Annotated in this window: 46 protein-coding genes and 6 pseudogenes; 33 read left to right on the forward strand and 19 right to left on the reverse strand. The window is 69.7% G+C overall.

Annotation, left to right across the window (positions count from 1 at the left end):
- Positions 1–15 precede the first annotated feature (15 nt).
- Positions 16–1,268: pseudogene (locus ACWFR4_RS42585) on the forward strand (RNA-guided endonuclease InsQ/TnpB family protein).
- 678 nt (positions 1,269–1,946) lie between these two features.
- A pseudogene (locus ACWFR4_RS42590) lies at positions 1,947–2,282 on the forward strand (transposase); the annotation flags it as partial.
- Positions 2,283–2,477: 195 nt separating this feature from the next.
- Here ACWFR4_RS42590 and ACWFR4_RS42595 read toward each other — a convergent pair.
- The 4 genes from ACWFR4_RS42595 to ACWFR4_RS42610 all read right to left on the reverse strand — a co-directional run bounded on the left by ACWFR4_RS42595 (position 2,478) and on the right by ACWFR4_RS42610 (position 6,258).
- Positions 2,478–3,215: a flavodoxin family protein gene (locus ACWFR4_RS42595; RefSeq protein ID WP_453656861.1), complete on the reverse strand. Its 738-nt coding sequence runs from the start codon at positions 3,213–3,215 to the stop codon at positions 2,478–2,480.
- 423 nt (positions 3,216–3,638) lie between these two features.
- On the reverse strand, positions 3,639–4,652 hold the full coding sequence (locus ACWFR4_RS42600; protein WP_453656862.1) for an NAD(P)/FAD-dependent oxidoreductase: 1,014 nt from the start codon (positions 4,650–4,652) through the stop codon (positions 3,639–3,641).
- A complete protein-coding gene (locus ACWFR4_RS42605) occupies positions 4,649–5,173 on the reverse strand; it encodes an isoprenylcysteine carboxyl methyltransferase family protein (RefSeq protein WP_453656863.1) in 525 nt (174 codons plus the stop codon). Before ACWFR4_RS42605 ends, ACWFR4_RS42600 begins: the two co-directional genes overlap by 4 nt.
- Before the next feature lie 26 nt (positions 5,174–5,199).
- Positions 5,200–6,258, reverse strand: coding sequence for a type III polyketide synthase (locus tag ACWFR4_RS42610; RefSeq protein ID WP_453656864.1), 1,059 nt, complete (start codon positions 6,256–6,258; stop codon positions 5,200–5,202).
- Between the two features lie 148 nt (positions 6,259–6,406).
- On the opposite strand from ACWFR4_RS42610, the gene ACWFR4_RS42615 reads away from it, so the two are divergent.
- The 5 genes from ACWFR4_RS42615 to ACWFR4_RS42635 all read left to right on the forward strand — a co-directional run bounded on the left by ACWFR4_RS42615 (position 6,407) and on the right by ACWFR4_RS42635 (position 10,302).
- Entirely contained in the window at positions 6,407–7,273 is an 867-nt protein-coding gene (locus ACWFR4_RS42615) for a UbiA family prenyltransferase (RefSeq protein WP_453656865.1), read from the forward strand.
- 46 nt (positions 7,274–7,319) lie between these two features.
- Positions 7,320–7,601, forward strand: coding sequence for a penicillin acylase family protein (locus ACWFR4_RS42620; RefSeq protein WP_453656866.1), 282 nt, complete (start codon positions 7,320–7,322; stop codon positions 7,599–7,601).
- 695 nt (positions 7,602–8,296) lie between these two features.
- Positions 8,297–9,046 (forward strand): hypothetical protein, encoded by a 750-nt coding sequence (locus ACWFR4_RS42625; RefSeq protein WP_453469934.1) that lies wholly within the window; start codon positions 8,297–8,299, stop codon positions 9,044–9,046.
- Positions 9,047–9,197: 151 nt separating this feature from the next.
- The gene (locus ACWFR4_RS42630) at positions 9,198–9,602 is read left to right on the forward strand and encodes a nuclear transport factor 2 family protein (RefSeq protein WP_453656867.1); all 405 of its coding nucleotides are present in this window, start codon (positions 9,198–9,200) and stop codon (positions 9,600–9,602) included.
- Positions 9,603–10,116: 514 nt separating this feature from the next.
- Entirely contained in the window at positions 10,117–10,302 is a 186-nt protein-coding gene (locus tag ACWFR4_RS42635) for a hypothetical protein (RefSeq protein ID WP_453656868.1), read from the forward strand.
- Positions 10,303–10,319: 17 nt separating this feature from the next.
- Here ACWFR4_RS42635 and ACWFR4_RS42640 read toward each other — a convergent pair whose 3' ends face one another.
- Together ACWFR4_RS42640 and ACWFR4_RS42645 are read right to left on the reverse strand one after the other, a co-directional pair.
- Entirely contained in the window at positions 10,320–11,054 is a 735-nt protein-coding gene (locus ACWFR4_RS42640; RefSeq protein WP_453656869.1) for a dienelactone hydrolase family protein, read from the reverse strand.
- Between the two features lie 293 nt (positions 11,055–11,347).
- On the reverse strand, positions 11,348–11,746 hold the full coding sequence (locus tag ACWFR4_RS42645) for an integrase core domain-containing protein (protein WP_453469971.1): 399 nt from the start codon (positions 11,744–11,746) through the stop codon (positions 11,348–11,350).
- A 114-nt stretch (positions 11,747–11,860) separates the two neighbouring features.
- Here ACWFR4_RS42645 and ACWFR4_RS42650 point away from each other — a divergent pair, with 114 nt between their 5' ends.
- From ACWFR4_RS42650 to ACWFR4_RS42665, 4 genes are all read left to right on the forward strand, one after another.
- Complete coding sequence (locus ACWFR4_RS42650; protein ID WP_453656870.1) at positions 11,861–12,856, forward strand: LacI family DNA-binding transcriptional regulator; 996 nt, start codon at positions 11,861–11,863, stop codon at positions 12,854–12,856.
- 411 nt (positions 12,857–13,267) lie between these two features.
- On the forward strand, positions 13,268–13,723 hold the full coding sequence (locus tag ACWFR4_RS42655) for an RpiB/LacA/LacB family sugar-phosphate isomerase (RefSeq protein ID WP_453656871.1): 456 nt from the start codon (positions 13,268–13,270) through the stop codon (positions 13,721–13,723).
- A 205-nt stretch (positions 13,724–13,928) separates the two neighbouring features.
- Positions 13,929–15,314: an MFS transporter gene (locus ACWFR4_RS42660; protein WP_453656872.1), complete on the forward strand. Its 1,386-nt coding sequence runs from the start codon at positions 13,929–13,931 to the stop codon at positions 15,312–15,314.
- Between the two features lie 568 nt (positions 15,315–15,882).
- Positions 15,883–17,070: an FG-GAP repeat domain-containing protein gene (locus ACWFR4_RS42665; RefSeq protein ID WP_453656873.1), complete on the forward strand. Its 1,188-nt coding sequence runs from the start codon at positions 15,883–15,885 to the stop codon at positions 17,068–17,070.
- Between the two features lie 28 nt (positions 17,071–17,098).
- On the opposite strand, the pseudogene ACWFR4_RS42670 reads toward ACWFR4_RS42665, so the two are convergent.
- The 6 genes and pseudogenes from ACWFR4_RS42670 to ACWFR4_RS42695 form a co-directional block, all read right to left on the reverse strand.
- Positions 17,099–17,245, reverse strand: a pseudogene (locus ACWFR4_RS42670) (RidA family protein); the annotation flags it as partial.
- Between the two features lie 491 nt (positions 17,246–17,736).
- Positions 17,737–18,987, reverse strand: coding sequence for an SWIM zinc finger family protein (locus ACWFR4_RS42675; protein WP_453656874.1), 1,251 nt, complete (start codon positions 18,985–18,987; stop codon positions 17,737–17,739).
- Positions 18,984–21,860 carry a DEAD/DEAH box helicase gene (locus ACWFR4_RS42680; RefSeq protein ID WP_453656875.1) on the reverse strand — a complete coding sequence of 959 codons (2,877 nt, stop codon included), beginning with the start codon at positions 21,858–21,860 and terminating at the stop codon, positions 18,984–18,986. The genes ACWFR4_RS42675 and ACWFR4_RS42680 overlap by 4 nt, the downstream gene beginning before the upstream one ends.
- Positions 21,861–22,467: 607 nt before the next feature.
- Positions 22,468–24,873: a SpoIIE family protein phosphatase gene (locus ACWFR4_RS42685; protein ID WP_453656876.1), complete on the reverse strand. Its 2,406-nt coding sequence runs from the start codon at positions 24,871–24,873 to the stop codon at positions 22,468–22,470.
- Between the two features lie 338 nt (positions 24,874–25,211).
- Positions 25,212–25,979, reverse strand: a complete 768-nt coding sequence (locus tag ACWFR4_RS42690) for an SDR family NAD(P)-dependent oxidoreductase (RefSeq protein ID WP_453656877.1) — start codon at positions 25,977–25,979, stop codon at positions 25,212–25,214.
- Between the two features lie 340 nt (positions 25,980–26,319).
- Positions 26,320–27,471, reverse strand: a complete 1,152-nt coding sequence (locus ACWFR4_RS42695; protein WP_453656878.1) for a pyridoxal-phosphate dependent enzyme — start codon at positions 27,469–27,471, stop codon at positions 26,320–26,322.
- Positions 27,472–27,566: 95 nt separating this feature from the next.
- Here ACWFR4_RS42695 and ACWFR4_RS42700 point away from each other — a divergent pair, with 95 nt between their 5' ends.
- From ACWFR4_RS42700 to ACWFR4_RS42755, 12 genes are all read left to right on the forward strand, one after another.
- Positions 27,567–28,472 carry a LysR family transcriptional regulator gene (locus ACWFR4_RS42700; protein WP_453656879.1) on the forward strand — a complete coding sequence of 302 codons (906 nt, stop codon included), beginning with the start codon at positions 27,567–27,569 and terminating at the stop codon, positions 28,470–28,472.
- A 103-nt stretch (positions 28,473–28,575) separates the two neighbouring features.
- The gene (locus tag ACWFR4_RS42705; RefSeq protein WP_453656880.1) at positions 28,576–29,334 is read left to right on the forward strand and encodes a LamB/YcsF family protein; all 759 of its coding nucleotides are present in this window, start codon (positions 28,576–28,578) and stop codon (positions 29,332–29,334) included.
- A gap of 20 nt (positions 29,335–29,354) precedes the next feature.
- Positions 29,355–29,975 carry a 5-oxoprolinase subunit PxpB gene (gene pxpB, locus ACWFR4_RS42710; protein ID WP_453656881.1) on the forward strand — a complete coding sequence of 207 codons (621 nt, stop codon included), beginning with the start codon at positions 29,355–29,357 and terminating at the stop codon, positions 29,973–29,975.
- Positions 29,972–30,862 carry a 5-oxoprolinase subunit C family protein gene (locus ACWFR4_RS42715; RefSeq protein ID WP_453656882.1) on the forward strand — a complete coding sequence of 297 codons (891 nt, stop codon included), beginning with the start codon at positions 29,972–29,974 and terminating at the stop codon, positions 30,860–30,862. Before pxpB ends, ACWFR4_RS42715 begins: the two co-directional genes overlap by 4 nt.
- A 12-nt stretch (positions 30,863–30,874) precedes the next feature.
- Positions 30,875–31,315 (forward strand): hypothetical protein, encoded by a 441-nt coding sequence (locus ACWFR4_RS42720; protein WP_453656883.1) that lies wholly within the window; start codon positions 30,875–30,877, stop codon positions 31,313–31,315.
- An 85-nt stretch (positions 31,316–31,400) separates the two neighbouring features.
- Positions 31,401–32,381, forward strand: a complete 981-nt coding sequence (locus ACWFR4_RS42725) for an LLM class flavin-dependent oxidoreductase (RefSeq protein WP_453469630.1) — start codon at positions 31,401–31,403, stop codon at positions 32,379–32,381.
- Complete coding sequence (locus ACWFR4_RS42730) at positions 32,378–33,346, forward strand: CoA transferase subunit A (RefSeq protein ID WP_453656884.1); 969 nt, start codon at positions 32,378–32,380, stop codon at positions 33,344–33,346. Before ACWFR4_RS42725 ends, ACWFR4_RS42730 begins: the two co-directional genes overlap by 4 nt.
- Positions 33,343–34,182 (forward strand): CoA-transferase subunit beta, encoded by an 840-nt coding sequence (locus tag ACWFR4_RS42735; RefSeq protein WP_453656885.1) that lies wholly within the window; start codon positions 33,343–33,345, stop codon positions 34,180–34,182. The genes ACWFR4_RS42730 and ACWFR4_RS42735 overlap by 4 nt, the downstream gene beginning before the upstream one ends.
- Positions 34,179–35,090: an FAD binding domain-containing protein gene (locus ACWFR4_RS42740; protein WP_453469622.1), complete on the forward strand. Its 912-nt coding sequence runs from the start codon at positions 34,179–34,181 to the stop codon at positions 35,088–35,090. Before ACWFR4_RS42735 ends, ACWFR4_RS42740 begins: the two co-directional genes overlap by 4 nt.
- Complete coding sequence (locus tag ACWFR4_RS42745) at positions 35,087–35,584, forward strand: (2Fe-2S)-binding protein (RefSeq protein WP_453656886.1); 498 nt, start codon at positions 35,087–35,089, stop codon at positions 35,582–35,584. Before ACWFR4_RS42740 ends, ACWFR4_RS42745 begins: the two co-directional genes overlap by 4 nt.
- Positions 35,581–37,947 carry a xanthine dehydrogenase family protein molybdopterin-binding subunit gene (locus ACWFR4_RS42750; RefSeq protein WP_453656887.1) on the forward strand — a complete coding sequence of 789 codons (2,367 nt, stop codon included), beginning with the start codon at positions 35,581–35,583 and terminating at the stop codon, positions 37,945–37,947. The genes ACWFR4_RS42745 and ACWFR4_RS42750 overlap by 4 nt, the downstream gene beginning before the upstream one ends.
- Positions 37,944–38,603 (forward strand): SRPBCC family protein, encoded by a 660-nt coding sequence (locus ACWFR4_RS42755; RefSeq protein WP_453656888.1) that lies wholly within the window; start codon positions 37,944–37,946, stop codon positions 38,601–38,603. Before ACWFR4_RS42750 ends, ACWFR4_RS42755 begins: the two co-directional genes overlap by 4 nt.
- A 108-nt stretch (positions 38,604–38,711) precedes the next feature.
- Here the strand turns inward: ACWFR4_RS42755 and ACWFR4_RS42760 are convergent, their stop codons facing one another.
- Positions 38,712–40,358: a PucR family transcriptional regulator gene (locus ACWFR4_RS42760; protein ID WP_453656889.1), complete on the reverse strand. Its 1,647-nt coding sequence runs from the start codon at positions 40,356–40,358 to the stop codon at positions 38,712–38,714.
- 154 nt (positions 40,359–40,512) lie between these two features.
- On the opposite strand from ACWFR4_RS42760, the gene npdG reads away from it, so the two are divergent.
- The 4 genes and pseudogenes from npdG to ACWFR4_RS42780 all read left to right on the forward strand — a co-directional run bounded on the left by npdG (position 40,513) and on the right by ACWFR4_RS42780 (position 43,523).
- Positions 40,513–41,181, forward strand: coding sequence for an NADPH-dependent F420 reductase (npdG, locus tag ACWFR4_RS42765; RefSeq protein WP_453656890.1), 669 nt, complete (start codon positions 40,513–40,515; stop codon positions 41,179–41,181).
- Positions 41,178–41,834, forward strand: coding sequence for a 2-phospho-L-lactate guanylyltransferase (gene cofC, locus ACWFR4_RS42770; RefSeq protein WP_453656891.1), 657 nt, complete (start codon positions 41,178–41,180; stop codon positions 41,832–41,834). The genes npdG and cofC overlap by 4 nt, the downstream gene beginning before the upstream one ends.
- A 344-nt stretch (positions 41,835–42,178) precedes the next feature.
- Positions 42,179–42,406: pseudogene (locus tag ACWFR4_RS42775) on the forward strand (NAD(P)(+) transhydrogenase (Re/Si-specific) subunit beta); the annotation flags it as partial.
- Positions 42,399–43,523, forward strand: coding sequence for an XdhC family protein (locus ACWFR4_RS42780; RefSeq protein ID WP_453656892.1), 1,125 nt, complete (start codon positions 42,399–42,401; stop codon positions 43,521–43,523). The pseudogene ACWFR4_RS42775 and the gene ACWFR4_RS42780, both read left to right, overlap by 8 nt.
- Here the strand turns inward: ACWFR4_RS42780 and ACWFR4_RS42785 are convergent.
- Positions 43,450–44,073 carry a hypothetical protein gene (locus ACWFR4_RS42785; protein WP_453656899.1) on the reverse strand — a complete coding sequence of 208 codons (624 nt, stop codon included), beginning with the start codon at positions 44,071–44,073 and terminating at the stop codon, positions 43,450–43,452. The two genes, ACWFR4_RS42780 and ACWFR4_RS42785, sit on opposite strands and share 74 nt — an antisense overlap.
- Before the next feature lie 657 nt (positions 44,074–44,730).
- Complete coding sequence (locus ACWFR4_RS42790; RefSeq protein WP_453656893.1) at positions 44,731–46,317, reverse strand: purine-cytosine permease family protein; 1,587 nt, start codon at positions 46,315–46,317, stop codon at positions 44,731–44,733.
- A gap of 184 nt (positions 46,318–46,501) precedes the next feature.
- On the opposite strand from ACWFR4_RS42790, the gene ACWFR4_RS42795 reads away from it, so the two are divergent.
- From ACWFR4_RS42795 to ACWFR4_RS42810, 4 genes are all read left to right on the forward strand, one after another.
- Positions 46,502–46,711 carry a hypothetical protein gene (locus ACWFR4_RS42795; protein ID WP_453656894.1) on the forward strand — a complete coding sequence of 70 codons (210 nt, stop codon included), beginning with the start codon at positions 46,502–46,504 and terminating at the stop codon, positions 46,709–46,711.
- Positions 46,712–47,159: 448 nt separating this feature from the next.
- Complete coding sequence (locus ACWFR4_RS42800) at positions 47,160–48,533, forward strand: ricin-type beta-trefoil lectin domain protein (RefSeq protein WP_453656895.1); 1,374 nt, start codon at positions 47,160–47,162, stop codon at positions 48,531–48,533.
- Positions 48,534–48,668: 135 nt separating this feature from the next.
- Complete coding sequence (locus ACWFR4_RS42805) at positions 48,669–50,825, forward strand: RICIN domain-containing protein (protein WP_453656900.1); 2,157 nt, start codon at positions 48,669–48,671, stop codon at positions 50,823–50,825.
- A gap of 34 nt (positions 50,826–50,859) precedes the next feature.
- A complete protein-coding gene (locus ACWFR4_RS42810) occupies positions 50,860–52,152 on the forward strand; it encodes an RICIN domain-containing protein (RefSeq protein WP_453656896.1) in 1,293 nt (430 codons plus the stop codon).
- 116 nt (positions 52,153–52,268) lie between these two features.
- Here the strand turns inward: ACWFR4_RS42810 and ACWFR4_RS42815 are convergent.
- The 4 genes and pseudogenes from ACWFR4_RS42815 to ACWFR4_RS42830 form a co-directional block, all read right to left on the reverse strand.
- A pseudogene (locus ACWFR4_RS42815) lies at positions 52,269–52,469 on the reverse strand (DUF899 domain-containing protein); the annotation flags it as partial.
- A gap of 15 nt (positions 52,470–52,484) precedes the next feature.
- Positions 52,485–52,708, reverse strand: a pseudogene (locus ACWFR4_RS42820) (helix-turn-helix domain-containing protein); the annotation flags it as partial.
- A 247-nt stretch (positions 52,709–52,955) separates the two neighbouring features.
- Complete coding sequence (locus ACWFR4_RS42825; RefSeq protein WP_453656897.1) at positions 52,956–53,420, reverse strand: hypothetical protein; 465 nt, start codon at positions 53,418–53,420, stop codon at positions 52,956–52,958.
- Positions 53,421–53,512: 92 nt separating this feature from the next.
- Positions 53,513–53,992 carry a VOC family protein gene (locus ACWFR4_RS42830; protein ID WP_453656898.1) on the reverse strand — a complete coding sequence of 160 codons (480 nt, stop codon included), beginning with the start codon at positions 53,990–53,992 and terminating at the stop codon, positions 53,513–53,515.
- A 925-nt stretch (positions 53,993–54,917) separates the two neighbouring features.
- Between ACWFR4_RS42830 and ACWFR4_RS42835 the strand changes: the two genes are divergently transcribed.
- Both ACWFR4_RS42835 and ACWFR4_RS42840 read left to right on the forward strand, forming a co-directional pair.
- Positions 54,918–56,153: a PP2C family protein-serine/threonine phosphatase gene (locus ACWFR4_RS42835; protein WP_453469220.1), complete on the forward strand. Its 1,236-nt coding sequence runs from the start codon at positions 54,918–54,920 to the stop codon at positions 56,151–56,153.
- Between the two features lie 359 nt (positions 56,154–56,512).
- A complete protein-coding gene (locus ACWFR4_RS42840; protein ID WP_453469219.1) occupies positions 56,513–56,974 on the forward strand; it encodes a hypothetical protein in 462 nt (153 codons plus the stop codon).
- The last annotated feature ends 151 nt before the right edge of the window (positions 56,975–57,125 follow it).

Raw genomic sequence — 57,125 nt, forward strand, 5'->3', positions numbered from 1 at the left:
GGTAGCGTCACGGTCGTGAAGTTGACCGTGCAGGTGAAGCTCCTGCCGACGCCCGTGCAGGCGGCGGCACTTGAGGAATCCCTGCATGCCTGCAACGAGGCGGCGACCTGGGTGTCGTCCGTGGCGTTCGAAAGAGATGTGAAACGCAACTTCGCCCTGCGTGAGCACACCTACACGGCGGTCAAGGACCGGTGGGGGCTCGGAGCCCAGGCGGCCCAGCACGTCATCAAGAAGACCTGCGACGCCTACCGCACGTTGAGGGCGAACCTGAAGGCAGGAAACCTCGGCAAGCCCACCTCCAAGCGCTACCGGCGGGCCACCGAAAAACCGATCGCCTTCCGCCCGGAGGGCGCCCAGCCCTACGACGACCGGATGCTGTCCTGGCAGCACACAGAGCGCACGGTGTCCATCTGGACCCTGTCCGGCCGGATGAAGCAACTGGCGTTCACCGCCGCCCCCGAACACTTGGCCCGCCTGGTCCTGTATCGCAAGGGCGAGTCCGACCTGCTGTTCCGTGACGGGATGTGGTTCCTGATCGCCACCTGCGAGGTCCCCGAGGCCGAACTCAAGACCAACGTGGTGGAGTTCCTGGGGGTCGATTGGGGATCGTGAACATCGCGACCACCTCGGACGGTCAGATCATGGCCGGACGCCGGCTGAACCGCGGGCGTCTGCGCGAGCGCGTCCTGCGGCAGAAACTCCAGCGTAAGAACACTCCGTCCGCCAGGCGGCGCCTGAAGAGGCGGCGCCGTAAGGAGGCGCGGCGGGCGCGGGACATCAACCACAAGATCGCGAAGCATGTGGTGGCCGAGGCAGAACGCACCGGTCGCGGAATCGCCCTGGAAGACCTCACGGGCATCCGCGCACGGGTACGGCTTCGCAAGCCCCAACGGGCCACCCACTCCTCCTGGGCTTTTGCCCAGCTCGGAGCGTTCATCGCGTACAAGGCCCGCAAGGCAGGGGTCCCGGTGGTGCACGTCGATGCGGCGTACACCTCCCGCACCTGCTCCCAGTGCGGGCACATCGACAAGGCGAACCGGGTCTCCCAGGCCCGCTTCGTATGCCGGTCCTGCGGTGTCGTTGCACACGCGGACCGCAACGGCTCCCGCAACATCCGTCACCGTGCGGAAGAGTTGTGGCGACGCGGGGCGCAGTCAACCGCCCCAGACCCACCCCCGAACACCGGACGTGGGACAGGACGCAAACGCAGCACCACAGCCAGTGGCGCCCGTTGTGCAAGCCCGGGACTTTCAGTCCCGGGTGGTTGACGACCAGTGCGGCCATGCGCTGCTTCCTTCCCGGGATGGGTGACACGAGATGTTCGTATCGATGATGCAGACCTGGACGCGGCCAGGAAGTCATCGCGGTGCGGGCGCCGGGTTCAGCGCTACCGTCCCGCCGCACTCCTCATGCGTCGCGGTATGCCGGCGAGGGGTCGCGCGGGCAGCACCGGCCGATACGGACATCGCCGATTGCGCGCCGGCAGAACAAACCATTGTCCATTGACCTGCCCGTACGCCAGGTTGGCAAAGGCGCACTGGAGCTTGTGCTGGACGCCTTCGCGCGCTGAATCTGCGCAAGGCCGGTGGCCGGCAACGGACCGATTCCACGCACGTCCTGGCGGCGGTGCGCACCTTGAACCGGATGGAGTTCGTCGGCGAGACATCGCGGGCTGTACTGGAGGCGCCGGCGGTCTCGGCCCCGACGTGGCTGTCCGGTCTGGTCACAGCCGAGTGGGCCGAGCGCTACGGACCACGAGGGGACGACTTCCGCTTCCCCAAGGGCGAAGAGGTCCGTGAACAGTGGTCCCAGCAGGTCGGGCGCGACGGGTTCTTCCTGCTGGAAGCGGTCTACGAACCCATGGCTCCTGGCTGGCTGCACGAGGTCGACGCGGTGCAGGCGCTGCGGCAATCGTGGGTCCAGCAGCACCACCGTGACGAGAGGGGGTGCGCTGGCAGGAGGGCAAGGACCTCCCACCGGTTTATCACCGCCTGTGCTCGCCCTACGACACCGACGCCCGCTACGGGATCAAACGCGGCTCCGGCTGGACCGGCTACAAGGCGCACCTGACAGAGACCTGCGAGCCGGACACGCCCCATGTGATCACGCAGGTGGCCACCACCGACGCTGTGGTGGCGGACAGCGAGATGACCGAGCCGGTTCACCAGACGCTCGCGGAACGGGAGTTGCTGCCGGACGTCCACGTCGTGGATACCGGTTACACCACCGCCGCCCTGTTCATCACCGCGACCGAGCGGGGCATGGAACTGCTGGGACCAGCCCCGCACGACAGCAGTCGCCAGTCCCGGCAGGACCAGGGCTTCTCACGCGCCGACTTCCCCATCGACTGGGAGGCCGAGAGCGCCATCTGCCCGGGCGGGCACAAGTCACGGAATCCCGCCCCAAGCACGTGCCGCGTAGCGGCACGGCAACGAGCGGGACGGCCAGAATCTCCCTCCTCCAGGAGGGAGTACGAGTCAACGGTGTTCCGGGTTTTCGTAGTCGTGGCGGCAGCCGGCGTCCCAGGCGGTGCGCTGGTTGCCGTAGGCGGGGATGCCGCCGAGATCTTTCAATGCCCGGGCCAGGTGCAGCAGGTTCCATGTCATGAACGTGGTGTTGCGGTTGGTGAAGTCGTTCTCGGGGCCGCCGGAGCCCGGGTCGAGGTAGGAGGGGCCGGGGCCGGCCTCACCGATCCATCCGGCGTCGGCCTGGGGAGGGATGGTGTAACCCAGGTGTTGCAGGCTGTAGAGGACGTTCATCGCGCAGTGTTTGACGCCGTCCTCATTGCCGGTGATCAGGCAGCCGCCGACGCGGCCGTAATAGGCGTACTGTCCTGTGTCGTTGAGAAGACTGGAACAGGCGTAGAGGCGTTCGATCACCCGCTTCGTCACGGAGCTGTTGTCGCCCAGCCAGATCGGGCCGGCCAGCACGAGGATGTCGGCGGCCATGACCTGACGGTAGAGGTCCGGCCAGGCGTCGGTCTCCCAGCCGTGCTCCGTCATGTCGGGCCACACGCCCGTGGCGATGTCGTGGTCGACGGCCCGGATAACGTCGACGTGGACTCCCTGGGCTTCCAGGATTGCGGTGCTGCGGTCGATCAGGCCCTGGGTGTTGCTCGGCTCCGGCGAGCGTTTGAGGGTGCAGTTGATTACGAGCGCCCGCAGGTCGTCGTACCGGGCCGAAGGTGCGTCGGTGGCGGGTGACGAAGTGGTCATACGGTCCTCCCAGAGCCCTGTCGCCACCTGGTGCGCGGCGACTTGTCCACTTTGCTCAGCGCAGGGCCCGGCCGGCGGCAGCCGCCACAGCAGAGCCTCCGAATGGCCCTGGTGGTCTGCACATGCGGTCGGCTGATCCCGAGTAGGCGCTGCGCGGCCTGCTGGTACAGATCACGGGTACCGACATCGAGGTCCTCGACGATGCCCGGATGAATGGCACGTTCGCCCCAATCCCAAGATTCCGGAGAGCGCCGCTGGCAAGCTCTGTGGCGATCCAGCACTGCCACATGGAGTTCCCCGCATTCGTGCCAGCCAGGTGGCGAGGTAGGTGGCGATGCGAACTCACCGGAGAATCCACACCGACCTGGCGAATCGAAGCCGATGAAACGGGCAGAGCCGCCTGAACATTGATCAGATGCTCTCCTACTCCAACGCGTGAACCGCCGCGGAGAATACCGGTGACATCCGGGATGCCGCCGGGACGATGAGGCGGGCGGTGCCGGGACGGCGGCCTGCGGCCAGGAGGGCGCCGGTCAGCAGCCGGTGGCGACGGGTCAGCCGCGTCCAGGCGCGCTCGTACTCGTGCGGTCGTCCGGCGGCCAGGCAGCGGACGGCTGCCCGTGCCGTCGCAAGGCCGAGAGCGATCCCCTCGCCGGTCAGGGCGTCCAGGTAGCCCGCGGCGTCGCCGACGAGCAGGACACGGCCGGCGACTCTGCGTCGTGCGCGCTGCCGCAGCGGTCCCGCGCCACGTACGTCGGTCGCGGCCGCACCGCGGAGCGACGCCGTGAGGGCGGGGAAGCCGGCGAGGTGCTGGTCGTAGCTGCGGCGGCAGCGGCTGAGGATCGCGACGCCCACCAGGTCCTCGCCGACCGGTGTCACGTAGGCCTCGCCCTCACCGGACCAGTGGACCTCCACGAAGTCGGTCCATGGCTCGACGCGGAAGTGCCGGCGGAGTCCGTAGCGGCCGTCTTTGACGCCAGGCATCTCCAGCCCCACCGTCCGCCGCACGGGGGAGTGCAGACCGTCAGCGGCGATCAGCCAGCGGGCCGTCGTGCCCGCCGCGGTGACAGCGTCAGCGCTCTGGTGCACTTCGCCGACCTTGCCCGTCACCATCCGCACGCCGAGATCGAGAACGCGCCGGTGAAGCGCGGCGTGCAGCGTCGTACGGCGGATTCCCAGCCCGCTACGGTCGCGGAAGCACGCTTCGGCGCGTGCCGTGCCGTCCACGTAGCGGATGCCGCGCAGTTCGTGGCCGGTGACCTGGATGCCCAGTCCTCGCAGTTCGGCGACACCGCTCGGCATGACGCCCTCTCCGCAGGCCTTGTCCACGGGCGCGGTGCGGGGTTCGACGACGACTGTCTCCAGGCCGGCGAGCGCGGCGTGGATGGCGGCGGCCAGACCGGCCGGCCCGCCGCCCGCCACCAGTACGTCGATCACGCCGCGGCGGGCGTGGTCGAGGCGGCCAGGGCCCGGTTCTCGCAGCGAATGCGGACGGTGAGCAGAGCGGCGTTGAGCAGGGTGAACGAGGTGGCTGTGACCCAGGCGGAGTGGATCAGCGGAAGGGCGACGCCCTCGGCGACGACGGCCACATAGTTGGGGTGCCGCAGCCAGCGGTACGGGCCTCCTGTCACCAGAGGCAGTCCGGGTACGACGATCACCCGGGTGTTCCAGCGGGGCCCGAGCGTGCTGACACACCACCACCGCAGGGCCTGGGCAGCCGCGAACAGGGCCAGCATCGGCCAGGCCAGTGCAGGCAGGAAAGGACGGTCGGCCAGCCATACCTCGCAGAGGCAGCCACCCAGCAGTCCGGTGTGGAGGGCGACCATCGCCGGGTAGTGGCCCTGCCCGAAGACGGTTGCTCCGCGGGCTGCGCTCCACCGTTCGTTGCGACGGGCGACGACGAGTTCGGCGACGCGCTCGCCCGCGACGGCGGCCACCAGCAGTTCGTACCAGATCATGTGTCCTCTGTCCTCCGAGATCCGAACTACCAGCGCAGCAATACGAGTTCGCAAGCGAAGCCGGGCCCCATCGCAAGCAGCACACCCGGCGTGCCCGGCGGCGGACGGTGGTCGGCCAGGGTGTCGCGCAGCACGTGGAGCACCGACGACGAGGACAGGTTGCCCACCTCGGCCAAATGACGCCAGGTCACATCGAGTGCGTCACAGGGCAGGTCGAGTGCCTCGGCGACAGCCTCCAGCACCTTGGGGCCGCCGGGGTGGCACACCCACGCAGTCACGTCCTTCCTCTTCAGCCCGTGGTCTCCGAGGAACCCCTCGACGTCATCGGCAAGGTGGCGGCGTATGACGTCGGGGACCCGAGGATCCAGGACGACCCGGAAGCCGGAGTCCCTTACGTCCCAGCCCAGGAGGCGCCCGGTGTCCGGATAGAGGTGGCTGCGGGTGTCCACGATCGTCGGGCCGGCGGTCTCGGCCTGGCGGTGTGCCCCGAACCCGACGACTGCAGCGGCCCCGTCGCCGAACAGCCCGGTGGCGACCAGGTTGGCCATGGTGGCGTCATTGCGCTGGAACGTGAGTGAGCACAGTTCGACCGACAGGAGCACCGCCACGTGGTCGGGCCGGCCGACGAGGTAGTCGTGCATGCGTGCCAGACCGGCGGCGCCGCCGGCACAGCCCAGTCCGAACATGGGCAGTCTTTTGACATCCCGCCGCAGTCCGAGGCGCACAGCGAGCCGGGCATCGATCGACGGGGTGGAGATGCCGCTGACAGAGGTGAAGATCAGCAGGTCCACGTCCGCCGCCGACATCCCGGCCATGCGCAGTGCGTCCCGGACAGCCCGGCCGCCCAGGTCGGTGGCGGAAGCGATGAAGACGTCGTTGGCGGCGCCGAACCCGTCCAGTTCCTCGTACTGGTCGAGGGGCAGCGTCATGTGGCGCGAGTCGACCCTGGCGCTGCGGTGCAGCCGGTCCAGGACCCTGCGGTCGGTGCCCTCGGGCAGACACGTGCGAGCCACCATGTCGGTGATCTCGGACTGGGCGCGACGGTGCGGTGCGAGGGCGCCGTGAACGGCAGCGATCCGCGTCATAGGGTTCCCGTCCGACGACCGACTGGGCTGGCTTGCTCTCCACGTGTTCCCCACGCCGAGGGCTCGCCACCAGGGATCGCCCGTCCGGCCGTTCGGCCCCGGGCGCGTACTCAGGCCGGGCGGGGCCGGGGCGTCTACGCTCGGCCGGGTGGGCACTCCCGAGCATGCGGCGGACGGCGCGACCGAGAGTTGGGCGGGCCGGGCGGTCGGCCTGGCCGGTACGTGCCACCCCGCACCCGTGGTGGTGGTCACCGCCTTGACGGCCGTGATGGCCATGACCTCCGGCCAGGGCACCGCGCGACTCGTCCTCACCACGGTCGCCGTTCTGGCAGGTCAGCTGTCCATCGGATGGTGCAACGACGCCTTCGACGCACGCCGTGACATCGCCGCAGGCCGACATGGCAAGCCCATCGTCGACGGCGCCGTCGAGGCGAGGCATGTGTGGGTGGCCGCATACGTCGCGCTGGCGCTGTGCTTACCGCTTTCGCTGGCCTGTGGTGTGTGGGCGGGCACGGTTCACCTCGTGGGCGTGGCGGCGGCGTGGGCGTACGACCTACGACTCAAGGCGACAGCATGGTCCTGGGTGCCGTACGCGGTGGGTTTCGCCACGCTCCCGTCGTTCGTGGCGCTGGGACTGCCGGGGCAACCGTGGCCGCCCTGGTGGGTCGTCACCGCCGGTGCGCTCCTGGGAGTCGGAGCCCATCTGGGCGATGTGCTGCCGGACATCCGCTCGGATCTGGCGCTGGGCGTACGGGGATGGCCGCACAGATTCGGCCCTGACGGTGCGCGCCTGCTGCTCCCGGTCCCGCTGGTGACCGCGACGGCGGTTCTGGCACTGGGCCCCGCCGGCCCACCCGGCAGATGGGGAGCGATGGCCCTCGCGGTGGCCGTCCTGGTCGCGGTGACGGGGACGGTGACGGGGCGCCGCCGGGAGCGGACGGCGTTCGGTGCGGCCGTGGTCGTGGCGGCGGTGGACGTGGCGTTGCTTGTGCTGCGGGGGACTGGGGTCAGGTGATCGTCGGGCGGCCTTCGCCGGGACGGGTTCCAAGCCGAGCGTCGCGGTGCCCTTCGCCTCCTCGCGCTGGGGTTCCCTCGCCTCCTTCGGAGCGAAGGCCTACCGGGGAACGAAGCGCTACCACGGCGCCGGCTTCGTCGCGGTGGTGGAGTTCGGGCCGTGCGTGCGCGCCTGGGCAGTGACCGCCGGCGGCGCGAGCGGACACCCCGACTCACCGCACGTCAACAACCAGGCCGGACGCTATGCCAAGAGCGACCTTCGACCGGTCCACTTCTCTGCGGATGACCTTCGGGGCCATATCGAGGGGAGGTACCTCCCGGGCGGGTGAGGCCGGTCGCCCCGGCGGGGCGGGCAGGATGTCGGCGCCGTGCGGACATCCGCGCCGCACGCGCGTCTGCCCGCCGCTCGCGGTGAGGGGCGCGCGCTCCCCGGGCTCCCGCACGAGAGCGGGAAGGGGAGGGACTTCTCTACTCCCTGAGTCGCCTGTGCCGATCAACTTCAACTCCCGGCTGATCGAGCTGCGGGCCCACTGCCCGGCGGTGGACTGCCTGCGACCTCGATGATTGATTCTGCTTGGAGTCGCATGTTTACGAGCATGTATTGACACTCTTCGGACGGGGCGTCATAGTCTTCCGCAGGCAATTGGGCTGCAGAGTTTTGACGAACGAAGAATGTGCCTACTGGTGCGGCAGCTGTCGCTGCAACGCTCCTTCGGGGGCAAGTAACAGCACGTTGCACGGGAATTGGGATTGTCAGGTACATGCCGATACTCGGTCGGTGGTGGCCTTCCCCTCACTCCACGTCGATCGGAGAGGACTCGGCACTGGGGCGCCGGTGCCCGGAATGCGCGTAGAAGCGGGACAAGGGGTGGGCGTCGGCCCAGGAGTTGGGGCGACAGAGTCACCTCAGTCGTATCGCGGACACCACCGCGCAGTCGTTCCCGCCTGCAGCACTCATGCGAGAAGGCGGTGCCCAGACGTTCACGGCTCTGCCCACCTTCAACACCCCCTTGAGGAGCATCAGATGAAACGAGCGTTGACACGCATTGCGGTAGCAGCCCTCGCCGCACTCGTCCCGTTCATCGCGGCACCTGGCGCACAGGCGCAGACCTTCGGCGGGAACGAACTGCTGTCGTGGACGGTGAGCGGGGCTCCCAGTGAGGGACTGACATCCCTCAACTTCCCGATCACCGTGAACACCGGCACCGCCCATGTATCCGGGACCTACTTCGCGATGCAGTACGGGTTCACCGGACAGAGCGACATCGGGTACGCAGGACTGCAGCCGCGGCCGGATGCGAACGGGCACCAGCGCCTGCGCGGGGTGTTCTCCTCCTTCATCAGCGGCACGACAAGCACCCACGCCAACTGTTCGGACGGGGCTGACGGCGGCGCCGGTGTCAGCTGCGGAGTGGACTTCGACGCCGTGTACGGCCACACCTTCCGCGTCGAGATCGCCCAGGCCGGCACAGACACCTGGTCGGGCACCGTCGTCGACACCAACAGTGGACAGCGGATCCCCGTCGGCACCTACAAGTTGCCCGCCGGTTCCGGCAACCTGAAGGCCTCCCAGTCGGGCTTTATCGAGTACTACAACGTGCCCAGCTGTGACCAGCAGCAGCGGTACGACGTCACGTTCGGCGGACCCTCCTCCGGATCCCTGTCCGGTTCGACCAAGTGGGTCAAGGAATACGGAGAGTGCGCCGGCTACGGCAGCACCCAAGTGACCACGGTCGGCGCAGGTGTGCACGTGACCCGCGGCAGCGCGGGTTAGCAGGCCAGGGGCAGGCCTTTGGTATCGGCCCTTGGGAAGATGTCGCGGCTGCTGGATCGACCTCGGGCTGATGGCTCGCCAGGGGCGGCCTCCCGGAGGCCGCCCCTGGATCACGCGCCCGCCGCCAACGCGACCTGTAACGTCGACGGACATGACAGCAGAGTCACCGGCGCAGACTGTGCAACGCTTGTTCCCCCTGCTCGCCGAGGGGAAGAGTGCGGAGGCGGCGGCGCTGTTCGCCGACTCGGTGTCGTTCTCCATCCCGCATCCGCCGGGCATTCCCTGGGTCCCGGAGGTCCACTCGGCGGAGGGCATGCGGAGGTTCTTCGAGCTGCTGCAGACCCATGTGCAGGCCAAGGAGTTCGACCTCCGCCAGGTCATCGCCGAGGGCGACGACGTAGTGCTCATCGGACGCATGGTCTCCGAGGTCAGGAAGACGGGCCGGGACATCGACACCGCGTTCGCAATGCACACCACAGTCCGGGACGGACAGATCACCCGCTACCACCTCTACGAGGACAGCTACGCCGTTGCCAAGGCCTACTTCGACGACTGATCGCCAGGCGGGCCCGCTCAGCTTTTGACCTCTGGCCTGGAACGTCGCATCGCACGCACCCACGGACGCGATGCTCTGTGCACCACCGGCGCCTGGCCCAACCGTGATTGCACGGCGATGCGTCGATGATCTGGACAAACGACCTCGTTGAGGCACCTGGTTGTGACTGAGCGCCCCGATGGCCGCACTGAGTACCGCAGTTGGCCACCGGATGGCCGCCCTGGGTGGCTGTGCACCTACCGGAAGTCGAGGCGCGGATCGGTCCCGGCCAGCTCACCGCCGGCGGCCCACAGGCTGGTGGCGACGGCCGGGTCGGTCATATGCGAGGGAACGGGCTCAAGCCGTGGTGTGCCACGCAGAACCGAAGACCCTCAGCTCCCACAGCTGTCCTCCCTGCACCTGCGAGTCGAGGACTGCACGGACGACAGGCCATGCCCCGGCGCCTTGCCCTGTACTGCCGGCTGCTGGCCACCAACCCCGGCCGGGCGCGGGCGCTGGTGGTCGAGTCGGCGGCGTGGGCCCAGTTGATGGGGCGCTGGTGGCCGAGCGCCGCCCCGACCGGCCGGTACCGCCGATGGCTGGTACCGCCGCGATCGAGGCGGTTGTGCATCTGCTGGCCACCGCCACCGAGGAGGGCCTCGACCGGTCCTCGATGAGCGGCAGCCTGGCCGGCACCGCCTACCGTCTGCTGCTGGCCTGACGGCGGGTGGTCGGCGGCTAGCTCAGATGGCGGGTGAAGAACTGGGCCGCGGCGTCCCCCGCGAACTGTGGGACGCCGGCGTGCCCGCCCATATTGGCGTGCAGGGACTTCTCCTTGGAGCCGAGGGCGTCGAACAGGTCCAGGGCCGCCTGCCGGTCGTTCCCTTCGTCGTCCCACTGCAGCAGGACGTGCAGCGGAACGGTGACCTGGCGGGCCTCCTCGAACATGGCGCGAGGCACGAAACTTCCGGCGAACAGAACGGCGGCCGAGATGCGCGGCTCGACCACCGCCAGCCGGATGCCGATGGAGATCACTCCCCCCGAGTACCCGACCGGGCCGCCGATCTCGGGCAGCGAAAGGAGGGCGTCCAGGGCGGCCTGCCATTCCGGGACCGCCTTTTCGACCAGCGGGAGGATGAGGGCGTCGACGATCTCGTCGCTGACCGGCTCCTTGGCCTCCATCGCCCGGCGCAGGTCGGCGCGGGCCTGCTCGGCGGCGGCCCAACGGGGCCGGTCGCCGCTTCCGGGGAGCTCGATGGTGGCCGTGGCAAAGCCCTCCGCCGCGGAGTGCCGGGCCCAGGCCACCAGCCGGGGGTACATCTTGCGCAGCCCGAGGGGAGGGTGGCCGAGCAGGATCAGCGGCGCCGGTGCGGATGCGGATCCGGGCGTCCACAGGATGCCGGGGATCCCGTCGAGGGTGAATTCGCGCTCGAGGACGCCGTCGTCGAGGCGCTGCTCAGAAGTGAATTGCATGGTCGTGCCTTTCGAGAGGGCTCTAAAACGGCGCTCCCGGACGACCTATCGCCCGACCGTGACCCCGGAGGGGAGCACCCATGTCGATACTGCGTTCACGGGTACCACCTCCTCGTTCTCTCGCACGGCCTCCGGGAGATTAGCAGTGGTCGCCGTGGTCCACCAACGGGTTTTTTTTACGGAGGCTCCGTGGCTATCGGAGGGAGGGCGGAGGTCGGACTTGGGCCGTTGAACTGGTCCCACCACCAGCGGTTGGCTGGCAGGGGGGATACAGGTTTGGGTGACAGGTTTGGTCACGCGGCCTGGAGGGCCGGTGTGGTCATGACGGTTTCGTATTCGGCGGGGGGCGGCCGGCCGAGCGAGGCTTGTCTGTGGCGTTGGTGGTAGGTCTTCTCGATCCAGGTCACGATCGCGATCCGCAGTTCCTGACGGGTGGCCCACGAACGGCGGTCGAGGACGTCCTTCTGCAGCAGGCTGAAGAAGGACTCCATGGCCGCGTTGTCTCCCGCCGTCCCAACTCTCCCTATCGGTCCGGCGGTCCGGTGGCGGTCGAGTGCCCGGACGAGTACTGCATTGTCGAAGGGTATCGAGGGCCAGGCGCAGTCCGGCGGGTCAGCCGGCCGACGAGCGATCCATGCCAGATGAGAGCTGCGGGGCTGCCGGCTGCACAGCGCGGCACATTCCGGCCCCAAGGCTGTGCTTGTGCGTGCCGCGTTTGCACTCCGGGGCCTTGCTCATTTCGCGATCGATGTGCGATCTTGATTCCATACTGTTCATGGAAACGTTTCCACAAGGAGGTGGGGCGGATGGCCACGATCAAGGACGTCGCCGCACGGGCCGGGGTCGGGCTCGGCACCGCGTCCCGAGTACTCAGCGGCAGCAGTCAGACCTCGGCCGACTCCCGGTCCCGCGTGCTCGCGGCCGCGGCCGAGTTGGGATACATCGCCAACGGCCCCGCCCGCTCCCTGCGGCGCGCCCGCACCGACGTACTGGGGCTGCTCGTCTCGGACATCCGCAACCCGTTCTTCTCCGAGCTGGCTCACGCCGCCGAGCAGGAGGCGCGCCGCCACGGATACACCGTGCTGCTGGCCAACGCGAACGAGGACGCCGATCAGGCCGACGCCTACCTTCAGACCTTCGCCGCCCAACGCATCGACGGGCTGCTGTTCTCGCCGCAGAGCACAGTCTCGCCGCAGCTCGCGGCCACGCTCGCGTCCGGACTGCCGCTGGTGTTCCTCAACCGAAGCATCGAGGGCGTCGACGCCCCGCTGTACGGCACGGACAATGTGCAGGGCGTGGAACAGGTGTTGGCCTGGCTGCAGCGTCGGGGCCATCGCGACGTCGCCTTCATCGGCGGCCCGGACACGATCTCTACCGGAGCCGAGCGCCGCGCCGCGTACCTCGCCGGGCGCCAGGCACACGGCATCAGTAGCGACGACAGGCTGCTCGAGGCCGGTGACTTCCTGGCGGGCGGGGCGGCCGAGGCCATGTGCCGCCTCCTCGACCGCGGCGTCACATTCACGGCCGTGTTCGGCGCGAACGGTCCGACCACCCTGGGAGCCGTGCGCGCGCTGCGCGACCGGCTCGGCGCAGAGCAGGCCGCCCGCATCGAGATCGTCTCCTTCGACGACCTCGACTGGTTCGAGTTCGCCTCGCCGCCCATCAGCGCGGTCCGCAACGGCGCGTCGTCGATCGGCCGGCTTGGTGTGCGAGGGCTCGTCGACCTCATCGCCGGCCGAGCAGCACCCGGGCAACGCATCCCCACCACCTTCGCCGACCGGGCCTTGCCGGACAGCCGATGAGCACCCAGATCGCCGTCGGCGCCACCGTCACCGAAAACGCCGACTTCCTCAGCCGTCCGCCCGGCCCCGGCGAAGCTGTCGCAGCGCGCCCGGCCAGGACGCTCCTCGCCGATGCGCTCGGCGGTGATGCCGCCCTGCTCGATCTCCTCGCTCGCGATCCCGGCATCTTCGCTGGTGGGGCTGCCCAGTGGGAGGGCACTCCTTCAGGTCGTGCGGCTGTGCGCCGTGATGGGGCCCGGCGCCGAACACGCGATCCCCGTCAAGGCCGTCGGCTGCGCTTACGCAATCGCGCAGCGGGCGACCAACGGCTGCACGCTGCGCTCACCGCCGCTGTCACACCCGACCGAGCACTGCAACGTCCGCCCTCTTCATGGCGAAACCGCAGTGCGCCCTTGCTGAAAGGAACACCCGATGAAGGTCGCCCTCGGCGCAGACCACGCCGGATATGCGCTCAAGGACACCGTCCTCCAGGCCATCGAGGCTCTCGGACATGAGGTGATCGACTGCGGCACCCACAGCTGCGACCCTGTCGACTTCCCGGACATCACCCGCACCACCTGCGAGGTTGTGCTCTCTGGCTCCGCCGATCGGGCCGTGCTCGTCTGCGGCACCGGCCAGGGCGCCGTCATGGCGGCCAACAAGCTGCCCGGCGTCCGCTGCGGCCTCGCCCACGAGCCCTATTCCGCGCACCAGGCCGTCGAGCACGACGACGCCAACGCCATCGCCATGGGGGCCTGGCTGGTCCCGCACGCGCTCGTGCCCGACATCGTCCGCGAGTTCCTTGGTGCCGTCTTCGACAACGACGAAGAAACCCGCCGCCGGGTCGCCAAACTGAACGCGCTCGACGCTCTGACCCCGGCCCCCTGACAAGCAGCCCACGCACCCCTTGAGCGGGTGAGCCCTCTCTCTCGCTGACACCGAACGCCCTGCCCACGAACGACTACGCCGGGCGCCTCCTCGTCATGCCCCAAACACCCGGTCAAAGGACCCGGCCTCCCCTCGTGCGGCCCTCCCATCCTTCTCACTGCGTAGACGCCGGAGTCGATCCGGCGACCTTTCAAGGAGAACTCCCATGTCCACCAACGTCCCTGCCGGGCGGCGGAGCGTGCTCGGCTCCAAGGACCGCGTCAAGACCGCGATCGCCGCGGCCTTCGGCACGAGCGTCGAGAACTACGACTTCATCGCCTACGGCACCGCCTCCGCGCTCTACTTCGGAGCGGTCTTCTTCCCCGAGAGTGATCGGTTCGTCGGCACCTTGCTCTCCTTCGCCACCCTCGCGGTCGGCTTCGTCATGCGCCCGCTCGGGGGCGCCATCGGCGGCTACTTCGCCGACAAGTTCGGCCGTAAACCCGTCCTCGTGGCGGCGATGATCGTCATGGGTGCCGCCACCTTCCTCATCGGCGTGCTGCCGACCTACGGACAGGTCGGTGTGCTCGCACCGATCCTGCTCGTGGCCATCCGCATGATCCAGGGCCTCGCGTTCGGCGCCGAGTGGGGCGGGGCGATCACCATGACCTACGAGCATGCGCCGTGGCACCGCCGCGGCATGTTCGCGGCGATCCCCCAGTCCGGCAACCCTCTCGGCATTGCCCTGGCCAGTGGTGTGTTCGCGTGGAGCGACACCCTCGACGGCAACTGGCAGTGGAGGACCCCCTTCCTGCTCAGCGCCGTCATGGTGATCGCCGCGCTGATCGTCCGCTCCCGGCTCTCCGAATCCCCCGAATTCCAGGAAGCCCAGGCCGGCGGCAACACCGAGAAGAACCCGCTCCGCGCCACTCTGGCCGACGACTGGCGAGGCATCCTGCGCGTCATCGCCCTGCGCGTCGTCGAATCCTTCGCCTACTACTCCACCGCAACCTACTTGCTCAGCTACATCACGGAACGCCACCCCGACCTCCGGCCCGTCGCCCTCGGCGCGATCACCGCCGCCAGCATCCTTGCCATTGCGGTCACCTTCCTCGCCGGCGCGCTCACCGACCGCATCGGACGCCGCCCCATCTACATAACGGCTTGTGCGGCGGCGATCCTCTTCGCCTTCCCGATGTATTTGCTCACCAACGCTGCCCAACCCGCGCTTGTGGTCACGGTGTTCATCATCGGTATCGGCCTCATCCACGCATCACTCACCGGAACCCAGGGCTCTCTGCTCACCGAGCAGTTCCGCACTGCGACCCGTACCTCGGGAGCCTCGCTCGGCTACCAAGTCGCCGCGGCCATCGGCGGCTTCGCCCCACTGCTCGCCGCCGCTCTGGTGGGTGCCTTCGGCTGGCCGGGCGCCGCGCTGCTCTACCTCGCCGCGGCTGTGATCGGCCTCGGCGGCATCCTCGTGACCAAGGAGACCTGGGGCCGCGATGAGCGGGAGCGCGTGCTCGGCCTTGTTGCAGAGGAAAGGCGTACTCAGACCGCTTCAGGGACACCGGCGAGTGGCGTCCTGCCACTCTCGTCTGAGGCTCGGTGAACTCTGCTCTCCGACTCACCCGCGAGTCCGCGGCACGCCGCCTCGCCCGGGCCGGCGGCCTTGCCTACCTGTACGTCGACGTACGAGGTGCGACGTGCGAATCGTGGTGAGCGCCCGTTTCTGATCCCCACGAGGCATCGCCGCTCGCCGCGGGGTCGCCGCTGCGGCCCCGGCGACCGAGGGCGGGCCTGGTGGGCAGGGTGGGAGACCCTTCCCATGAACGACGTCACGCGCGCCGAGCACGACGTCCCACGGCCGACCTCTTGGGGCGTCCAGGCGCCGTTCGGCAACGATCCGGGCGCGGCCGGGGCTCCGGGTCGGGCGCGGGGTGACAGCGAGCGCATGAAGCGTCCATCGCGCACCGCCTCCGCCGTTGTCGCCATCGGCGCCGCCCTCGCGCTGCTCGTCGGATGCGGGGGCGGCGCCGACGACGGCCACAAGTCGGCCTCGCCGCACGGCGGTTCGGACGGGGCCGCGCCCAGGGAGCCGAAGGCGATCCGGGCACCCGCCGCCGGGCAGGGGTCCAAGGACCCCGACGACATCCGGGGACGGGTACCCGGATCTGGTGATGACAGTGTCGACGGCGCAGGGCCCGGCGGCGGACCAGAGCGGCAGGGACGAGCGGATCGGCTTCGTGTTCGGGTCGGCACACGGACTCGATCCGGCGACCCGGGCCGTGTACGGGCGCAGCGACCTGAGGTTGTCCGAACGAACCGACCCGGACTATGACCAGGGCGACTCCCTGGGCGTCGACTCCGTACGCAGCGCGGATCTGGATGGGGACGGTTTCCCCGACTTCGTGACGACGGAGCGCGCCGCCACCGGCCGCTCCGTCACCTATGTGGCGTGGGGGTCGGCGCACGGTCCGACCGGGCGGCCCGCGACGCCACTCGTGCTGCCGCCGGGCGCCCTGGTGGCGGCCGGCGATCCGCTGGCTCGGGGCGACTTCGACGGGGACGGCCACCTCGACCTGGCGATCGGCGGCGGAAGCACCTCGGGACCCGACACGAGTCCGGGTCATGTGCGGATCCTGTTCGGCCCGTTCAGCCGCGCCGGGGCCGCGTCCCGCCTCCGTACGCTCCCCGACTCCAGCGGCATCGATCTGCTCGCGGCGCCCGTCGACGCGACCGACGCGCACCGCGCGACCCCGCTGTATCTGCACCACGACGACGACGGCGAGCAGACCGCCGGGACGCTCTACCTGAACGGCTCGGCCCGTGGCCGCGAGACCCATGTCGGCAACGCCTTCGAGTTCGGTGACTTCGACGGCGACGGCACACAGGACCTGGCGGTCAGCGACAGCGGCTCCCGCAACGACGCGGTCGAACCCGAATTCCGGGACGAGGCGTCGCAGGCCTTCGGCGGATGGTTCCTGTACCCGGGCGCGGGCGCCGCACCCGTGCGGCACGAGGAGCGGGGCCTGGGCGGCACCCCGTACCTCGCGATGGACCCGGACGGCGACAGCCGCGATGGATACCTGGCCGGTTCCTGGGCGACCCTCACGTACGTGGACGGGGAGCGCCGCACCCCTGTGGCGCGCCGGATGCCCGCCCGGGTGGACGGCCAGAAGGTCTCGAAGCACTCGCGGTACGCGATGCCCGTCACCGCGGCGGACTTCGACAGGGACGGCCGACAGGAACTGGTCCTCGTCTGCTCCCCGGACCCGGGGAGCAGCGGGGTCTCCTACTGGTGGGTGACGGACGTCGCGGCGCGGCACGACCTGATGTCCTTTTCCACGCGCGACTTCGCCCCTTAGGTGCCGAACCCCGTACATGCCAAACCCGTGCCAACTCCCGGCAGATACGGCCGAGTTCGCGGATGTGGGTCCGGTAGTCGACCACGTCCGTCGCGTATACCGTCACCCGCGCCAGGTCCGTCGGCGTGCCGCAGCGCGGTGAGCAGGTCGTGGCGGCGCCGGTGAACTGGTCGGGGGGAGCTCGGGCGGGTTGACCCGTTCCCTGGCACCCCTCATGAGGCTCGGCTTTCCAGTAGGCGCAGGTGAGAACCGAAGCGTTCGCTGCCCTCGACTGCAACAGTTAGCCCGGGCGCGATCTCGGTGAGGGCGCGGTCCGGCACGTGCACTGCCTTGTCCTTGAACTGCCTGGTCGCCATGGTTGTGCCGTTGCCTTCCACGCGGGGAAGAGCGGCGCGCGGCGTTGGCGGTCGTACGTGGTTCGGCCACCGTCATTTCGCGTGAAGCGGGCGTACGTCCGCATGCTGCAGCGACGTCACGGCGTTGTCGTCGCTGTGGGGGAGCGCGACGGACAGGTCTTCGGCGGGCGGCTGGTCACGGAGCAAGTGTGCGTCGCGGTGCTGGCGTAGCACTGGGCCGAGTCGGCCGTGGCGACCTGCACCACGACGACGGTGCGGGTCGTGTTCTTGAAAGCTGCTGATGAGCTGGTACGGAGCCTGGCGATCGGCTTCATGAGGCGGGCAGCCGGCGTCTGTCCCAGACGCTGGTGAGTGTGGTGGCAGGGTCGGGGTGGGCAGGGCCGCAGGGCCACCAATCGCCGTCGGCGAGCTGCTCGTAGGGGTACCAGCGAGTGTCGGGGCCGTACCGGAGTTGGAGGCCGGTGTGGTCGACGGTCAGACGGTTGCGCCAGGTGCGCAGCCGGGGCGCGGCGGTGTCGTCGTCGCGGATCTCGGTCAGGGTGCGCGTGAGGGTGGTGCGGGCTGCGGTCATGACAGCGGGAGAGGGGGTGTTGGGCTGCTCGGCGGTGGTGACGCCGTCGGGTCCGCCATGACGCCAGGCGCGCACGAGTCGGGCGAATTCATTCGGGCGCAGCCCGGTGCCAACCTGGAGGCCGTGGAACCACTCGACGTCTTGGTGAGCGGCGGCCAGGCGCACGGCGTCCTGACGCTGCGTGAGGTGCAGAACTGTCGTGTCGCCGGTGAGCAGGTGGGCGGCGCGGGTGGCGGTGTCTGCAGCGAGCCGGTGCAAGCCCTCTGCCGACAGGCCCAAGGACGGTGGAGGGTCCGTCGGGAGGCGAGGGATCAGGCCGGTGGTGTGCTGGGGCGGTTTGGGCAGCGTGGGCGGTTGGATCTTCCAGCCGGCATACGCCGCTGCCGCGACGATGCCCGAGAGGGCAGGAGGTGTGCTGTCGGGCGCGGGCCGGGGGATGCGGCGACGCCGCAGTTCGGAGAAGACCTTCTCCTTCGTACGCCCGCGCAGGGTGAAGATGACGAAGGGGTCGGTGTCGATGCCGGCGGCGATGGCGTAACACAGGGCGGCGGCATGCTTGCAGGGGTAGCCCCAGTCGGGGCAGGAACAGTCGGGGTCCAGCTCGGTGGGCAGCGGCAGCAGGGGCACGCCCGCGGTGCGCGCATCGTCGGTGAGCCCTTGGGGCATTTCGCCTTCGAGTAGCGCGGCGGTGTGGCCGGCGCGGGCGGCGATCCCGTCAAGGAGCGTGTCCCACTGGGAGTTCGTGAGGGTAGGGACGCGGACCGAGGTGCGGTAGGGGTGGTGCTCGCTGCCTTCTACCCGGCCCTTGATGATGCCCGCTGAGATGGTGACTTCGAGGACCATGCCCTTGCGGGCGTAGGTGCGGCCGCGGGAGAGCCGGCCCGCGTCGAGGGTGGAGTCCTCCAGGGCGGTGACCCAGGCCTGGCCCCACCAGGTGGTGGCGAAGGCGCGTTTGCCGCGGGTGGGAGTGCGGCGCGGCGTGGTGCTCATGAGCGCCGGGCCAGGGTGACGAGTTCGGCGAGTTCGTCGTCGCCGAGTTCAGTGAGGGCCGCTCCGCCGGAGCCGATCACGGACTGGGCGAGGGCCCGCTTGGATGCCAGAAGCCTGGCCACTTTGTCCTCCACGGTTCCCTCGGTGATCAGGCGGTGTACTTGGACGGGGCGGTCCTGGCCGATGCGGTAGGCGCGGTCGGTGGCCTGGTCCTCGACGGCCGGGTTCCACCAGCGGTCGTAGTGCACGACATGGGTGGCGCGGGTGAGGTTGAGGCCGGTCCCGGCGGCCTTGAGGGACAGCAGGAACACGGGGGCTGTGCCGGACTGGAAGGCGGCGACCACCTCCTCGCGGCGGGCCACCGGGGTGCCGCCGTGCAGGAACAGGGGCGTCAGCCCCCGCTCGGCCAGGTGGCGTTCGATCAGCCGTCCCATCCCCACGTACTGGGTGAAGACCAGGGCGGACTCGCCCTCGGCGGTGATGGTGGCCAGCAGTTCGTCGAGGAGTTCGAGCTTTCCGGAGCGGCCGGAGTCCAGTGGCCCGCTCTGGCGCAGGTACTGGGCGGGGTGGTTGCAGATCTGCTTGAGCGCGGTGAGGAGCTTGAGTACGAGGCCGCGGCGGGCGATGCCGTCGCTGTCACGGATCGCGTCCATGGTTTCGCGCACCACGGCCTCGTACAGGCTGGTCTGCTCCGTGGACAGGGACACAATCCGGTCAGTCTCGGTCTTGGGCGGCAGCTCGGGCGCGATGTGGGGGTCGGACTTGTGGCGGCGCAGTAGGAAGGGGCGCACCAGGCGGCCCAGGCGTTCGGCGGCTTCTGGATCCGTGCCGGACTCGACGGGGCGGGCGTGGCGCTCGCGGAAGGCGGGCAGCGGGCCGAGCAGGCCGGGGGTGGTCCAGTCGAGGATCGCCCACAGCTCGGAGAGGTTGTTCTCGACCGGGGTGCCGGTCAGGGCGACGCGGGCGCGGGCGGGCAGGGCGCGCAGTTCACGGGCGGTGGCGCTGTAGGGGTTCTTGGCGTGCTGTGCCTCGTCGGCGGCGATCAACGACCAGTCGATGTCGGCGAGTTGCTTGCGGTCGCGGCGCAGTACCCCGTAAGTGACCAGGACGATCTCGTCGCGCTTCAGGCTGTCGAGGTGGCGGTCGGCGCCGTGGAAACGGCGTACCGGCGTGCCCGGCGCGAACCGGGAGGCCTCGCGTTCCCAGTTGCCCAGCAACGAGGTGGGGCAAGCCACCAGGGTGGGGCCGACGGTGGCCGGGTGCTCCTGCCGGTGCAGGTGGAGGGCGAGCAGGGTGATGGTCTTGCCCAGGCCCATGTCATCGGCGAGGCAGCCGCCCAGACCCAGTTCGCACATGTCGGCCAGCCAGGCCAGGCCGCGCAGTTGGTAGGCGCGCAGGGTGGCTTTCAACGCGGTGGGCTGGAGTACCGGTTCACGGACCTGCGGGTCGCGGATGCGGTCGACGAGCGCAGCGAGCGCCCCGGTGGCCTGCACGGGAACGTGTTCGCCGTCCGCTTCCGCCTCGCCGGACAGGGCGCTGGTGAGCGCCTCCATGGGGGAGAGCGGCTCCATCCGTCGGCGCTTCGCACGTGCGACGAGCTTCGGGTCGGCGATCACCCACTGGTCGCGCAGCCGGACCAGCGGGCGGCGTGCCTCGGCCAAGGTGTCCATCTCCGCCTCGGTCAGCGGATCGCCGCCGAGCGCGAGCTGCCAGCGGAAGTCGAGCAGGCTGCCCGCGTCAAGGAGCGCGGGCGCGGCAGAGCCAGGTGCGCCCGGTGCACCTATCTCCGCTCGCGCGGTGAGGGCCTTGACCAGCTCGCGCGGCCAGTGCACGTCCATCCCGGCGCCGCGCAGGGCATCGGTGGCATCTCCGAACAGGTCGAGTGCCTCGTTGTCGTCCAACGACAGCCGCTCGGGCGCGGCCTCCTCGAGGAGCCGCCCAAGCGGCGGCCAGGCGCGGGCACCACGGCGCAGCGCAAGCAACGTCTCGGTCTCCGCACGCGGCCCTAACTGCCGCTGCACGGCGGCCGGATCGGCCCACAGGTCGGCGGCCTCGACGACCAGAGCGGGGTTGTCGGCGGTATGCAGCTGCACCACGGCCCCAAAACGCTGCCGCCGTCCGGCAGGTGGTTCGACGCGCAGACTGACGGTGACCTTCGCCGACAGAGCCGTGTCGGTCTCTTCCGCCCACTCCCGCAGTGCGGGGACCGGACGTGCCTCCCGCCGGGCGTAGGGGAGGCGGCCGAGGGCCAGCGGGGCGGCCGGGGTGCGGGCCAGCGCGTCAGCGACGGCGTCGGCGAAGTCCCGGATCAGCGCCGCCGGTTCGACGATCTGCAAGGGCGAGGTGCCGGCCAGCGGCAGGCAGTGGGCGTACGGCGGGAACGCGGCAGCGAGCTCATCGACGGCCCGGCGCCATGTGGCTCCGTACGGACCGATCCGCCAGACGTCGTACGCGGAGTCGGTGAGCGCCGGATACAGCCGTCCTTCGGCCAGCATGCTCAGGGTCAGACGGGCGGCTGCCGCCCAGGCGGCTGTGGACGGATGCATCGTTACGGCGCCCGACAACGCGGTAACGGCCACGGCGGGAGGGACAGCGTACGAGCCGACGGTACGGCGGCGCACCGAGCGGAGGTGCGGCAGCACCAACTCGACCTGCCCCGCCTCGATATCATCCGGCAGTGGCGAGAGCGGTACGGCGGCATCCGGAGGCTGCCACAGGTGCAGACGGCCAAGGCGGTCCGGCTCACCGGGCACGAACACCGCGGCCCAGCCCCCGTCCAGCACATCCCGTACCCAGTCCGCGAATTCCGGTGGGGCGAGCGGCTCCAACGCCGGACTCTGCTTGCTGGGAGCCGACACGATCATGCGGGCCATGCCAGGCCGCCCTCCCCATTACGGTGACCACCGCCTGCGACGACATACGACAGCCTGACTACAGCACGACGAATCGGCACCGGCAAACTCTGCCCAAAGCTGCACGACCGTCAGACACGGCAGGGCCAGCGCGGCGCACTCACCCGGTGTTCCCGTGCGGGGCCGACGCGCCTGACCGTCACGCAGCCTCCTGTCGCTGCCTGGCAGGTATGCCGAAGAGCCGTGGCCGCCGCAAGTCCTCGAAGCCCTCACCGAAGAAGCCCGTACGCTGCTCGCCACTGCCCCCGCGCCTATCTGACCAACTGATGTGCGACGCCCGCCGGATGACCGGCGGCGAAATCGACGGCCGGGGGTGGTGTCGTCTTGCGGTCAGGCGGCGAGCGAGTGCCACAGCGACACGGAAGGCAGCCGAGGGGAAGTTCCCCGCTCCCGGACCTGTCGATGAGTGGGCGTCATGCGGCGGACGGCTCCGTCCACTCGCCGGACTTCCCGGCCTGGGGCACGGCGCGGCCCAGGCCGCGCCGTCGGTCCGCCAGTAGTCCTGCCGCCTCGTCGGTTATCCGTGATCCACTTTTTCGCTGCATTGCGCATCTTGCCAAGGTGATGGTCACAGGGCGGTGCACTCCGCCCAGATGGTCTTGCCGGCGAGGGTGTGACGCGTGCCCCACCGTTGGGCCATCTGGGCGATCATGAACAGTCCGCGGCCACTCTCGTCGGTGTCGGCTGCCTGGCGCAGGTGGGGTGAGGTGCTGCTGGCGTCCGAGACCTCGCAGATGAGCGAGGTCGACCGGATGAGGCGCAGTTGGATGGGGGCGTGGGCGTAGCGGATGGCGTTGGTGACCAGTTCGCTGACGACGAGTTCGGCGGTGAAGGCGAGTTCGTCCAGTTCCCAGGCGGTGAGCTGGCTGGTGGTCAGGCTGCGGGCCTGGCCGACGATGGCGGGGTCGAGGGGCAGGTCCCAGGTGGCGACGCGGTCGGGCCCGAGGGCGTGCGTGCGGGCGAGGAGGAGCACGGCGTCGTCCGCGCCGCCGTCGGCGGGCAGCATGGTGTCGAGGATGGTGTCGCACATGTGCGACAGGTCGCTGTCGGGGCGGGCGAGGGCCCGGCGGAGTCTGTCCAGCCCGGCGTCGATGTCGCCGCGGCCGCTCGTGCCGCGCAGCAGCCCGTCGGTGTACAGAGCCAGGATGCTTCCCTCGGTCAGCTCGACATCCGTGGTTTGGAAGGGCATACCGCCGAGGCCGAGGGGCGGACCGGACGGCAGGTCGAGCAGTCGTTCCCTGCCGGACGGCTCGACGATCAGCGGGGGAGGGTGGGCGGCGCAGGCGAGGGTGCAGCGGTGGGAGACCGGATCGTAGACGGCGTACAGACAGCTGCCGCCGATGCCCGCGGTGGGTGCTCCGGGGGTGTCCTCGCCGTCGGCGGCCTGGCTGACGATGCCGTCGAGCTGGATGAGTAGTTCATCGGGTGAGAGGTCCTGCTGGGCGAGGGCGCGGACCGCGGTGCGCAGTCGCCCCGCCTCGGCCACGGCGTGGATGCCGCGGCCGGGCACGTCGCCCACGATGAGGCCTACGCGGGCCCCGGAGAGGGGGATGATGTCGAACCAGTCGCCCGCGACGCCGGTGCGGCCGCCGGCGGGCAGGTAGCGGTGGGCGGTGGTCGCGGCGCTGAGCTGGGGCGTGGTGACCTGGAGCAGGCGGCGCTGGAGGGTAAGTGCGGCGTCGCGTTCGCGGGTGTAGCGGCGGGCGTTGTCCACGCACACCGCCGCGCGGGCCACGACCTCCCCGGCCACGGTCAGATCGTCGGCGTCGAAGGGGTCGGGGCGCTGCCACCGGTAGAAGTGGGCGACGCCGAGGGTGACATCCCGGGCGCGCAGCGGGACGACCATCACCGAGTGGACTCCGGCAGTGGCCATCTTCCCGGCACGGTGCCGGTCGTGGGCCACCCAGTCCTCCGAGCCTTCCAGGGTCGGCAGGAGCACGGCCTCGCCCGTGGCCATGGCATGGGCCTGCGGTGTGGCCGGATGGAAGGTGATCAGCGCGCCGGGCACATAGCTCGCCTCCGGGGCATTCTCATGGACCGAGCGGATGGCCGCGCGGTGCAGTACGGCCCCGCCGCCGATGGGGCCCGGGACGTACTCCTCACCGAGTGCGATGCCCTGCAGCAGGTCGACGGCGATGAAGTCGGCAAGCCGGGGGACGGCCACCGCGGCGAGTTCGACAGCGGTACGGGTGACGTCGAGGGTGGTGCCGATTTCCGTACTGGCGTCGTTGAGCACCACCAGCCGGTCGCGGGCCCGGTTGCGCTCGGTGACCTCCACGATGGCGGAGGCCACGCCCAGAACCGTGCCGCCCGGGTTCACCAGGCGGAAGGAGGTGCTGCTCCACTCCCTCCTCCACCCCTGTAGCGCGGGCACGGGAGCGCCGTGCTCCTGGGTGACCGGCTCCCCGGTCTCCAGCACCCTGCGAAGTCTCGCCTCCATACGGTCGGCCTCGGGCCCTGGGAAGAGTTCACTCAGGCGCCGCCCGAGTGTGTCCTTCCGCGGGATGCCATGGATCTCCTGGAGCGCGTCGTTGATCCGGAGGAACCGCAACCGGGGGTCGTAAACCGCGAGCCCGACCGGTGCCTGCTCGAACAGCCCGTCCACCACGGCCCGGTCGGTGTCCCAGCGACGAATCTCTGCCGCCTCGATGAAGATCGCGAACCAGTCACTGCCGCTTTCGGTGACGACCGGCCAGGCCCGTACCAAAAGGTCCACGCCGCGCCCGTCGCGGTGCCGGGCGGTCAGCTCACCGCGCACACTCTCGCCGGTCCTGCAGCTGCGTACTGCAGCGGCCGCCTTCGGGCGGTCCGCGCCGGCCGCCAGCAGCTCGACCGCAGGCAGCCCGATCACCGCGTCCGCGTTGTACCCGAGCAGTTCCGGTGCCGAGCCGCCCCAGGCCGTGATCACACCGCAGCGGTCCATGGCCGCCGTGCCGGCGAACCGGTCCGGGAAGTGCGCCGCATGGTGCTCCACCCTGACAGCCTCCATTCACGGTCACGGTTCCCGCAACCGCGCGCCAGTGCGCTGAGGCCATGCCGTTCACCAGAGCGCGGACGGAACCACCTGTGACAGCGGTCGGCCGGACCGCCCAAGGCTCGTGGGGCCGCGGGTCACGGTCGTAGGCGCAGGTGAGAACCGAAGCGTTCGCCGCCCTCGACTGCAACGGTTTTCCTGGGCGCGATCTCGGTCACGCCCGCGTCACCCACATCAAGGACCCGTGACGCGGTGAACCCTGATGCCGATGTTGCTGACGCCACCGCTCGTCCTGCTCAGGTGGCCGGGTGGCGGACGGCGACGAGCCGTCGGCACGCTCAGGGCAGCCGGACTCCGGTGAGGCGGCTCAGCTCGTCGAGCAAGGCGTCCTGGAAGCCGGCGTCGGAAACCGCCGGGACCGGTTCCCGTCGGCGCCGGTGGAACCAGTAGCCGCCGCTGACGGATGCCTCTGGTTCGTCGCTCTGCGCCAGCCAGACCTGCGTCGTGTGGCCGAGCGTGAGGTCGTCCGACGCGCTCGGCCCGCCCATCCGGGTGGGCACCCAACCCGGATCGACGACGTTGCTGAGCACGTCCGGCCACCGCCGGGCCACCGCGAAGGCGAGCGTGGCGACGAGGAGTTTGCTGTCGCTGTACGCCTGGACGCCGCTCCATCGCCGTGACGTCCAGTCGAGGTCGTCCAGGGACGCGGTGCCGTCGCTGAGCATGCCGCTGCTGATGTAGACCAGTCGGTCGGAACGCTCGATCTTGGCGGTCAGCACGTAGGGAGCGAGAACGTTCACGGCCAGCGTGCGCGGGTGGCCTTCGGAGGTGGCGACACGCTCGGAGTCGATATAGATGCCCGCGTTGTGGATGACGGTGTCCATCCGGCCGAGCGCGTTGACCTGCTCGGCGAGAGCGTGCGTCTGCTTGGCATCGGAGAGATCACCGACGACCACTCCGAACGCGCGGTCCGCGAGGGCGCCCAGGTCCGTCGCCCGTGACGGGTTGCGCGCGTGCAGGACGACCTCATGCCCGTCGTCAAGGAGATCCAGGGCGGCCGCCTTGCCGAGCCCTTCGGTGGATCCGGTGATGAAGATGCGTGCCATGCGCGGTCACTGCTTCCGTGTGAAGTAACCGTGGCGGCACACGGTCGACGCGTGGGAGCCGAGGACCGACAGCGGGTGTGCCCCCAGCGTGCGTGCCGGACACGGTACGGGCGACTCGGGCGACGTCTGGCTGGCTCTGCTCATGAGTTGTGGCTTTCTGGCTCAGCTTCCGTGCAGGAGCGGGGCTTCCGGCCGCGCCCGGCTCCCGGTTCCTTTTCGGAGGCGCCTGGACGAGGTCGGGAAACTCCTCGGTCAGTACGTGGCATCCGGCATCGACCTTGGCCCTGACCATGGGATATTCCTCGAACATGTCGCAGATGCCTTCGGTTTCGATGCTGTCTCAGCGCGTGGCTTCGGTGTTGAGCAGGACGACGTTGCGGTCGGGGGTGAGCAGGTGCTCGGTGCCCTCGGCGTCCTTCAGGTGCTGCAAGGCAGCCAGCGAGGCCGCACCGCACGGGCCGGAGTCGATGCCGGCCTCGGCCAGGCGCACGCTGGCCTTGGCCGCCTCGGCGTCGGTCACCCAGATGCCGCCGTCCAAGGTTGAGAGCAGATCGGGGAACGCGAGCGACGAGGGGGTGCCGCAGTTGAGGCCGGCCATCGTCGTTGTGCTCGTCCGCGTGGTGACCGAGCGGCCGGCGGCGAGGCTGGCCGCGATGCAGGGCGCCGCCTCCGGCTCGACGGTGACCGCCCGCCAACCGGGGTTGCGCTGACAGTGCAGGGCCGCCGCGTGGGCGAGCGAGCCCACCCCGGCCGGGACCACCAGCAGCGCCGAGGTGCCGCCGAGCTGCGCCAGGGCCTCCTCGAAGAGGGTCGCGTAGCCGTCGACGATCCACTGGGGCACCGTCTCGTAGCCGGGCCAGGAGGTGTCTTGCACCAGGAGGAGATCGCCGGTGGAGTCCTCGCAGAGGCCGGCGGCCGCCTGCACCGTGGCGTCGTAGTCGTCGGCGAGCACGCGCACGTCGGCGTCCTCGTCGCGGATGGCCTGGATCGCGGCCTCCGAGACGACGTCAGGGATCAGCACCATCGCGTCGAGCCCCAGGTATGACGCCATTCGTGCCACTGCGCGACCGTGGTTGCCGTCGGTGGCGGTGACCAGCGTTGCTGGCGCGTTGCCCTCGATCCGCGCGCGGAGCGCCTGGAGCGTCGGCTGCTCGGGCTCGCCGTAGCGCGCCGCCAGCGCGCGGTAGGCCGCCCAGGACGCGCCGAGCATCTTGAAGGCGGGCAGGCCCAGCCGGGACGACTCGTCCTTGACCGCGACCCGGGCGACGCCGAGGTCGGCGGCCACCGACGGCAGGTCATGGAGCGGCGTGACGGCGTAGGACGGCAGGTGCCGGTGGAAGGACATCCGGGCAGGCCCGGACGGGTCGGGGGCCGGCCGGTGGGGAGCGCCGCCGCTGCGAAGCCGGTTCGGTGTCCACCGGGCCGGGGTCGGGGGCAGGGCGCCGGATGCCGCGCCGGGAACGGATGACAGGGATGCAGATGAATCGGTCACGGGAACGAAGTTAGGCAGTCCGGAGCCAAACGATAAGCATCGGATTGTGGAATCGACCCGGCATGATTGGTGCCGATTGGGATTAGGGTGGGCGAATGCTGGAGATGCGGCGGGTCCGCCTGTTGGTGGAGCTGGAGCGGCGGGGCAGCCTCGCCGCGGTGGGCGAGGCGCTGCACCTGAGCGCGTCGGGGGTCTCGGCGCATGTCAGCCGGCTCGAGCGCGAGGTCGGCACGCCCCTGGTCACCCAGGTGGGGCGTGGTCTGCGGCTGACCGAGGCGGGCGCTCGGCTGGCCGAGCACGGCCGACGACTCCTCGCGGACATGGAGCAGGCGGAAGCCGACCTGCGCGAGCTCTCCGGCCAGGTGGCCGGCACACTGCGGCTGGCCTCCTTCCAGAGCGCAGCCCTGCTTCTGCTGCCGCAGGTGCTGGGGAACCAGGAGTCCCACGCGGGGCTGCGGATCGAGCTCGTCCAGGCAGAGCCGGAGCGTGCGGTGCCCGCCCTGCTCGCCGGCGACTTCGACCTCGTCGTGGCCGAGGAGTATCCCGGCGTGCAGCCGTGGATCCCGGCCGAGACCCACCGGCACGAGCTCGGTCACGACCCCCTGTCCGCCGTCGTGGCCGAATCGCTCCTCGAAGGTCGCGCGCTCAGTGTCGAGGGGGGACGGATCCCGTGGGTGATGGAGGCACGGGGGAGCGCGTCGCGGGAGTGGGCGGAACTCACCTGCCGCCGGATGGGCTTCGAGCCGGACGTGCGCTACGAGAGCGACGACCTTCTGGTCCACCTGGAGCTCATCCAACGCGGGCTCGCCGCCGGCATGCTGCCGGCCATCGTCGCCGCCCGTGCCCGCGACGACTTGCGGTGGCTGCCCACCGGTGCAGCGCGGACCCTGTTGACTCTGACCCGCCTCGGAACCGAGCGGCTCCCTTCACTACGGCTGGTCCGGGGGGAGCTGCGGTCGGCCTTCCGGGCCCTGCATTCGGCAGTTCCAGTGCTGGATTGAGTGCACTCCCTGATGCTGTTCCTAGACGCTTCCATCGGTTCATACTCGGCCTCGTAAGGCAGTGCAGTTGGCCGCAGCACAGGACCGAAATGGGAGATCACCAATGGCTCAGGTAGCGCTCACGACCGACATCGGCGAAGGCTACGGCCGGTGGGAGCTGGCCGATGACGAGGCGCTGCTCGACGTCGTCACGGCCGCCAACATCGCGTGCGGCTTCCATGGCGGCGACCCCGGCACCATGCGCCGCACCTGCAAGCTGTCGGTGGCCAACGGCGTCGCCATCGGGGCCCAGGTCAGCTATCGCGACCTCCACGGCTTCGGGCGCCGGTTCATCGCCTACGACCGGCAGGAGCTGACCGACGACCTGCTTTACCAGATGGGCGCCCTCGAGGTCTTCGCCCGCACCGCCGGCGACAAGATCAACTACGTCCGCGCCCACGGCGCCCTCTACAACGCAGCCGCCACCGTGACCGAGCACGCGCAGGCCATCGTCGACGCCACACGCGAGTACAACGCGGACCTGCCACTGCTCGCCCAGGTCGGCACCGAGACCTGGCGCCTGGGGCAGGAGGCCGGGCTCAACATGGTCGCGGAGGCGTTCGTCGACCGTGCCTACACCCCGCAGGGACTGCTGGTTCCGCGCACCGAGCCCGACGCCATGCTTTCCGACCCGGCCCAGGCCTCCGCCCGCGCGGTCGAGATGGTCACGCAAGGCGAGATCACCGCGATCGACGGCAGCCGAATCCCGATCCGTGCCGAGGCGATCCTGGTGCACTGCGACACCGCCGGCTCCGCCGAAATCGCCCGAGCGACCCGCAAGGCCCTCGAGGCGGCAGGCGTCGATCTGGTTCGCCTCGGCTGATGCGGGTTGCCGCAGTGCCGATGACGCCCACACTTCGTCCCTGCGGTGACACGGGGCTTCTGCTCGAGCTGCCGGACAACCGCCTGGTGCACGCCTACGCCGCCGCCGTGCGGGCGGCGCAGGTCGCGGGCGTCGTCGACATCGTCCCCGCCCTCGACACCCTGCTCGTCCTGATCGACCCCCGATCGGGCTCGATGGCGCACGTCGAGGCCCGGCTGCGTGAGATCAACGTGCCCGACGCCGCCGAGGAGTCGCCGCGCGTGGTCGAGCTGCCCGTCCGGTACGAGGGCGAGGACCTCGCCTGGGTCGCCGAGCATTGCGGCATGGAAGAGCGGGAGGTGGTCGAGGCCCACACCTCGACCCCCTGGCGGGTCGGGTTCTGCGGCTTCGCACCGGGGTTCGCCTACCTCGTCGGCGGGGACCCGCGGCTGCACGTTCCGCGGCGGGCGGAGTCGCGGGTTGCCGTACCCGCCGGCGCGGTCGCGTTGGGCGGCCAGTTCTCGGCCGTCTACCCCCGGCGCTCTCCGGGCGGATGGCAGCTGCTGGGGTACACCGACGCCCAGATGTGGGACACCAGCGCCGAGCAGCCGTCACTGCTGATGCCCGGCGACCAGGTCGTCTTCCGGGAGGTCGCGCCGTGAGCAGCCTCGCGCAGCTCCGCCCGCCCGGCCGGCTGACGGTGGTCGAGCCCGGCATGCTGTCGCTCGTCCAGGACCGCGGCCGCCCTGGCTACGCTCACCTCGGCGTCGGGCGCGCCGGCGCCGCGGACCTCGCGGCGATGATCCTGGCAAACCGGATCCTCGGCAACGACGAGTCGGCTCCCGTCGTCGAGGTGACCAATGGCGGGCTGGCCTTCACCTGCGATGCCCCGTCCTTCGTGGCTGTCACCGGTGCCCCGTTGCCGGTCAAGGTCGGCGCCTGGCGGCGGTGGACCCACGAGGTCCTGTCTGTGGCCGCCGGCGAGGTCGTCGCGCTGGGCATGCCGCGTCACGGCCTGCGCAGCTATGTCGCCGTGCGTGGGGGCATCTGCGTGCCACCGGTCCTCGGGTCGTGCTCGACCGACCGCCTCTCGGGCCTGGGGCCCGAGCTGTTGCGGGCCGGCGCCACACTCGGCATCGGGCCCGCCCAGGGCCGACTGCCGGTCGCCGACCTCGTGGTCGCGCCACCGCCTCCCGACCCGGCCGAGGACGTCCGGCTGCCGGTCCGGCTGGGGCCGCGGGCGGACTGGTTCGAGCCGGAGGCACTGCGGACCCTGCTCAAGACCCGCTTCGAGGTCACGCCGGATTCAGACCGGGTCGGCGTCCGGCTCGCCGGGCCGACACTGCCGCGGCGGATCCTCTCCGAGCTCACCAGTGAGGGCGTGGTCGAGGGGTCACTGCAGGCGCCGCCCGGTGGGCGGCTCACTCTCTTCGGACCCGACCACCCTGTGACCGGCGGTTATCCCGTGATCGCCGTCGTCCGGGAGCGGGCGATGCCCGTTGTCGCCCAGTTGCGCCCCGGCCAGGGCGTGCGGTTCGTACGCGGATGAGGACGTGCCGACATGACCGATCTGGTCGAGCCGGCGCTCCGACTCCGACCGGTGGGCCAGTACGACTTCGGCACGGCCGCGGCCGTCGTCGTCCGCTACGGCCGGAGCACGAGCGGTGGGGGGATCGGCGAGGTGCTCTACGAGGCCCCGACACAGGGGTGGTCCGCCGCCAGGCCGCTGCGCGGCACGGCCAGGACCTTGGGTTCACCGAGGCCGTCGCCGCCTGCTCGCTGCCGGCGGGCCGTCGGCCGGCGTGATCCCGGGGGCGTCGTGCTCGACAACGGCGCGACCGTCGAGGTCCTTGCCCCGTCCGCGGGCGGCCGGCGATGGCTGCGAGGAGTGGGTGGGTCTTCCGTGATCTTCCGTGAGCACGTTCCGGCCGACGCCCGGCGTTCGTATCTGGTGACAAGGAAAGCGGCGATCCTATGTCACTCGATGTCATGTCCCTGGTGATCTCTGCCGCATAACGTGTCGCCCGAGCGGGCCTCCCAGCCGCACATGCCCAGCTCATGACCGGCCCAAGACAAGGGAGCACATCATGTCCGTCAGGTTCGGACTGGCGATCGAGAACTTCACCTCGGCGGAGAGGGCCCCCGACCTCCAGCACCTCGTTGAGTACAGCAAGCGCGCCGAGGAGCTCGGCTACACCTCGCTGTGGGCCTGGGACCATCTCTTCCTGGGCAGTAAGCAGCCCTTCCCGCAGCTCGAGGCGCTGACCACCCTCGCAGTTCTCGCCGCGAACACCTCCACCGTGACGCTCGGCACGGGCATCCTGGTGTTGCCGATCCGCGACCCTGCGCTGCTGGCCAAGACCGCCGCAACCATCCAGGACTTCTCGCACGGGCGGCTGTGCCTGGGCGTCGCCGCCGGCTGGTACGAGCGGGAGTTCGACGCGACGGGCACACAGTTCAAGGGTCGCGGCCAGATCTTCGAGCGGACGCTGGAGATCTGCAAGCAGCTGTGGACCGAGGACGAGGTCACCGGCGACTGGGACGACCTGTCCTTCCGCCGGGTGCGCATGCTGCCGAAGCCGCAGCCTCGCCCCGGTCTGCTCATCGGCGGATACGTCGACCGGGTGCTGCGCCGGGTGGCGACTCTGGGCGACGGGTGGCTGACCTACTTCTACACGCCGGAGGCGTTCACGGCGTCCTGGGCCAAGATCCGTCAGTACGCCGAGGAGGCCGGCCGCAACCCCGACGAGCTGCGCAACGTCTCCCAGCTGCCGCTGTGCATCGGTGAGTCCAAGGAGGCCGCGCTGGCGCGGTCCGGCCCGTGGCTGGCGTCCTACTTCGACACCCCGGCCTGGAGCGACGCCACGCCCGACAGCGCGATCGTCGGCACTCCGGAGCAGTGCGCCGAGCAGCTCCAGCAGCACATCGAAGCCGGAGTACAGGAGATCTGCCTGATCCCGCACGGCTACGAGCAGGAGCAGGTCGAGCGGTTCGCCGCCGAGGTCATGCCGCTGCTCGGCGCGGGAGCGTCGGTGCTCGCGGCCGCGGCACGAGGAGCGCAGTCGTGACCCTGCTGTCAGCCGCGGGCCCGGACACGGTGGGGGCCCGGGAGGAGCTCGAGCGACGCGCCCGGCCCCGGGTCGACAAGGTCGTTTCGGCGCGGGATGCCATCCGCGAGTACGTCGCCGACGGCGACGTGATTGCCGTCGGGGGAACCAACCACGCCCGTACGCCGATGGCGCTGCTGATCGAGGTGCTCCGCCAAGGGCGCCGCGGGCTCTCGCTTGCCCGGCCGCTGACGTGCTTCGAGGCGGAGCTCTTCATAGCCACAGGGATGGCCGACCGGTTGATCACCAGCTGGGTGGGCATCGGCCACGGCTGGGGCCTGGCCAAGGTGCTCAGGGAGTACGCCGAGTCCGGCCGGGTCGTCTACGAGGAGTGGAGCCACCTCGGCCTCGGCCTGCGCTACAAGGCCGGCGGCATGGGCATCCCGTTCCTGCCGTCGTACTCGATGATGGGATCCGACATCGGACACCGGCGCAATGTCGAAGAGGTCACCTGTCCGTACACCGGGCAGTCCCTCAACGCGGTACCGAGCCTCAACCCCGATGTCGCGCTGATCCACGTCCAGCGCTGCGACGTCTACGGCAACGCCCAGATCGACGGCTACGAGCTCATGGACGCCGACATCGCGCGCGCCGCCCGACGTGTCGTCATCTCCACCGAGGAGATCGTCAGCACGGAGGTCATACAGCGGGACCCGTCGCGCACCGTCATCCCGGCATTCGCCGTCGACGCAGTGGTGCACCAGCCCATGGGCGCCTACCCGCACGAATGCTACGGGCGCTATCTCGCCGACGAGGACGCATTCCGGGACTACGCCGAACGGATCCGCGCACACGGTGCCGCGGGCGCCCGAGAGTACGTCATGAACCTCGTCCAGCACCCGGACCACGACGGCTTCATCAGCTCGGTGCCGTCGGAGCGACTCGACAACCTTGTGCTGGGCGCGAAGGGAATGATGCCGCGATGAGCACCACGAACGACCCGGTCGCGAACGATGCGCAGCCGCTGCGGCCGTCACCGTCCGAAGTGATGACGGTCGCCGCGAGCCGCCTCCTCGAGGACCACAAGGTGATGTTCGCGGGGATCGGGCAGCCGCTGGTCGCCGCGGCATTGGCCCGTCGGCGCCAGGCGCCCAACCTGACCGTCGTTCTCGAGGGCGGCATGATCGGTATTCACCTCATGCCGGGCGAACTGCCCGACTCGACCAACGAGATGCGCGCCGCGGTCGGCGCCGAGATGGTTACCTCCGCGACCGACATCTTCCTCCTGGCTCAGCGCGGATTCTTCGACTACGGCTTCGTCGGTGTCGCCCAGGTCGACATGTACGGCAACGTCAACACCTCCGTGATCGGCGACCACGACAGACCGTCCATCCGTCTGCCCGGTCCGGGCGGTGGCAACGACATCGCGTCCCTGTGCAACCAGACAGTCATCGTGACCAACCATGAGCCACGGCGCTTCGTGGAGAAGGTCGACTTCGTCACCAGTCCCGGGCACCTGACCGGCGGTGACAGCAGGCGATCTGCTGGCCTGAGACACGGAGGACCGCGCTGGGTCGTCACGGACCTGGCCTGCATGGACTTCGACGAGGAAACCCGTCGGATGCGGGTGTGCCACCTGCAGCCGGGGGTGACGCTGGCTCAGGTTCGTGCAGCCACCGGTTTCGAGCTGCTCGTCGCCGATGAGGTCACCACGCTCGAGCCGGTCACCGAGGGCGAGCTCTCCGTGCTGCGCCGGCTCACCGGCGACCTGGCCGCCGACGCCCGGCTGGACGTGCCCACCAAGAACGGAGCTCTCCTGTGAGCACACAGCCCAGTCTCCGGCAGGCTCACGGTGACCGCACGCAGCCCACTTCCTTCGAGTATCAGCGTGCCGACTCCTGGGACGAGGCAGTCGAGTTGCTGCGGATCTGGCAGAGCGAGGCGAAGATCATTGCCGGCGGCCAGAGCCTGGTCCCGATGATGAACCTGCGGCTGACGCTGCCGGCCGCGTTGATCGACATCAACGGCATCGGCGACCAAGGCGGGCCGCGGATCGAGAGCTCGGCCGAGGCACCGGTGCTGGTCATCCCCGCGCTGACCCGTCACGCCACGGTCCTGACCTCTCCGGTCGTTGCGGAGCACGCGCCCCTGCTGCAGCACGCGGTACGCCTGGTCGGCAACGTGAGGGTCCGCAACCGCGGCACGATCGGCGGCAGCGTGGCCCACGCCGACCCGACCGGCGAGATCCCGTGCAGCGTGCTGGCGCTCGGGGGCGTCGTGCGGATGCAGAGCCCGCGCGGCGTACGCGACGTCCCGATCACGGAGTTCTTCCGCACCTACCTGACGACGGCTGCCGAGGACGACGAGGTGGTCACCGAGATCCGCATCCCGAGCTCCGCGGGAGAGCCGTGGGCCTTCGACGAGGTGACGCGGCGGTTCTCCGACTTCGCGACCGTCGCGGTCGCGGTGCAGGCCAGGGCCGGCCGGCCGACCGTCGTACTGGGCGGCGTCGCTGACCGGCCGCTCCGGGTCGCCGATGACCTCGTCGCCGGCGTCGACGTCCGCGACGAGGCAGGGCTCAACAGCGCGGCCGGCGCCGTTGCCGACAGCGTGAACCCCGAGGGCGATGTCCACGCCAGTGCGGACTACCGTCGCCGGCTCGTGCGCGTCCTCGTCCGACGGGCCCTCACCACGGCGCTCGCGCCCCAGGACAAGGGAGTAGGCGCATGATGCGCACACAGGTCCGGCTTCTCGTCAACGGTGAGGAGCACGATCTCTGGATCCGCACTGACCGCACCCTGCTCAATGCCCTGCACGATGACATCGGCCTGCCCGACGTGCGCTACGGCTGCAACGAAGGGGTCTGCGGCACCTGCACGGTGCTGATCGACGGTCAGCCCACCAGCGCCTGCCTGATGTTCGCAGTTCAGGCCGAGGGACACGAGGTCACGACGCTGCACGGTCTGGCGGATCCCGCCGCTGAGCTGCACCCCCTGCAGAAGTGCTTCCTGGAGCGGGGCGGCGCCCAGTGCGGCTTCTGCACGCCGGGGATGCTGCTGACCGCGGCGGCGATGAAGGAGCGCACACCCGACGCCTCCCGCGACGACATCCGCTACGAGCTGGTGGGCAACCTGTGCCGCTGCACCGGCTACACCGCGATCGTCGACTCGGTCGAGGCATGGATGCATGGCGAACACTGCGCAGACGCTGGGGAGCAGGCATGACCGAGACGGCCAGGCGCAAGACCGCAACCCGCGAGAAGAAGCAGGCGGCCGAGGAGCCCTCCTTCAACATCGTCGGCACCTCGCCGGGACACCACGACTTCGTGGACAAAGTGCGCGGGACGCTGCACTACGCGGCTGACTGGAAGCTCCCGGGGATGCTCCACGGGAAGATCGTGCGGTCCGAGATGGCCTCGGCCCGGATCGTCACGATCGACGTGAGCGCGGCGCGAAAGCTCGACGGCGTGGTCGCGGTGCTCACCGCTGAGGACGTGCCGCACAACGAGATCGTCGAACACGCCAGCGGCGGCCTCGGCGAGCTGATCGTCGCCCAGCCGGTGCTGGCGACCGACCGGGTGCGCTACGTCGGCGAGCCGATCGTGATCATCGCCGCGGTCGACCAGGAGACGGTCGACGAGGCGGCCGACCTCGTCCACATCGAGTACGAGCCCCTCCCCGGGGTGTTCTCGCCCCACGACGCGATGCGCGACGACGCACCGCTGGTGCACGACGCCGGCAACGTCCTGGTCAACTGGCGTCTGGAGCGCGGCGACGTCGCCGCGGCCTTCGCCGCTGCCGACGTCGTCGTCGAGAACACCTACCAGACCCAGCGCGTCGAGCATGCGTACCTCGAGACCGAGGCCGGCGTCGGGTGGATCGAGAACGACGTCGTCACGCTCCGGGTATCCACGCAGGTCATCGAGCACGCCACCGAGATCGCCCAGATCATCGGTCTGCCGCACAACAAGGTGCGGGTCATCGCGTCGTACATGGGCGGCGGGTTCGGCGGCAAGGAGGACATGACCGTCGAGCCCTACCTCGGCCTCCTGGTATGGAAGACGCGGAAGCCGGTGCGCATGGTGTGGACCCGTCAGGAGTCACTGATGGCCAGCACGAAGCGGCACCCGTTCACGATGCACTACCGCACGGCGGCGACGCGGGAGGGCCGCATCCTGGCGATGGAGGCCGACATCGTCGGCGACGCCGGCGCCTACCCCTGCCTGAGTGCGCGCATCCTCTTCGCCGGTGCGGCGCTGTCGACCGGGCCCTACAAGGTCCCGGCACTGCGGACGCGCTCCCGAGCTGTGTTCACCAACAACGTGCCGACGAGCGCCTTCCGCGGCTTCGGCGCGATGCAGGTCGTGCTCGGCTACGAGTCCCAGCTCGACCAGCTGGCCGACGCCGTCGGCGTGAGCCGCACCGTGATCCGGGACCTGAACTATGTCGAGAAGGGTGACGTGATCACCTCCGGCGAGCCGATCACCACGGCGGTCGCGGTGACCGAGACCCGCGAGAAGGCGCTGGCCCGACTCGGCCCGCCGAGCCCACCGTCCGGGCCCGGCAAGGTCGTTGGCCAGGGCTTCGGCAACAGCATGCAGCCTTACGGCCGCACCATCTGGTTCCGCGACCACGCCTCGGCGTGGGTGACGCTCCAGGCGGACGGAACGCTGTTGATCCGCAGCGGTGTTACCGACCTCGGGGCCGGCCAGGCCGCGAGCCTGTGCCAGATTGCGGCCGAAGTGCTGGGCGTGCCGCTGGAGGCCATCAGCGTCTACATCGGCGACACCGCGCTCAACCCGCCGGCCGGCGGCACCTTCGCGACCCGACAGCTGTACATGTCGGGCAACGCCATCCTGAGGGCCAGTGGCGCGCTGCGCGACCAGCTGGCGCCGGTGGCGGCAACCCTGCTCAGCGCGGAGCCGGACACGCTGATCTGGAAGGACGGCAAGGTCACCACGGCCACGGGCACGAGCGAAGTCACTCTCGCCGACGTGGCCCGCGCCGCTCAGGACGCCGCGGTCGACACGTCCGTGCTCTACACCTGGCGGGCGCCCGCGGGCCGGTTCGATCCCGAAGTCGGCCAGGGCGGCACCTTTCCCGACTACACCTTCGGCACCCACGCGGCCGAGGTGGAGGTCGACCTGGAGACCGGCGCGGTGCAACTCACGAAGTACGCCGCCTGCCACGACGTCGGCCGGGCGATCAATCCGGTGCGTGCGACGGGGCAGATCCAAGGAGGCGCGATGCAGGGGATCGGCTACGCACTCACCGAGGAGTGCGTGCTCGTCGACGGCAACCCGTTCTCGAACCTGTTCGCCAACTACCTGATCCCGTGCTCGATGGACGTGCCGGACGTGCAGGTCGATCTGGTCGAGAGCGGCGAGGGTCGCGGGCCGTTCAACGCCCGGGGCATCGGCGAGCCGCCCATCGGGCCGCCTGCCGCGGCCATCGCGAGCGCGATCGAGAACGCGATCGGCCGCCGGCCGACCACCCTTCCGATCACTCCCGAGCGTGTCCTCGCGCTGCTTGACGACAAGCGCGCCGAGGGATCGACTTCGAACGCTGAGGAGGCGTTGGGACGATGAAACTTCACCACACCACGACGGTGCAGGCCAGCCCCGCGGAGGTTTGGCAGTTCCTCCAGGACACCCGAGCGGTCGTCGCCTGCCTGCCGGGCGCGGAGCTCACCGACGAGCTCGAGAACGACCGGTACGGCGGCGTCCTCCGCATCGCCATCGGACCGCTGAAGATGAACTACAACGGCGAGGTCGACGTGCTCCGGCGCGATGCCCAGACCCGCGAACTGGAGTTCGCGGCGTCGGGACGCGACCGCCGCGGCGGAGGATCGGTCCGGGCCGACGTGCGTGTAGGGGTCGCGAACGCCGGGAACGGAACGAGCCAGCTGGAGTCGGTGACCGACCTGCAGCTGACCGGACGGATCGCCGCGCTCGGACGCGGGGTCCAGGATGTCTCCAACACGATGTTCATCGACTTCTCCCGTCGTCTCGCCGACCGCATCGCCACCGGAACGGCCGAGGTCGGGCAGGTCCACGCCGCCACCGCGACGGCTACCTCCCAGAGTTCGGGACCCGCGCCGGGCAGCGCGGCGCCGGTCGCGCGGCAGGCAGACCGCCAGGCCTCGGTCTCCAGCGAGATCAAGCTCACGCAGCTGGTCGTGAGTGTGGCTCGGCAGAGACTCGCCGACATGTTCGCGCGCTGGAGCGAGAGACTGCGCCCATAAAGGAGGCGACTCAGATCGTCGGGTGGGGGCCACAGCAGGCTGCCGCAGCGGCTCCCACCCGGCTTCGGCCTGCCCCGAAAACTAGATGTCGTCGATCCCCGGTTCCAACTACCTCTGATTCGTGGATGCGATCGTCGGCATCTGGCGAATCTGGAGGGCGACGAACACCTTCACCGCGGTCGCCGTACTGCTGCTGAAGGGGCCGAGGAGGCGCTCAAGTTTGGCGAGCCGATAACGAAGGGTGTTGTAGTGGTAGTGCAGGTGCCGCGCGGTCTCGGCCATGTTCATGTTGAACTCGACCAGTGTCTCAAGGGTTTTGAGGAGTTCGTTTCGCTCCTGCTCAGGAAGCTTGGTCAGAGGGCCCAGAACCTCGTCGACGAAGGTCTGCAACTCGGTCTCCTCGACCTGGGCGAGCAGCTTGAAGAGCCCCAGATCGTCGTACGCGGCGACAGCGTCCGGGCCGCCGATTTTCCGACCGACGCGTAGGGCGGAACGTGCCTCCTGGTAGGCAGCGGGAATACCCAGCGGTCCGCGGTGCACGCGGCTCACGCCGACGGCGTACTCGCCGCGGACGAACTGGGCGACCTCGGCCTGAACGGAGCGAACCGCCGTGGGAGCTCCATGCTCGGCGCCGATGACAGCCACGAGTTCGGCGCCGAGGCCGGCGGCCGCCGCCTTGCGGTCCTTGCTGTGCACGGCCGAGATCCAGAACTCGAGGGCACGCTCGTTCGCGAGGCGTTTCTGGGCGGTGGTGCCGTGGTCGTCGGCGCCGTCCTTGCTGCTGACCAGGACGACGACGTCGCGATCGAGGTCCCAGCCGAACCCGAAGCCGCGCGCGGCCGAGTCCGCGATCTCGGACTCGGCGCCCGTCATCAACTCGTAGAGCGCGTTGGAGGAGAACTGCCGCTCTATCGCGCTTACGGCCAGGTCGCGGGTGAACTCGAGCGCGGCGATGACGGCAGCCTGGTCGACGGCCACCTGGTCGAACTCGCCGAAGGCGCGGCTGGTTTCGATGGCGACGACGAAGCCGTGCTGGAGGGAGCCGGCGCGGATCGGCCGGATCAGCCAGCCCTGTTCGCCCTCGTTCCCGCCGGCCGCGCCGCCGCGGAGCCGCTGGACGATCAGGCGGCCGTCGCGGACCAGGTCCAGCTCGTCGGCTCGGGAGACGTCGCCGATCTGGGCCCGAACGATGCCGTGCTGGTCGCTGATGAACACCCCCGCGTCACCGAGCAGGTGGGAGAGCTTGCCAGCGAGCTGGTTCAGACCGCCACCGGAGAGCGTCACCGAGAGGAACGACTGGTGGAGTTCGTGCGCGCGCTCCAGCGCCGCGGCCTGCCGGTTCACGATCGTTGAGAAGGCGTGGCTGAGGATGTCGTCGAACCTGATGTGCTGCGGGATCAGGACCAACGGGAGCCCGAGTTCCTCGGCGGTGGCGACGGCCGTCGTACTGAGGTCAGGCAGGTATCGGTCGATTTTGACCCCGATGCCGGCGAGCCCGAGCCGACGCAGGCCGCGCAGCAGCTCCGCCTGGCCGGCGTCGTCGCGGGGCAGGGGATACCCGGTGGCCAGCAAGAACTCATCGGACTTCACCCACGGCCCGATGTCCGGCACGGTCATGACGTTCAGTGCGCAGATGTTGTGGTCGAGGCCCTGACGGCCGGCGACCAGCTCGGCCCCTGCCATCACCTCGTGGCCCAACAACTCGCCTACGGTGAGGGCCTGTCCGAAGTCGCCCGATGGCGCGCTCCCGATCATGCGCCGCAGTTTAGGGGTAAGAGCCAAAAGATGCACAAGATATTCGTAACGATGGCCATTCTCTGCGGGTGACGGAACTCATAGGCTCCGTGGACCGGTGATGGCTCGACGCCTGTCGCCGAGGCCCTGTCGTCGGGACTACGGAGGTAGCACGATGAGCACGATCGCGGTCGTCGGAGGCACCGGCCCACAGGGGAAGGGGCTCGCCTATCGCTTCGCCCGCGGCGGGCACGACGTCGTCCTCGGGTCACGCGACGGAGCGCGGGCCACCCAGGCTGCCGACGAACTCGCCGCGCGCCTGGGGGGACGCGGCGGCACGGTCGCGGGGGCGGAGAACGCGGCGGCCGCGACGAAGGCCGAAGTCGTCCTCCTCGCCGTCCCGTACGCCGGTCACGACGCCCTGGTCGCATCGCTGGCTGCTGAGCTCGCCGGCAAGGTCGTCATCAGCTGCGTCAACCCGCTCGGCTTCGACCAGCGCGGCCCCCACGGTCTCGACCTGGGTGGCACGTCGGCCGCCGAGACAGCGCAGGGCCTGCTGCCCGACAGCGTGGTGGTCGGCGCCTTCCACCACCTCTCGGCGGTCTCCCTGAATGGAGACGCCGACCTGCTCGACCACGAGGACGTGCTGGTATGCGGGGACGACCCGGAGGCGAAGCAGACGGTCATGGACCTCGCGGCGACCATCACCGGCAGGCCGGGCATCGACGCCGGAGCGCTGCGCCTGGCACGGCAGCTCGAGCCGCTGACCGCCGTGCTCATCTCGATCAACAAGCGGTACAAGGTCCGCTCCGGTCTGGCCATCCACGGCGTGAGCGGGTCATGACCGAGCAACTGCGGTGGTGGGTCGTGGTGCCGATGAAGGACATCCGTCATGCCAAGTCGCGGCTCGGCGGCGACCCAGGCCGGCGGCGGGCGCTCGCGGTCGCCATGGCGCGCGACACGCTTCGCGCCGCTGCCGGAGCGGTCTGCGTCGACGGCGTCGTCCTCGTCTGCGACCAGCCGGACGACGTACCTGAACTGATGGTGCCGGGCGTGCGCATAGAGGTGCGGCCAGGTCTCGACCTCAACGACGCACTCAGTGCCGGCGCCGCCGTGGTGCGGGCCGAAAACGCCCGTCGGCACCTCGCGGCGCTGCCCGCGGACCTGCCGTACCTGCGCAGCGACGAGCTGACGGTGGCCCTCGGCCGGGTCGCCCGTCACCCGCGCGCCGTGGTGGCGGACCGCGAGGGCGTCGGCACCGCGCTGCTCACCGCACGCTCCGGAACACAGCTGCTCCCGGCCTTCGGTCTCGACTCACTGACCCGTCACCGCGCCTCGGGCGCCCGGGAGGTACTCCTCCCGGCGCGGTCCGGCCTGCGCCGTGACGTCGACCACCAGGAGGACCTGGTGTCCGGGCACGGACTCGGTCCGCGTACCCACGCGACGTTGCGCGGCGGTCCCGTCCTGGCGACTGCGGAGGAAGGAGTACGGTGCTGATCGGCATCCCGTGCGAGTCGAAACCGGGCGGATCCCTGGTTGCGGCGACCGCCAAGACCGTATTCCAACTGACCGACCTCAGCCATGACTTGATCGTCGAGTCGGGCGCCGGCGACCAGCCGGACAGTGCGTTCACCGAGGCCGGTAGGGGCATTGCCGTCGTCCGCGACGGCGAGTCGACCTGGCCGCCGCCGACCGCGCAGGTGTCGGCAGCCCGGGCAGGTCATCCGACCGCCCCCATCGAGGAGGTCGCCCTCGAGGAGGAGACGAGGACGCTGAGCCCTGGTGCGAAGGGGCTGGTACTCGCGGGCATCGCGTACGCCGCCGAGTTGCTGGCCGGCGCCGTGAACCCGGCCGAGTCGCAGGACCCGTCCTCGCCGATCGCCGGCATGCCAGTCCTCGAGGTCTGGAAGGCCAAGGACATCATCGTGTTCAAGTGGTCCATGGCTGCTGGCCACGCCGGCGTTCAGAACCCGCTCTTCTTCCGCGAGAACAGCCAGATGCTGGTCGGCGACGCGAAGGACCGGGTCGAGGACATCATCTGCCACCTCGAGGTCGCCGCCCATGCGTGAGGTCCTCAGCGAGCTGCTCGCCTGGTGGCGCGCCGGCGAGTCGGTCGCCCTGGGGACCGTCGTCGCGACCTTCAGGTCGGCGCCGCGGCCGCCGGGGGCATCGATGCTGGTCGGCCCCGATGGGAGTGTCGTGGGCTCGGTCTCGGGCGGCTGCGTCGAGGGCGCGGTTGTCGAGCTGGGCCGGCAGGTCCTTCAGGACGGCGTACCGGTGCTTGAGCGCTACGGCGTGACGGACGAGGACGCCTTCGCCGTAGGCCTGACCTGCGGCGGGATCCTCGACGTGTACGTCGAGAAGGTCGACCGCGTGACCTTCCCGGAGCTTGAGGACGTGGCGGGCGAGGTCGAGGCGGGGCGGCCCGTGGCCGTGGCGACGGTGGTCGCCCACCCCGATCCCGCCGTCCTGGGCCGGCGGATCCTGGTGCGGCCGGGCGCAGCGGCCTCCGGAGGCCTCGGCAACGACCGGATGGACGGCGCCGTCGCCGACGACGCGCTGGGCCTGCTCGCGGTCGGCGCCAGCGAGACGCTCGGCTACGGGCCCGGCGGTGAACGCCGGGGCGAGGGGATGCGGGTGTTCGTGCGCAGTTTCGCCCCGCGCCCGCGGATGCTGGTGTTCGGCGCCATCGACTTCGCCGCTGCCGTCGCCCGGGTGGGGACCTTCCTCGGCTACCGGGTGACGGTCTGCGACGCGCGGCCCGTGTTCGCGACGCATGCCCGCTTCCCCGACGCCGACGAGGTCGTCGTCGACTGGCCGCACCGTTATCTCCAGGCGCAGGCCGACGCCGGGGCGATCGACGGCCGCACCGTGATGTGCGTGCTGACGCACGACCCCAAGTTCGACATCCCGCTGCTCGAGGTCGCGCTGCGGCTCCCGGAGGTCGCCTACATCGGAGCGATGGGTTCGCGGCGGACTCATGAGGGTCGCCTCCGTCGTCTGCAGGAGGCCGGCCTGACTCCCGCGGAGATCGAGCGGCTGTCGAGCCCCCTCGGTCTCGACCTCGGCGCGCGGACGCCGGAGGAGACCGCGGTCAGCATCGCCGCCGAGATCATCGCCCGCCGTTGGGGCGGCAGCGGCCGGCGGCTTGCCACGGTCGGCGGGCGGATCCATCGCGAGGACTGATCGGCCGCCGATCGCGCTCATCGGGCGGTCGGGCTGCAGGAAGGCCGGGTCGTCGGCCCCGTGGCCGGCCGGCGTGGTCGCTGCGGAACTCCGGCAGCAGGGCCGGACCGGCAGGCGCGCTTGCCCTACTGGACGGACCGCCAGTGGTCGGCGATCTCGGCGTCCGACGCCCCGCGCCGGAGCGGGCTGCGGAGGCCGACTCGTCCCGTACGAACAGGCAGTTGAGGACCTGGCCGTCCGGGGTCAGCCGCACCCGGTCGGAGTCGCCGCGGAACAGGGGCGTCACGGAGGCGATGACGCCGACCGTCCCGGCGCCGCCGTTCACCACGAATCGCTCTGCCGGGGCGCTTCCCTGGTGTTCGCCGGTCGGCGCCAGGTCGAACTCGGCGACCAGCCGCTCGAGGATCTCGTCCGCGGTCACCATGTCCTCCCGGCTCCAACTGGCCGGCGTCCTCGAAGACGCGGAGCCGGACTGCGGGGTCCTTGGCGGGCGAACCGAAGTGGCCTGTCCTCGCTGCTCGAAGAGCCGCCGTGAGGTCGTCTCGTGCATCACGCCCACCGACAGGCTCACGGGCTTGTTCCGGTTCAGCTCCTCCCGTGTCAGCACACCGGCGTCGACGTGGGGCAACAGGCCCGTCTCTTCGAGGATTCGGACTGCGATGGCGCGCACGTGGGCCAGGGCCGAGTCGTACCCCGGCTCGTCCAGCCACGCCTGCGCATAACGGGCCGGCGGCCCGCGGCCCGGTCACCCGGCGTGAGTAGCGTCTTGACGCCGTCGGCTTTGGTGGCATGCTGCGCGATCGCGATGCTCTCGACCGGCGACGGGAACGGCGCCCGATCCACGCGCGCGGCCTGGGCCGGCGCCTAGACGAAGGTGCAGTGGTGGCATCGGTCTCCGCACAGCCGGGTGACTGGGATCAAGATCTTCGGCGAGAATGTGACGACGCCCGTCGACCAGGCCCGCCGCGCGCATCCGCGCGGCGACGGAGCACAGCCTGTCGAGCTGCTCACCCCGTGCTGCGATGAGCGCGCCGTGCAGTCGGTTTGGTCGAGCACGGCGCCACGCTCCGCTCGTACCAGCGCGTGCTGAACCTCGCGGACCGTCGGCTGCGAGGTGGTGGTCACGAGTCCTCTTCCCTGCGAGTGTCCTGCCCGGCCGGAGCTGGGCAGGACACTCGACTTTTGTTGAGCCTTCGGGGCGGCGTGGTCAGGCGCGGTCGCCCTCCACGCGGCGTATGTCGATCCCGGCCGGCGAGGCAACTCGAGGACGCCACACGCCGAAGATCACCGCGGCGACGATGGCCGAGACGAAGTAGCTGAAGTCCGCCCCGTGCAGCGCCTGGGCAATCGGGCCGGTGTAGAACTCGGTGCCCATGAACGGAACCGCGACGGCGGTACCGACCACCAGCGCGGTGAGTCCAGGGGTTCCGTAGCGCCCGAACACGCCGTCACGCTCATAGAAGTTGCGGATCGCGGGATAGCCACGCCCCGAGCGGTGGACGATGAAGTAGTCGACCAACAAGATCGCCAGCCACGGCGTGATGTAGTACGACACGACGTGCAGGAACAGGCGGAAGTTCGCCTGGAACTCGGCACCTCCGAAAACCAGGGCGAGGAAGAGACCGAAGACTCCGGCGATCACCACCGTCACCCACTGCGGGAGACGCAGGTCGCAGGTCAGCGTCGCCATCGCACCGCTGTAGAGGTTCACTGCGTTGTGCGGGATCGCCGAGATGCCGAGCGTCAGCAGCACCAGGTAGCGCAGCCAGTCGGGCAGGGCGATGTCCAGAGCGCGGAGCACGTCCCCGTCCGGTGCGAGTGTGATGAGCCCGGCACCCAGCACCATCATCCAGGTCGTCGACGCGAACAGTCCCGTGGTCGCCGCCTTGGCGACCGACGACGGCTTGCTGTCCTCGGGCAGGTAGCGCGAGTAGTCCGACGCGTACGGTGCCCAGCTCGCGGTGTAGCCGAACACGACCGTGAACATGACGAGCCACGCCAACCAGTAGTCGCTGCCCGAGGCGCTCGGCTCGACGCCCGGCCCGCCGCCGTGCGCGATCAGCACGATCGAGACGACCGACAGCAGAACGAGGCTGAGCTTCGTGATCCAGTCGCCGAGGATGTGCAGGATGCGGTAGCCGTAGATGCCGATCACGATGTTCAGCGCTGCGACAACGACGACCGTCGGCTCATACGGCGTTTTGAACAGGTCGGCCAGAGATTGCGCGCCGAGCACGGTCCCGACGGTGTAGTACCCGACGAACACCAGGAGGGAGAGCAGCGCCGGAAGGAAATTGCCGAAATAGCCGAACGCCGCACGTCCCATGGGCAGCTGCGGCATGCCCAGGCGGGGGCCCATCGCAGCGCACAGACCGGTACCGACCGAGCCCAGGAAGTTCCCGATCACGATGGCAGTCACGCTGCCCCAGAAGCCGAGCCCGAGCACCGCGCCGCTGGAGCCGACGAAGATGCCTGCCAGGTAGATGACGGGGGCGAACCGCACTGTGAACTGGTTGCGGGGGCGACCGTATCGGCGACTCGGTTCGACATAGGCGATGCCATGGCGCTCGAGTGCCAGAGTCACTCTGTCCGCTGGCTCGGCATCAGCCGACGTAGGGTTGTCCTTCATCACGGGTCCTCGGTTCCTCTGTCGGGCCAGCACGACAACCAAGGCGCACACAGCCTTGGGTCCGAGTGCCCCGGGGTGGCTGTTTTCGAGGCTCGGGAGGCATTGCTGGCTGCCTCGGCGGTGTGAGCCGCCTTCTCGCTCTCTCAAGCCCATCGGTTGTGACATCGGCAACACTAGGGAGCCGTGTCGCCCGATGCCCATGTCACCAGGCGCCAAGGCAGAGCGCCCAGCCTTGGCTGCGACCGCCATCCGCGCTACGCAGGACGCTGGCAGTGCAAGGCCCTGTCGGGTTCTTCGGCGGCCAGTTGCTCAACCGGCAGGGCCCGTTGGCCGCAGGGCGGAGTTGTCCGTGCGTCAGCCTGGCCTTGCTCGCGGCTCGCGGCTCGCGGCTCGCGGTTCGCGGTTCGGCGTCCGCGGCACGCTGCTGGCCGGGGCGGTCGGCCAGTTGCTCCCCGTCTCCCTGTCGCCGCCACGCCGGATGCGCGAACTGCCGTCCTACGTGGAGTCGACGGGGGAGCGGGACACCGCCGCCGGTCTGTTGGTGCCGAGAGGGCTCTGAGGACGGGGCGGCCACAGCCCGCACGGTGCTGAGACGGGATGGCACCGCGCGAGAGGTGCGTGCGGCAAGGGATGCTTGCCGGGACCGGCCTGGCGTCGTGCAGTCGACGCGCGCGATCCGTAGGACGACAGCCGGCTGCGCAGCAAGTCCTCATAGCCCCGACGTGCGGGCTCTGGAACCGGACATCTGCCGCGGAAGCGTTCACCGAGTAAGTAACGCGCCTTGGGTCAGCAGAGGTTGAGGCCACCGGGGCGTTTCCCGGGGCCTTCGCGCGTTCAACTCCTTGCGGGCACAGCTCGATTCAGGCCCTTCTTGTTTCACCTCTTGACGCCGTTGGTGCAGACCTTTAGGTTCCCGATCGCCACAGCTTCATGAATGCACTCTCTGTTCATCAACGTGAACAGGGGGACCCCCACTGCCGGCCTCCCATGAAGGGCTGTGATCCCCGATGACCAGACCATCCATCGCGCGTTCCACCGTGATCCGCAGCGCGCTCACCACCACGCTGCTCGCAGTCTCCGCCGGCGCCTTCGGTGCGGCGCCCGCTTCTGCCGCTACCGGCACGATCACGGGTCTCGCCGGCAAGTGCCTCGACGTGGCCGGGGCGAGCTCGACGAACGGCGCGGCCGTTCAGCTCTACGACTGCAACGGCACCGCCGCCCAGCAGTGGACGGTCGGCTCCGACGGGACGATACAAGCCCTCGGCAAGTGCCTTGACGTCACCGGGAATTCGTCCGTCAACGGGGCCAAGCTCCAGCTGTGGGACTGCACGGGCGGCGCGAACCAGAAGTGGTCGGTCTCCGCGGCCCGCGACATCGTCAACCAGCAGGCCGACAAGTGTGCCGACGCCACGGGCAACACCTCGACGAACGGCACCCCGATCCAGATCTGGAGCTGCACCGGCGCCGCCAACCAGAAGTGGACTGCGCCCACCGGCGGCATCACCCCCACCGCGCCGATGGCCGTCGCCCCGTACCTCTACAACGGCTGGGGCAGCCCGCCGAACCCGGCCACGGTCATGAACGCCACCGGCGTCAAATGGTTCACCCTCGCCTTCGTGCTCAGCAACGGCACCTGTAATCCGCAGTGGGACGGCAGCCGCCCGCTGACCGGTGGCGTCGACCAGCAGACCGTGAACACCGTGCGGGCAAACGGCGGTGACATCATCCCCTCGTTCGGCGGCTACAGCGGCAACAAGCTGGAGAGTTCCTGCACCAGTGCCGGCGCGCTGGCGGGCGCGTACCAGAAGGTCATCAACGCCTACGGGCTCAAAGCGATCGACATCGACATCGAGGCCGACGCCTACAGCAATCCGACCGTCCAGCAGCGCACCGTGGACGCACTCAAGACCATCAAGGCCGACAACCCCGGCATCAAGGTGTACGTCACCATCGGCACCGGCCAGTCCGGCCCCGACACCAGCCTCATCAACCGTGCCGCCAACTCGGGCCTGACCGTGGACAGTTGGACGATCATGCCGTTCGACTTCGGCGGCGCCGGGCAGAACATGGGCACGCTCACCCAGCGCGCCGCCGAGGGACTCAAGACGGCCCTCAAGAACGCCTACGGCTACAGCGACGACCAGGCGTACCGGGACATGGGCATCTCCTCGATGAATGGGATCACCGACCAGAACGAGACGGTCACCGTCGCCGACTTCCAGACCATCCTCGCGTACGCGCAGCAGCACCACCTGGCGCGACTGACGTTCTGGTCGGTCAACCGGGACCGCCCCTGCACGGGCGGCGTCGCCGACAGCTGCTCCGGCGTGAGCCAGCAGAACTGGGACTACACGCGCGTCTTCGCGAAGTACACAGGCTGACCTTCCCCACCCCCCCATCAGCGCAGGAGGGCCACCATGCTCAGATCCACAGCCGCCCCCACCAGATCGAGAAGAGACTCCGGCCGCCACCGGATACCGAAGGTGCTCACCGTGCTCGCACTCACGGCGAGCAGCATGTCCGGCGTGGCAGTCGCCGCACAGGGCAACGCGGTTGCCCGGGAGCCGGTCACCGCCCAGGCGGCCGCCCTGCCCACCGGCTGGGCCACCGTCGTCAACGCGGGCAGCGGCAAGTGCGTCGACGCGCGGGCCGCCGGGACGACGGACGGGACCGCCGTCCAGCAGTACACCTGCAACAGCACCCAGGTTCAGCAGTGGCGGATCGAGGCCACCTCCGGTGGGTACTCCCGGGTCGGCAACCGGGCCGACGCCAGCAAGGTATGGGACGTCACCGACGTCTCGACGGCGGACAGCGCGCCGGTGCAGCTGTGGACGTACAGCGGCGGCGCCAACCAGCAGTGGCAAGCCGTCGCCGAGTCGAGCGGCGCGTACCACTTCGTGAACCGCAACAGCGGCAAGTGCCTCGATGTGCCGAGTGCCTCCACCTCGGACAGCGTGCAGCTGACGCAGTACACGTGCAACGGCACCGCGGCCCAGTCCTTCTACATCAATCCCGTCGACGTCACGCCGCCGCCCGGGACCCCGGATCTCGGCCCGAACGTCACCATCTTCGATCCGTCGACGCCCGCCGCCACGATCCAGAGCAGCCTGAACGCGGCCTTCGCGCAGCAGGAGACCAACCAGTTCGGCACTGCCCGCAAGGCCTTCCTCTTCAAGCCGGGCACGTACGACGCCAACGCCAACGTCGGCTTCTACACGCAGGTCGCGGGCCTCGGCCTGTCCCCGGACGACGTCACCATCCGCGGTGCGGTGCACGCCGAGGCCGACTGGTTCCAGGGGAACGCCACCCAGAACTTCTGGCGGTCGGCCGAGAATCTGTCGGTGACCCCGACGGGCGGCACGGACCGCTGGGCGGTGTCGCAGGCCGCCCCGTACCGGCGCATGCACCTGCGCGGCAACCTGGCCCTGGACGACGGCGGCTGGTCCAGTGGCGGCTACATGGCCGACACGAAGGTCGACGGGCAGGTCAACTCGGGCTCGCAGCAGCAGTGGCTGTCGCGGAACACCGAGTGGGGCAGCTGGACCGGATCCAACTGGAACATGGTCTTCGTAGGCGCCAAAAACGCTCCCGCGAACAGCTTCCCCAGCCCGCCGTACACCACTGTCGCCCAGGCGCCGGTCACTCGCGAGAAGCCGTTCCTGTACGTCGACTCGGCAGGTTCCTGGAAGGTGTTCGTCCCCTCCGTGCGCACCGACACGAGTGGCACCACGTGGAGTTCAGGCACGCCTGCGGGTGCGTCACTGTCCCTCGACGACTTCTTCGTGGTCAAGCCGGGCGCGACGGCGGCGCAGATGAACAACGCACTCGCGCAGGGCAAGAACCTCCTGGTCACGCCCGGGGTCTACCACCTCGACCAGACTCTGAAGGTGACACGACCCGACACCGTCGTCCTGGGGCTCGGTCTCGCCACACTCATCCCCGACAACGGCATCACCGCGATGACGGTCGCCGACGTGAACGGCGTCCAGCTCGCCGGTCTGCTGGTCGATGCCGGGACCACCAACTCCGCTCAACTCATGGAAATGGGCCCCGGCGGCTCCTCCGCCGACCACAGCGCCGACCCCAGCGCGTTGCACGACGTGTTCTTCCGCATCGGCGGAGCGGGAGTCGGCAAGGCCACCACCAGCCTGACGATCAACAGCGACGACGTCATCGGCGACCACCTGTGGCTCTGGCGAGCCGACCACGGCAGCGGGGTGGGCTGGACCAGCAACACCGCAGACACCGGGCTCGTCGTCAACGGCGATGACGCGACGATGTACGGCCTGTTCGTCGAGCACTACCAGAAGCACCAGACCATCTGGAACGGCAACGGCGGACGCACGTACTTCTACCAGAACGAGATGCCGTACGACCCGCCCAACCAGGCAGCCTGGATGAACGGCTCCACGCAGGGCTACGCCGCCTACAAGGTGGCGAACTCGGTGACCAGCCACCAGGTGTACGGCTTCGGCAGCTACTGCTACTTCAACGTCAACCCCGGCGTCGCCGCCGAGCACGCCATCGAGGCGCCCAACAACCCGAATGTGCGCTTCAAGGACATGGTGACGGTCGCACTGGGTGGCACCGGCACCATCCGGCACGTCGTCAACGACCGGGGCGGCCCCTCCAACTCCTCCACCAACGTCGCCAACCTCGTCAGCTACCCGTGAGCGCGTGACCAGCCTGGAAAGGACCGACCCAACGATGCACACTTTCAGATCCGGCTCGGCGCGCGTGGCCCTGCGAGTCCTCCTCCTGCTGGCGACGCTGCTCACCCTGGCGGCACCGCCCGCAGCCCGAGCGAGCACGGCGGCCGCCCCGTTCAAGGTGCTCGCGCTGTACAGCGGCACCTGGGACGCGGCGCACATAGATTTCGAGAAGGAGGCGAACGACTGGTTCCCCAAGCAGGCCGCGGCGAACGGATTCACCTACACCGCCAGCAACAACTGGGACCTGCTCAGCAACGGCGGCGTCAGCGCCTACCAAGTCGTGCTGTTCCTCGACGACCTGCCGCAGACGGCCGCCCAACGGGCAGGATTCGAGCAGTACATGCGCGGTGGCGGCGCCTGGATGGGCTTCCACGTCTCGGCCTTCACCACCGACGCGGCCGGCTGGCCGTGGTACCACAACCAGTTCCTCGGCAGCGGCAACTTCAAGTCCAACACCTGGGGCCCGACGACCGCAGTCCTGAAGGTCGAGGACCGCACCCAACCGTCCACCAAGAACCTGCCGGCCACGTTCACCTCGTCGGTCAGCGAGTGGTACAGCTGGTCCAACGACCTTCGGCAGAACCCGGACATCAAGATCCTTGCCTCCGTCGACCCCAGCAGCTTCCCGCTGGGCACGGATCCCAACCAGTCCTGGTACAGCGGCTATTACCCGATCCTGTGGACCAACACGAAGTACAAGATGCTGTACGCGAACTTCGGCCACAACGCGATGAACTACGACACCAACACCCGCCTGTCGTCGACGTTTGCGAGTGAGACCCAGAACCGGTTCCTGCTGGACGGGCTGAAGTGGCTCGGCGGCGCAGACACCACGACCCCGCCGGGCGATTCGATCTCCGAGACCGCCTGGTACACGCTGGAGAACGCCGGCAACGGCACCTGTGTGGACGCCCGTTCGGCTGCCACGGCGAACGGGACGGCGATCCAGCAGTACGCATGCAACGGCACGCAGGCGCAGCAGTTCCGGCTCCGCTCGACCGAGGGCGGATACCGGCAGGTCGGCATCCGCGTCAACCCGCAACAGGTCGTCGACGTCACCGACGCCTCGGTCGCCGACAAGGCGCCGCTGCAACTATGGAGTTACGCCGGAGGGCAGAACCAGCAATGGCTGCCCGTCAAGGAAGGTGCCGGGCGCTACCACTTCACCGCCCGACACAGCGCCAAGTGCCTGACGGCGGCGAGCGCCGCAACGAACAGCACACAGCTCACCCAACGCACCTGCGACGGCTCACCTGCGCAGAGTTTCACGCTGACTGCACAGTCCTGACCGATCAGATCGGAGGCAGTAGGAGGGTGCCCCGCCGCAGGCCGGCGACGGGGCACCCTCCTTTCCCTGCCGGTGTTGGCGGGCCGCGATCGAGCGCGTGGGGGCCGTTGGCATCGTCATCGTCTGGAGCCGCGTCGACCGAGGGTCTCCACGGGAGTTGCGCTGGTGCGGCTCAACTGCGGCACGGGCCGGCTGGTCGGCCTACAGGTCGCGATGCCGTCGGCGTCCGAGCGCCAGTACCAGCAGGCCTGGCGGCCCTTGGACGGGTGCCCCTCGCGGACATCCCCGATCACGGGCCAGCCCTCGAGATTGTCCTCTCACGCCTTGTCGCAAGCGGCGATCTTCCCCTCGTCGCGCTCGGTGGCCTTGCGGGAGGGAACCTGCACGCTCCAGCCGATGCGGTGCAGCAGCAGGTCCAGCCCGGCCAGCGTGTACTCCACTCCACCCTGAACCGACAGTGCACGACCTCGGCGATCCTCGCCAGAGTCCAGCACTGGTCGCCCCAGCCCGCAGCGGCCGGACCGGCATCCAACACCGCCTTCAGAACACGCAGTTGATCCGGCACAGCGCAGCCCACGACAGCCGTCGCGACGCCACGTAACCCACACCCTTAAAGATCTCTAGAGTTGTCGTCAGCTGGGAGGTGTGGCGGCGGTGTCCGTCCTTCGTGCTCGGGGCGCGGGCCGCCCACTGTGCGGTGGAGACGTGGGCCGATTGCCCCGAGATCAGGGCGCTCCCAGGGATGTCGCGCAGGCTCGAGGCTGCGCCGGCCCACCAAGCAGGTCAGATGGTGGCGGCGAAGGTCACGGCTGCTGATCCCATGCGGTCACCAGGCCGTAGGTGACCAGGCCGAAAACAAGGTGCGGTACCACGTCCGAGGCCCAGTCGCCGACTGACCAGGTACGAGGATCGCTGACCCCGAGGCGGGCAATCGGCACGTCGGCGACGGCCATCACCAATGCTCCGGTAAGAGCCCCTCCCAACCAGAGGGGCATCCGAGCGCCTGCCCGGTGGACCAGCGCTACAGCGGCGCCCGTCCCGCATCCCACGGCGACACCCGTCACCGCTGCGAGACCGATGAGCCGGTTGCCCTTTTCGGCCGAGTCCCGGAGCGGATGCCCCATCCGGGTAGCGATCGTGTCCACCAAAGTTTCCGGCACACTGCTGACGGGCCTGCCGCGCACAGCCATGTCGGCATAGGACACGGCGTTCAACGCGGTCGTCCCCGCGGCCCCCGCGGCGCAGCCGCGCACAATGGTTCGGATCATGCTCCACGCAATCCCCGCCGCTGCCCGCAGGCAAACAGCCACAGGCACCAGACCAGTACAGGACCCTCAGCAAGTCCTACCGTTGCAGCTCGTCACCGTCCAGGTAGCCGCTCCAGCACCTCTTGCAGTACCCACCCGTTTCCGTCCGGGTCGCTGAACGAGGCGTAGGAGGCGTAGCTGCGGCCGTCTGGATCGCGGCCGTCGACCCGTACTTCAGCGCCGGTGTCGTAGACCTTGTGGAAGATCTTGCTTACCTCGACACCGCGGCCGGCGAGGTCGGCGCGGGCTTTGTCGAGGTCGAAGACCACGAGGTAGCCCTCTGCGGATCCAGGCACGGCGGAGACGACCCCGCGGCCGAAGATGATCGAGCACTCAGACCCACGCGGCGTCAGCTGAACGATCCGGAATTCCGGGCCGGCCTCGAAGTCCGCATCGAGCCGCCATCCCAGGCTCTGGTAGAAGCGCAGGGCACGGTCGACGTCAGCGACGGGGATGACGTGGACCTCGATCTTCATATCCACGGTCGGCGCTTTGACGCCGCCCTGCGCGTCGCCCTGCTCTTGAGTGCTCATAATCGTTCTCCTGCGCCCGATGCCCAGAAATCCAAGAGGACGACGTGGCCGCGCAGCTCTGGGCGGCCGAGCGGTCGGTATTGACGCCCCGCCGCGCGAGGGCATATGCCGTCGGTCGGGCACGGTCTAGGCACGTTCTACCGAAGGGAGCGGAAGCCCGGGCGAATCTCTTCCACGAGGAGTTCCGGCTGCTCCCCGTGCGGCGAAGTGCCCGTCCTTGAGCAGCTTTGTTGCGGTGTCAACCCCGTGCCACCTACATCTCCACGTTAGACCGATGGGGTACACGGTGCACCCGGGAAGAACCCCGGGGTGCGTCCCGCGGGTGCACCGCCGAGGGTCTTGCCGCGAGGTGAGGCACAGGCAGGGCTGATCTGCCGACAGCAGCCGAACGCGCGCCGTTGTCGGCCTCTGACCAGAGACCCCGGGAACCTACCTACCTTCAGTGCTGTTGAGGAGCTGTCCGTCGTCGAGACGACAGCCCCCTGGATCCTCTCTGAAAATGAGTTCAGACTCGGCGTGCGCAAGACTTGGACGGCCGCGGGAGCAGCATCGCGTCGTCAGGCACGGAGTCAAGCAACCGCTTTGTGAGCTGCTGGACAGTTCGCCCTCGCCGGTCGTTGCAGTTCTGGACGGCCCGTCCTCGTCACCCGTCCCGCGGACCGTCCTCGTGGCTATCTCGTACAAGGTGCGGCTCGCTCAGCACTGCGACAATACGAAGAGGGACTGCGAAGAGTCAGCCGCCCCCGGGGGTGCACATGTCCGACGTGCGCGTGGCCTCGTCCGGAGTGCCGATCCGTGACTGCCCGCTCGGCGGACGGCGAATTGTCCCGCTGAGGCTTGGGTGACCGTCTGGAGGCCCGGGTTTGTCCCGGGACCGAATTGGCGGGAGTCCCCTTGGGCAGCGGAAAGGCCGGGTGTGAAGCCCGTGGAGCAGAGCATTGACTACCAGGCGTTGTTCGCGGCCACGCCGAGTCCATATCTGGTGCTGGGCCCGGACCTGGTGATTGTCGACGTCAACGACGCGTACCTGCGGGCCACCGGTCGGAGCAGGAAGGACTTGGTCGGCCAGTACCTGTTCGATGCCTTCCCAGACAATCCGGCGGACGCTACCGCGGACGGGGTGCGGAATCTGGGTGCCTCGCTGCACCGGGCGCTGCAGTCGAAGCAGCCGGACACGATGGCGGTGCAGAAGTACGACATCCCCGTTCCGTCCCGGCCCGGGGCGTTCGAGGAGCGATGGTGGTCGCCGATCAACACTCCCGTGCTGGGGCCGGACGGGCAGGTGGCGTGGATCATCCACCGTGTGGAGGACGTGACCGAGTTCGTCCGCTCCCGCCCGGGCCACCCGACGGGCGGACCGCAGGGTAAGCGGGTGGCGATGGAGGCCGAGCTGTACGCGCGGGCGCGGGAGCTGCAGCGGCTCAACGAGGAACTGCGCCAGGCGCACGCCCGGGAACGCCAGATCGCCGTCGCCTTGCAGGAGGCCATGTTGCACTCGCCCGACCTGGACCGGCACCGGAATATCGCGGTGCGCTACCTGCCCGCGGTCGGGTCGCTGAACGTGTGTGGCGACTGGTACGACGTCGTGGATCTGCCCGACGGCTCGTTCGGTGTCGCGGTCGGCGACGTAGTCGGCCATGGCCTGGAGGCCGCCGCCGTCATGGGCATGCTCCGCAGCGCGCTGAGCGCCGCCGTCCGTGCCCTCCGCGAGCCGGCCAAGTCACTGGAGGTCCTGGGCCTGTACGCCCGATCGGTCGAGGGCGCGCTGGTCACCACCGCCGCCCAGGCCGTGATCGACCCCCACCATCAGCGGATCGCCTACAGCAGCGCCGGTCACCTTCCGCCCGTCCTGGTTCACTCCGACGGCACCAGCGACCTGCTGGACCAGGCCACCGACCCCCCGTTGGGCGCCCGTCCCGAACACGTCCTCCGTCCCCAGGCCACCCTGAGCTACACCCCCGGTGACGTCCTCGTCCTGTACACGGACGGGCTCATCGAACGCCGCGACGAGGACATCGACGCAAGCCTGTACCGGCTCACCAACGGCCTCGCCCGTCATGCCCACCTGAGCCCAGACCGCCTCGCCGACGCCCTGCTGGCCCACCTCGGTGTGGCTGGCGGCGCCCAGGACGACATTGCCCTGATCGTCGTGTGCCTATGACAGCGCGCCGAGGCCGCCATGTTGATGGCGCTCTCTGAACCTCTTGCTGCACTCGCCGCGCTGCCGGGCGCCTATCTGCGCGTGGTCGAACCGGGAGACGGTAACGGCGGCCCCTTTGGCGGGGCGGCCGTCGTCTCTGACGTGCTCCGGAGCGATGGGCCGTACCCTCCAGCTCGCGGGTGGATGCATGATCACTCGCCGAGGAACAGCCGCCCGCGGTGGGAGGAACGATGTCTGGAGCATGTTGCACCCCCGGGGCAGGGGGCGACCGGGAGACTCCGGAGCCGTCCGTCGTGCGGCTCCAGAGCCCCGGGGCGCGACCGGCATAGCCCATCTGCCGGCGCCGCGTGCCACCGGTGATGAACAGCGCACACCGCATCACCGCGTTCGTCGACCGGGCCGCCGCGGCCGACGAGGGCGTCCTGGTGTCCCTGGGCAACATCAGCAGCGGATACGTCCTGTACGTCAAGGACAACCGGCTCGTCTTCGAGTACAACTTCCTCGGCACCCGCTATACGGTGACGTCGGAGGACGAACTCCCGCTCGGTGCTGCCGAGTTGACCTTCGAGTTCATCAAGACCGGTGATGTGCAGGGCGTCGGTCGCGTGTACGTATCTGGGAAGCCGGTCGGTGAGACGGACATGCCGCAGGTCCTGCCGCACTTCTTCGGATGGCAGGGCCTCGACGTCGGCCGGGACACGGTGTCGCCGTCCTCGCCCAGCTACGACGGTAAGTTCGCGTTCACCGGAGAGCTCGAGAAGGTTGTCCTCGACGTCGCGCGGGACGAAGAGGGCGCGGAGCTCTTCGAGCGGATCGACTGACCCTCCTGGCTGCTCACCCTCCTCAGGGGGTGAGCAGCTCGCCTCGGCCATGCGATGGCCCCCCCCCCCAGCGGGGGGGGGGGGGGGCCGGGGGCGGGGGGGGGGGGGGGGGGGGGTGGGGCCGGGCAGGGCCCCCCCCCCCCCCCCCACA

The sequence above is a fragment of the Streptomyces sp. NPDC055140 genome, assembly GCF_053607285.1.

Coding starts and splice junctions, on each gene's coding strand:
- ACWFR4_RS42595 (WP_453656861.1), bottom strand. CDS start 3,215: ATGACCACTTCGTCACCCGCCACCGACGCACCTTCGGCCCGGTACGAC.
- ACWFR4_RS42605 (WP_453656863.1), bottom strand. CDS start 5,173: ATGATCTGGTACGAACTGCTGGTGGCCGCCGTCGCGGGCGAGCGCGTC.
- ACWFR4_RS42610 (WP_453656864.1), bottom strand. CDS start 6,258: ATGACGCGGATCGCTGCCGTTCACGGCGCCCTCGCACCGCACCGTCGC.
- ACWFR4_RS42625 (WP_453469934.1), top strand. CDS start 8,297: ATGAAACGAGCGTTGACACGCATTGCGGTAGCAGCCCTCGCCGCACTC.
- ACWFR4_RS42630 (WP_453656867.1), top strand. CDS start 9,198: ATGACAGCAGAGTCACCGGCGCAGACTGTGCAACGCTTGTTCCCCCTG.
- ACWFR4_RS42640 (WP_453656869.1), bottom strand. CDS start 11,054: ATGCAATTCACTTCTGAGCAGCGCCTCGACGACGGCGTCCTCGAGCGC.
- ACWFR4_RS42650 (WP_453656870.1), top strand. CDS start 11,861: ATGGCCACGATCAAGGACGTCGCCGCACGGGCCGGGGTCGGGCTCGGC.
- ACWFR4_RS42655 (WP_453656871.1), top strand. CDS start 13,268: ATGAAGGTCGCCCTCGGCGCAGACCACGCCGGATATGCGCTCAAGGAC.
- ACWFR4_RS42660 (WP_453656872.1), top strand. CDS start 13,929: ATGTCCACCAACGTCCCTGCCGGGCGGCGGAGCGTGCTCGGCTCCAAG.
- ACWFR4_RS42665 (WP_453656873.1), top strand. CDS start 15,883: ATGACAGTGTCGACGGCGCAGGGCCCGGCGGCGGACCAGAGCGGCAGG.
- ACWFR4_RS42675 (WP_453656874.1), bottom strand. CDS start 18,987: ATGAGCACCACGCCGCGCCGCACTCCCACCCGCGGCAAACGCGCCTTC.
- ACWFR4_RS42680 (WP_453656875.1), bottom strand. CDS start 21,860: ATGGCCCGCATGATCGTGTCGGCTCCCAGCAAGCAGAGTCCGGCGTTG.
- ACWFR4_RS42690 (WP_453656877.1), bottom strand. CDS start 25,979: ATGGCACGCATCTTCATCACCGGATCCACCGAAGGGCTCGGCAAGGCG.
- ACWFR4_RS42700 (WP_453656879.1), top strand. CDS start 27,567: ATGCTGGAGATGCGGCGGGTCCGCCTGTTGGTGGAGCTGGAGCGGCGG.
- ACWFR4_RS42705 (WP_453656880.1), top strand. CDS start 28,576: ATGGCTCAGGTAGCGCTCACGACCGACATCGGCGAAGGCTACGGCCGG.
- pxpB (WP_453656881.1), top strand. CDS start 29,355: ATGACGCCCACACTTCGTCCCTGCGGTGACACGGGGCTTCTGCTCGAG.
- ACWFR4_RS42720 (WP_453656883.1), top strand. CDS start 30,875: ATGACCGATCTGGTCGAGCCGGCGCTCCGACTCCGACCGGTGGGCCAG.
- ACWFR4_RS42725 (WP_453469630.1), top strand. CDS start 31,401: ATGTCCGTCAGGTTCGGACTGGCGATCGAGAACTTCACCTCGGCGGAG.
- ACWFR4_RS42735 (WP_453656885.1), top strand. CDS start 33,343: ATGAGCACCACGAACGACCCGGTCGCGAACGATGCGCAGCCGCTGCGG.
- ACWFR4_RS42745 (WP_453656886.1), top strand. CDS start 35,087: ATGATGCGCACACAGGTCCGGCTTCTCGTCAACGGTGAGGAGCACGAT.
- ACWFR4_RS42750 (WP_453656887.1), top strand. CDS start 35,581: ATGACCGAGACGGCCAGGCGCAAGACCGCAACCCGCGAGAAGAAGCAG.
- ACWFR4_RS42755 (WP_453656888.1), top strand. CDS start 37,944: ATGAAACTTCACCACACCACGACGGTGCAGGCCAGCCCCGCGGAGGTT.
- ACWFR4_RS42760 (WP_453656889.1), bottom strand. CDS start 40,358: ATGATCGGGAGCGCGCCATCGGGCGACTTCGGACAGGCCCTCACCGTA.
- npdG (WP_453656890.1), top strand. CDS start 40,513: ATGAGCACGATCGCGGTCGTCGGAGGCACCGGCCCACAGGGGAAGGGG.
- cofC (WP_453656891.1), top strand. CDS start 41,178: ATGACCGAGCAACTGCGGTGGTGGGTCGTGGTGCCGATGAAGGACATC.
- ACWFR4_RS42780 (WP_453656892.1), top strand. CDS start 42,399: ATGCGTGAGGTCCTCAGCGAGCTGCTCGCCTGGTGGCGCGCCGGCGAG.
- ACWFR4_RS42785 (WP_453656899.1), bottom strand. CDS start 44,073: ATGCACGAGACGACCTCACGGCGGCTCTTCGAGCAGCGAGGACAGGCC.
- ACWFR4_RS42790 (WP_453656893.1), bottom strand. CDS start 46,317: ATGTCACAACCGATGGGCTTGAGAGAGCGAGAAGGCGGCTCACACCGC.
- ACWFR4_RS42800 (WP_453656895.1), top strand. CDS start 47,160: ATGACCAGACCATCCATCGCGCGTTCCACCGTGATCCGCAGCGCGCTC.
- ACWFR4_RS42805 (WP_453656900.1), top strand. CDS start 48,669: ATGTCCGGCGTGGCAGTCGCCGCACAGGGCAACGCGGTTGCCCGGGAG.
- ACWFR4_RS42810 (WP_453656896.1), top strand. CDS start 50,860: ATGCACACTTTCAGATCCGGCTCGGCGCGCGTGGCCCTGCGAGTCCTC.
- ACWFR4_RS42825 (WP_453656897.1), bottom strand. CDS start 53,420: ATGATCCGAACCATTGTGCGCGGCTGCGCCGCGGGGGCCGCGGGGACG.
- ACWFR4_RS42830 (WP_453656898.1), bottom strand. CDS start 53,992: ATGAGCACTCAAGAGCAGGGCGACGCGCAGGGCGGCGTCAAAGCGCCG.
- ACWFR4_RS42840 (WP_453469219.1), top strand. CDS start 56,513: ATGAACAGCGCACACCGCATCACCGCGTTCGTCGACCGGGCCGCCGCG.